Source organism: Samsonia erythrinae (genome assembly GCF_004342665.1).
Classification (GTDB): Bacteria; Pseudomonadota; Gammaproteobacteria; order Enterobacterales; family Enterobacteriaceae; genus Samsonia; species Samsonia erythrinae.
On the sequence record NZ_SMBY01000015.1, the window covers coordinates 1 to 57,671 of the forward strand.

The 57,671-nt window shown below is 52.8% G+C and carries 55 protein-coding genes, 1 tRNA gene and 1 pseudogene; 20 read left to right on the plus strand and 37 right to left on the minus strand.

Annotated elements, in window-relative coordinates:
* Window positions 1–207: 207 nt before the first annotated feature.
* The 16 genes from EDC54_RS16250 to gpt form a co-directional block, all read right to left on the minus strand.
* Entirely contained in the window at window positions 208–1,674 is a 1,467-nt protein-coding gene (locus tag EDC54_RS16250; RefSeq protein WP_132458740.1) for a relaxase/mobilization nuclease domain-containing protein, read from the minus strand.
* A complete protein-coding gene (locus EDC54_RS16255; RefSeq protein ID WP_132458743.1) occupies window positions 1,671–2,042 on the minus strand; it encodes a plasmid mobilization protein in 372 nt (123 codons plus the stop codon). Before EDC54_RS16255 ends, EDC54_RS16250 begins: the two co-directional genes overlap by 4 nt.
* Window positions 2,043–2,047: 5 nt before the next feature.
* Window positions 2,048–2,308 carry a hypothetical protein gene (locus tag EDC54_RS16260; RefSeq protein ID WP_132458746.1) on the minus strand — a complete coding sequence of 87 codons (261 nt, stop codon included), beginning with the start codon at window positions 2,306–2,308 and terminating at the stop codon, window positions 2,048–2,050.
* On the minus strand, window positions 2,305–2,478 hold the full coding sequence (locus tag EDC54_RS17920) for a hypothetical protein (protein WP_165904332.1): 174 nt from the start codon (window positions 2,476–2,478) through the stop codon (window positions 2,305–2,307). Before EDC54_RS17920 ends, EDC54_RS16260 begins: the two co-directional genes overlap by 4 nt.
* A 10-nt stretch (window positions 2,479–2,488) precedes the next feature.
* Window positions 2,489–2,746 (minus strand): hypothetical protein, encoded by a 258-nt coding sequence (locus tag EDC54_RS16265; RefSeq protein ID WP_132458749.1) that lies wholly within the window; start codon window positions 2,744–2,746, stop codon window positions 2,489–2,491.
* Window positions 2,747–3,269: 523 nt separating this feature from the next.
* The gene (locus EDC54_RS16270) at window positions 3,270–3,545 is read right to left on the minus strand and encodes a hypothetical protein (RefSeq protein ID WP_071883434.1); all 276 of its coding nucleotides are present in this window, start codon (window positions 3,543–3,545) and stop codon (window positions 3,270–3,272) included.
* An 11-nt stretch (window positions 3,546–3,556) separates the two neighbouring features.
* A complete protein-coding gene (locus tag EDC54_RS16275; protein WP_043085804.1) occupies window positions 3,557–3,844 on the minus strand; it encodes a hypothetical protein in 288 nt (95 codons plus the stop codon).
* 1,291 nt (window positions 3,845–5,135) lie between these two features.
* On the minus strand, window positions 5,136–5,411 hold the full coding sequence (locus EDC54_RS16285; protein WP_043085806.1) for a hypothetical protein: 276 nt from the start codon (window positions 5,409–5,411) through the stop codon (window positions 5,136–5,138).
* A 122-nt stretch (window positions 5,412–5,533) separates the two neighbouring features.
* Window positions 5,534–5,734: a helix-turn-helix transcriptional regulator gene (locus EDC54_RS16290; RefSeq protein WP_132458752.1), complete on the minus strand. Its 201-nt coding sequence runs from the start codon at window positions 5,732–5,734 to the stop codon at window positions 5,534–5,536.
* Between the two features lie 326 nt (window positions 5,735–6,060).
* Window positions 6,061–7,275, minus strand: coding sequence for a tyrosine-type recombinase/integrase (locus EDC54_RS16295; RefSeq protein WP_132458755.1), 1,215 nt, complete (start codon window positions 7,273–7,275; stop codon window positions 6,061–6,063).
* A gap of 175 nt (window positions 7,276–7,450) precedes the next feature.
* Window positions 7,451–7,526, minus strand: a tRNA-Thr gene (locus EDC54_RS16300).
* 267 nt (window positions 7,527–7,793) lie between these two features.
* Window positions 7,794–9,047, minus strand: a complete 1,254-nt coding sequence (proA, locus tag EDC54_RS16305; RefSeq protein ID WP_132458758.1) for a glutamate-5-semialdehyde dehydrogenase — start codon at window positions 9,045–9,047, stop codon at window positions 7,794–7,796.
* 10 nt (window positions 9,048–9,057) lie between these two features.
* Window positions 9,058–10,161, minus strand: coding sequence for a glutamate 5-kinase (gene proB / locus EDC54_RS16310; protein ID WP_132458761.1), 1,104 nt, complete (start codon window positions 10,159–10,161; stop codon window positions 9,058–9,060).
* A gap of 123 nt (window positions 10,162–10,284) precedes the next feature.
* The gene (gene crl / locus EDC54_RS16315; RefSeq protein WP_132458764.1) at window positions 10,285–10,659 is read right to left on the minus strand and encodes a sigma factor-binding protein Crl; all 375 of its coding nucleotides are present in this window, start codon (window positions 10,657–10,659) and stop codon (window positions 10,285–10,287) included.
* Window positions 10,660–10,717: 58 nt separating this feature from the next.
* Entirely contained in the window at window positions 10,718–11,968 is a 1,251-nt protein-coding gene (gene frsA, locus EDC54_RS16320) for an esterase FrsA (RefSeq protein WP_132458767.1), read from the minus strand.
* A 254-nt stretch (window positions 11,969–12,222) separates the two neighbouring features.
* Window positions 12,223–12,681: a xanthine phosphoribosyltransferase gene (gene gpt, locus EDC54_RS16325; protein ID WP_132458770.1), complete on the minus strand. Its 459-nt coding sequence runs from the start codon at window positions 12,679–12,681 to the stop codon at window positions 12,223–12,225.
* A 332-nt stretch (window positions 12,682–13,013) separates the two neighbouring features.
* Between gpt and pepD the strand changes: the two genes are divergently transcribed.
* A complete protein-coding gene (gene pepD / locus EDC54_RS16330) occupies window positions 13,014–14,474 on the plus strand; it encodes a beta-Ala-His dipeptidase (RefSeq protein WP_132458773.1) in 1,461 nt (486 codons plus the stop codon).
* Window positions 14,475–14,538: 64 nt separating this feature from the next.
* Here the strand turns inward: pepD and dinB are convergent, their stop codons facing one another.
* Window positions 14,539–15,597: a DNA polymerase IV gene (gene dinB / locus EDC54_RS16335; RefSeq protein WP_132458776.1), complete on the minus strand. Its 1,059-nt coding sequence runs from the start codon at window positions 15,595–15,597 to the stop codon at window positions 14,539–14,541.
* A gap of 409 nt (window positions 15,598–16,006) precedes the next feature.
* On the opposite strand from dinB, the gene dpaA reads away from it, so the two are divergent.
* Window positions 16,007–16,741 carry a peptidoglycan meso-diaminopimelic acid protein amidase gene (gene dpaA / locus EDC54_RS16340; RefSeq protein WP_132458778.1) on the plus strand — a complete coding sequence of 245 codons (735 nt, stop codon included), beginning with the start codon at window positions 16,007–16,009 and terminating at the stop codon, window positions 16,739–16,741.
* On the opposite strand, the gene EDC54_RS16345 is transcribed toward dpaA, so the two are convergent.
* On the minus strand, window positions 16,712–17,479 hold the full coding sequence (locus EDC54_RS16345) for a class II glutamine amidotransferase (RefSeq protein ID WP_132458781.1): 768 nt from the start codon (window positions 17,477–17,479) through the stop codon (window positions 16,712–16,714). The two genes, dpaA and EDC54_RS16345, sit on opposite strands and share 30 nt — an antisense overlap.
* Window positions 17,480–17,571: 92 nt before the next feature.
* Complete coding sequence (gene lpcA / locus EDC54_RS16350; RefSeq protein ID WP_132458784.1) at window positions 17,572–18,153, minus strand: D-sedoheptulose 7-phosphate isomerase; 582 nt, start codon at window positions 18,151–18,153, stop codon at window positions 17,572–17,574.
* A gap of 288 nt (window positions 18,154–18,441) precedes the next feature.
* On the opposite strand from lpcA, the gene fadE reads away from it, so the two are divergent.
* Both fadE and yajD read left to right on the plus strand, forming a co-directional pair.
* On the plus strand, window positions 18,442–20,889 hold the full coding sequence (fadE, locus tag EDC54_RS16355) for an acyl-CoA dehydrogenase FadE (protein ID WP_132458904.1): 2,448 nt from the start codon (window positions 18,442–18,444) through the stop codon (window positions 20,887–20,889).
* Window positions 20,890–21,045: 156 nt separating this feature from the next.
* Window positions 21,046–21,396: an HNH nuclease YajD gene (yajD, locus tag EDC54_RS16360; RefSeq protein WP_132458787.1), complete on the plus strand. Its 351-nt coding sequence runs from the start codon at window positions 21,046–21,048 to the stop codon at window positions 21,394–21,396.
* Window positions 21,397–21,456: 60 nt separating this feature from the next.
* Here the strand turns inward: yajD and mtnK are convergent, their stop codons facing one another.
* Window positions 21,457–22,659 (minus strand): S-methyl-5-thioribose kinase, encoded by a 1,203-nt coding sequence (gene mtnK, locus EDC54_RS16365; protein ID WP_132458790.1) that lies wholly within the window; start codon window positions 22,657–22,659, stop codon window positions 21,457–21,459.
* Between the two features lie 120 nt (window positions 22,660–22,779).
* On the opposite strand from mtnK, the gene mtnA reads away from it, so the two are divergent.
* Window positions 22,780–23,808 (plus strand): S-methyl-5-thioribose-1-phosphate isomerase, encoded by a 1,029-nt coding sequence (gene mtnA / locus EDC54_RS16370; protein ID WP_132458793.1) that lies wholly within the window; start codon window positions 22,780–22,782, stop codon window positions 23,806–23,808.
* A 402-nt stretch (window positions 23,809–24,210) separates the two neighbouring features.
* Here mtnA and EDC54_RS16375 read toward each other — a convergent pair whose 3' ends face one another.
* The 3 genes from EDC54_RS16375 to EDC54_RS16385 are packed head-to-tail and all read right to left on the minus strand — an operon-like array spanning window position 24,211 to window position 26,056.
* A complete protein-coding gene (locus EDC54_RS16375; protein ID WP_132458796.1) occupies window positions 24,211–24,756 on the minus strand; it encodes a 1,2-dihydroxy-3-keto-5-methylthiopentene dioxygenase in 546 nt (181 codons plus the stop codon).
* A complete protein-coding gene (mtnC, locus tag EDC54_RS16380; protein WP_132458799.1) occupies window positions 24,753–25,442 on the minus strand; it encodes an acireductone synthase in 690 nt (229 codons plus the stop codon). Before mtnC ends, EDC54_RS16375 begins: the two co-directional genes overlap by 4 nt.
* Window positions 25,439–26,056, minus strand: a complete 618-nt coding sequence (locus EDC54_RS16385) for a methylthioribulose 1-phosphate dehydratase (protein ID WP_132458802.1) — start codon at window positions 26,054–26,056, stop codon at window positions 25,439–25,441. Before EDC54_RS16385 ends, mtnC begins: the two co-directional genes overlap by 4 nt.
* 158 nt (window positions 26,057–26,214) lie before the next feature.
* Between EDC54_RS16385 and EDC54_RS16390 the strand changes: the two genes are divergently transcribed.
* Complete coding sequence (locus EDC54_RS16390) at window positions 26,215–27,372, plus strand: pyridoxal phosphate-dependent aminotransferase (RefSeq protein WP_132458805.1); 1,158 nt, start codon at window positions 26,215–26,217, stop codon at window positions 27,370–27,372.
* Window positions 27,360–28,127, plus strand: coding sequence for an amidohydrolase (locus EDC54_RS16395; RefSeq protein WP_132458808.1), 768 nt, complete (start codon window positions 27,360–27,362; stop codon window positions 28,125–28,127). The genes EDC54_RS16390 and EDC54_RS16395 overlap by 13 nt, the downstream gene beginning before the upstream one ends.
* A 49-nt stretch (window positions 28,128–28,176) precedes the next feature.
* Here the strand turns inward: EDC54_RS16395 and EDC54_RS16400 are convergent, their stop codons facing one another.
* From EDC54_RS16400 to EDC54_RS16410, 3 genes are all read right to left on the minus strand, one after another.
* Window positions 28,177–29,151 carry a glycyl-radical enzyme activating protein gene (locus EDC54_RS16400; RefSeq protein WP_230514545.1) on the minus strand — a complete coding sequence of 325 codons (975 nt, stop codon included), beginning with the start codon at window positions 29,149–29,151 and terminating at the stop codon, window positions 28,177–28,179.
* Between the two features lie 28 nt (window positions 29,152–29,179).
* Window positions 29,180–31,660 carry a (2S)-3-sulfopropanediol dehydratase gene (hpsG, locus tag EDC54_RS16405; RefSeq protein WP_132458814.1) on the minus strand — a complete coding sequence of 827 codons (2,481 nt, stop codon included), beginning with the start codon at window positions 31,658–31,660 and terminating at the stop codon, window positions 29,180–29,182.
* A 123-nt stretch (window positions 31,661–31,783) separates the two neighbouring features.
* Window positions 31,784–32,722: a sulfonate ABC transporter substrate-binding protein gene (locus EDC54_RS16410; protein ID WP_132458817.1), complete on the minus strand. Its 939-nt coding sequence runs from the start codon at window positions 32,720–32,722 to the stop codon at window positions 31,784–31,786.
* Window positions 32,723–33,268: 546 nt separating this feature from the next.
* On the opposite strand from EDC54_RS16410, the gene EDC54_RS16415 reads away from it, so the two are divergent.
* Window positions 33,269–34,597, plus strand: a complete 1,329-nt coding sequence (locus EDC54_RS16415; RefSeq protein WP_132458820.1) for an aminotransferase class III-fold pyridoxal phosphate-dependent enzyme — start codon at window positions 33,269–33,271, stop codon at window positions 34,595–34,597.
* A 62-nt stretch (window positions 34,598–34,659) separates the two neighbouring features.
* On the opposite strand, the gene tauC is transcribed toward EDC54_RS16415, so the two are convergent.
* From tauC to EDC54_RS16465, 10 genes are all read right to left on the minus strand, one after another.
* A complete protein-coding gene (gene tauC / locus EDC54_RS16420) occupies window positions 34,660–35,487 on the minus strand; it encodes a taurine ABC transporter permease TauC (RefSeq protein WP_132458823.1) in 828 nt (275 codons plus the stop codon).
* A complete protein-coding gene (gene tauB, locus EDC54_RS16425; protein WP_132458826.1) occupies window positions 35,484–36,287 on the minus strand; it encodes a taurine ABC transporter ATP-binding subunit in 804 nt (267 codons plus the stop codon). Before tauB ends, tauC begins: the two co-directional genes overlap by 4 nt.
* Before the next feature lie 54 nt (window positions 36,288–36,341).
* On the minus strand, window positions 36,342–37,319 hold the full coding sequence (gene tauA, locus EDC54_RS16430; RefSeq protein ID WP_132458829.1) for a taurine ABC transporter substrate-binding protein: 978 nt from the start codon (window positions 37,317–37,319) through the stop codon (window positions 36,342–36,344).
* A 656-nt stretch (window positions 37,320–37,975) separates the two neighbouring features.
* Window positions 37,976–39,235 carry an allantoate amidohydrolase gene (gene hpxK, locus EDC54_RS16435; RefSeq protein WP_132458832.1) on the minus strand — a complete coding sequence of 420 codons (1,260 nt, stop codon included), beginning with the start codon at window positions 39,233–39,235 and terminating at the stop codon, window positions 37,976–37,978.
* Window positions 39,232–40,476, minus strand: a complete 1,245-nt coding sequence (locus EDC54_RS16440; RefSeq protein ID WP_132458835.1) for a pyridoxal-phosphate-dependent aminotransferase family protein — start codon at window positions 40,474–40,476, stop codon at window positions 39,232–39,234. The genes hpxK and EDC54_RS16440 overlap by 4 nt, the downstream gene beginning before the upstream one ends.
* Before the next feature lie 92 nt (window positions 40,477–40,568).
* Window positions 40,569–41,312, minus strand: a complete 744-nt coding sequence (locus EDC54_RS16445; RefSeq protein ID WP_132458838.1) for an amino acid ABC transporter ATP-binding protein — start codon at window positions 41,310–41,312, stop codon at window positions 40,569–40,571.
* Window positions 41,293–41,946, minus strand: coding sequence for an amino acid ABC transporter permease (locus EDC54_RS16450; protein WP_132458907.1), 654 nt, complete (start codon window positions 41,944–41,946; stop codon window positions 41,293–41,295). Before EDC54_RS16450 ends, EDC54_RS16445 begins: the two co-directional genes overlap by 20 nt.
* Window positions 41,946–42,611, minus strand: a complete 666-nt coding sequence (locus tag EDC54_RS16455) for an amino acid ABC transporter permease (protein WP_132458841.1) — start codon at window positions 42,609–42,611, stop codon at window positions 41,946–41,948. Before EDC54_RS16455 ends, EDC54_RS16450 begins: the two co-directional genes overlap by 1 nt.
* Before the next feature lie 12 nt (window positions 42,612–42,623).
* The gene (locus EDC54_RS16460; RefSeq protein WP_132458910.1) at window positions 42,624–43,409 is read right to left on the minus strand and encodes a transporter substrate-binding domain-containing protein; all 786 of its coding nucleotides are present in this window, start codon (window positions 43,407–43,409) and stop codon (window positions 42,624–42,626) included.
* A gap of 590 nt (window positions 43,410–43,999) precedes the next feature.
* Window positions 44,000–44,839: a MurR/RpiR family transcriptional regulator gene (locus EDC54_RS16465; protein ID WP_132458844.1), complete on the minus strand. Its 840-nt coding sequence runs from the start codon at window positions 44,837–44,839 to the stop codon at window positions 44,000–44,002.
* Window positions 44,840–45,019: 180 nt separating this feature from the next.
* Between EDC54_RS16465 and EDC54_RS16470 the strand changes: the two genes are divergently transcribed.
* The 7 genes from EDC54_RS16470 to proX all read left to right on the plus strand — a co-directional run bounded on the left by EDC54_RS16470 (window position 45,020) and on the right by proX (window position 52,820).
* Window positions 45,020–46,606: a gamma-glutamyltransferase family protein gene (locus tag EDC54_RS16470; RefSeq protein WP_132458847.1), complete on the plus strand. Its 1,587-nt coding sequence runs from the start codon at window positions 45,020–45,022 to the stop codon at window positions 46,604–46,606.
* Window positions 46,607–46,632: 26 nt separating this feature from the next.
* Window positions 46,633–46,824 (plus strand): oxalurate catabolism protein HpxX, encoded by a 192-nt coding sequence (hpxX, locus tag EDC54_RS16475; RefSeq protein ID WP_132458850.1) that lies wholly within the window; start codon window positions 46,633–46,635, stop codon window positions 46,822–46,824.
* Window positions 46,821–48,218 (plus strand): AtzE family amidohydrolase, encoded by a 1,398-nt coding sequence (locus tag EDC54_RS16480; protein WP_132458853.1) that lies wholly within the window; start codon window positions 46,821–46,823, stop codon window positions 48,216–48,218. Before hpxX ends, EDC54_RS16480 begins: the two co-directional genes overlap by 4 nt.
* Before the next feature lie 11 nt (window positions 48,219–48,229).
* Window positions 48,230–48,616 (plus strand): oxalurate catabolism protein HpxZ, encoded by a 387-nt coding sequence (hpxZ, locus tag EDC54_RS16485; protein WP_132458856.1) that lies wholly within the window; start codon window positions 48,230–48,232, stop codon window positions 48,614–48,616.
* A gap of 647 nt (window positions 48,617–49,263) precedes the next feature.
* Window positions 49,264–50,466, plus strand: a complete 1,203-nt coding sequence (gene proV / locus EDC54_RS16490; protein ID WP_132458859.1) for a glycine betaine/L-proline ABC transporter ATP-binding protein ProV — start codon at window positions 49,264–49,266, stop codon at window positions 50,464–50,466.
* Window positions 50,459–51,703 (plus strand): glycine betaine/L-proline ABC transporter permease ProW, encoded by a 1,245-nt coding sequence (proW, locus tag EDC54_RS16495; protein WP_132458862.1) that lies wholly within the window; start codon window positions 50,459–50,461, stop codon window positions 51,701–51,703. The genes proV and proW overlap by 8 nt, the downstream gene beginning before the upstream one ends.
* Window positions 51,704–51,815: 112 nt before the next feature.
* On the plus strand, window positions 51,816–52,820 hold the full coding sequence (proX, locus tag EDC54_RS16500) for a glycine betaine/L-proline ABC transporter substrate-binding protein ProX (RefSeq protein WP_132458913.1): 1,005 nt from the start codon (window positions 51,816–51,818) through the stop codon (window positions 52,818–52,820).
* Between the two features lie 58 nt (window positions 52,821–52,878).
* On the opposite strand, the pseudogene EDC54_RS16505 reads toward proX, so the two are convergent.
* A pseudogene (locus tag EDC54_RS16505) lies at window positions 52,879–53,010 on the minus strand (lactonase family protein); the annotation flags it as partial.
* Between the two features lie 119 nt (window positions 53,011–53,129).
* Here EDC54_RS16505 and EDC54_RS16510 point away from each other — a divergent pair.
* From EDC54_RS16510 to emrA, 5 genes are all read left to right on the plus strand, one after another.
* Window positions 53,130–54,356, plus strand: a complete 1,227-nt coding sequence (locus EDC54_RS16510; RefSeq protein WP_132458865.1) for an MFS transporter — start codon at window positions 53,130–53,132, stop codon at window positions 54,354–54,356.
* A 76-nt stretch (window positions 54,357–54,432) separates the two neighbouring features.
* Complete coding sequence (locus EDC54_RS16515) at window positions 54,433–55,176, plus strand: AzlC family ABC transporter permease (RefSeq protein ID WP_132458868.1); 744 nt, start codon at window positions 54,433–54,435, stop codon at window positions 55,174–55,176.
* Window positions 55,173–55,502: an L-valine transporter subunit YgaH gene (gene ygaH, locus EDC54_RS16520; protein WP_132458871.1), complete on the plus strand. Its 330-nt coding sequence runs from the start codon at window positions 55,173–55,175 to the stop codon at window positions 55,500–55,502. Before EDC54_RS16515 ends, ygaH begins: the two co-directional genes overlap by 4 nt.
* 185 nt (window positions 55,503–55,687) lie before the next feature.
* Window positions 55,688–56,203, plus strand: a complete 516-nt coding sequence (mprA, locus tag EDC54_RS16525; protein WP_132458874.1) for a transcriptional repressor MprA — start codon at window positions 55,688–55,690, stop codon at window positions 56,201–56,203.
* 277 nt (window positions 56,204–56,480) lie between these two features.
* Complete coding sequence (gene emrA, locus EDC54_RS16530; RefSeq protein ID WP_132458877.1) at window positions 56,481–57,656, plus strand: multidrug efflux MFS transporter periplasmic adaptor subunit EmrA; 1,176 nt, start codon at window positions 56,481–56,483, stop codon at window positions 57,654–57,656.
* Window positions 57,657–57,671 lie beyond the last annotated feature (15 nt).

A 57,671-nucleotide genomic window follows, 5' to 3' on the forward strand; every position in this document is an offset into this window, starting at 1 on the left:
GGCTTTGAGTTTCTTCTCGTCCATATTCTGCCTGTCTCCGCTATTGGCGTGAACATATCAAAAACAGGCAATTACACAATTTAAATTACAGTCTCGATTTTAATTACCTACCATTGTTTATATTTCAGATTAAGTGGCTGCCGGGTATAGGCCACTTAACATGTATTTACATACTCTGATACTCATAATAATCTAATGACGTCTCTTTTATCTTGGTTTGAAAACTTGGCGTTCAATAATCTGTTCACCTTCTTGTTGTGATGATTCTAATCTTTCAATTTTCATCCTTTCTTTCAAATTCGATTTAAATCTACTTTCATTTCCAGCCAAATTAGCTGGTTTTTTCTTTATATCATCATGAATGATTTTCTCTTTATTTTTAGGGGCTGTAATGGGTTTGCTTATTCCTAATCGTTTCCTCATTTCTTCGATCTTAGTTGCTCTACTATTGATGTTGCCACGCTTTTTGAGTCTAAATTTATCTGTGGCTGTGGTAGCTGTTTCTGCATGATCAAGTATCCTACTGATAGAACTGCTATCAGATTTACTATGCCAACGATTGAAGCGACCTTGATTATTAATTTTGTTTGGTTGTTGATTGTATTGTTTTTTAAGTCTGTTGAGAGTTTGTGTATTTTTCTGTTTTGTATTTCTAAGTCGTCGATTTGCTTGTCTATTGTGTTTCTCGATAAATTTAGTATTGATGATGTTGCTGAGGCTGTTTTCTCTGTCCTCTCTAATACTTGCTGCGTCTGATTTAATGCTGTACTGACTGATTCTGATAATATCATCATCGATTCTGTCAGAGGCTCTATCACTGTTGAAATCTGGTTCAACAAGTGATCGTCCAAAACTATTTTCGCCATCTGTTTTTCTTGTTGCGAATCTTCTAACGATTTTATCATCTCTATCTTTGTCATATTTAACCTTACCTTTAATAGTGTTCCAACTAAATTTTTTACCTAATGAAGATCCCTTAAATGCTATGTCATTTACACTGAATGAAACCCCCGCCACGTTGCCAGTGCTGGCAACATTGAACCTTGGTTCAATGCCTACGGCCTGCAGACGTTCTACGAACGTCCCTAAGTCTGGTTTTCCTGTCATAGCCGCCTGTAATGCGTTCTGTAGCACGATACGGGCTGGTTTCTCACCTGTGCGAAGAGCTTGCTCGATTTCGTTCTTGGTTGGTGCTGATACCTCTGATTTTTGACCTTTAAGCCCTTGTGTAATGGTTAAGCCGTGCTTTATCTCAAGACGTTCACAAGCTGCTATTGTGTTAAATGCTGAGTGCTGACCATGCCACACGGAACCATCCAGCCCAACACGGTTAGCTACAATATGGATGTGTTCTTTATCTGTATCTTTATGGCGCACACAAATATATTGATGTTTTTCTATATCAATATTCATTTCTTTCAAATAGTCTTTTGCTATCTCTTGCCATTGTTCATCTGTTAAATGATCACCTTTTGGAAGAGATAAAAACGCATGAAAAACAGGTTTTTTTATATCCTGTCTAAAGCTGCTTACAGTTTTAAACTCATCAGTTAAATCACTAACATTATTGTAATCACTTGCCATATTGCTACAAATAAAGGTGTGATCATCTTTTAATATATACTCAACTCTATTTTTAAATGATCTCCCTGTTTTAGCTACATTCCCTTTCATACAGTATAAACCTCACAAGCCTTTAATATTCTTTTCATAAGTTGCTTTATAGCAAAGTTAGCTTCTGCAGCTACTGATTGTTTAAAGTCTTCATTGGTATTTAGTTTTTTAGCAATCTGATTTATATTATTACCTTGATGCTGTATTTCTCTATACAATGATTGCTCAAACTCAGGCATTTTTCTTTTAACAATAGGTTCAGAGTTTAAAATTTCTTTTCTAATGTAATGACCTCTTTCAAGCCCTGATGCTTCCACAAGTTCTTTTAAATACTCAAACTCTGCTTTGTTTACTCTGAACTGTATAGATATATCTCTACGTACTTCGTGATTTAATCCTATACGCCCTCTTTTTCTGTCTGTATCCATATTTATTACCCCTCTGTAGTAAACATATAATCTCTTATAGCTTTTATATAGTCTTCATCATTTTCATCAATCAAAGACTTTAGAAGATCATCAGCTTTATTTTCTTGTATATATCTATGAGATACGAAATAACACAGCCTTTTTTCATCACTATTTATTTCACAAAAAGGTATATCTTTATCTTGTTCTATGTAATAAAAAAATCTTGCTAATAACTCAAACTTCATTTTTAAACTCATTTGTTTTTCTATGTCATCATCAATCATATTCTATTATTCCTTTTGTATTTAATCAGTGCTTTTTTATCGATTATTTTTCTAACATCTGATATTGCTTGTTTTGCTTCACTTGAAGAGTTTGTTTTTCCTGTGCAGCTACGGATCATAAAACATCCCAACATAATACAAAGAAGCATCATTCCTATTGCTATAATCATATATGTCTCCTTATTTCTTATTTGAATAATAAAGTAAGTTTTCGATAACTTCGCTGTAGATGTCTTCATCAATAGCAAGCATTACGTCATTATCTACAATCTTATCAAAGATAATTTTGTAGCTTTCTTTGTCGTGTCTATTCATCTCAAATGACTCTTTTTTGCTAATATCCTTATAATCTAAATGAACAAAAAAACGATCACACGGAAGTAAGCGATCTAAATCGTTTATGTATAAACATTTTGATACTGATAAAACTATTTTCATATTTATTCCTTTTGTTTTGAAGTGAACTGTAAAACTATTTACCGCTTCCCCTTGATAGGGGAAATCAGCGGAAGGGTAGAGCTTTTAACAACCCTCCGAACGAAGTGAGAGGGGGCAACCTGAAAGGTTGGGTATAATACCGGCTACGGGATTACACCTTGCCTCAGTTTCCGAAAAACAAAAACCTCAGTTTCCGAAAAACAAAAAATCAAAGCTGAACTACACTTATATTTAAATAGATAACCGATCTAAAATACTTGTCAATAGCGGCTACATAAATAAATACACTGCACATCGAATAAAATGCAAATAAAAGATAGGATGAATAATATATTGCCTTTCTGGTAGCTTTGCGTAAATTTGCAACAGGGGTCAAATCGTCAAGTAATAGATCGCGGGGTCCCGCTGACAGCTTTTATGTCAGTGGGTTCCGATTTATTACTTGAGGACGCAATGAAGAAAATAAACTTTAGATATGTGATGGTTCGCACTGCGAGCCATCACCTTGAAAGACAGGGCAGTTTTACATTCTTCGTCTAAAAGAAATCCGTTCAGAGAAAGCCAACTTGCTAATAATAAATCCAAAAATCCCAATGACAAACAAACTTATATTAAATGCAACTATACCTGCATTCAACCCGATCAAAATCGACAATGTTAAAGTCCCTAATATAACTAAAAATACGCACCAACCCGGAGGAGCACCGTATAATATAGTTGCTTGACATCCCGTGCATACGCGAACCCCTTTCTGACTTTCTTTTAGACAGTAGGGGCATTGAATGGTATTGTTTTCCATTTCCTAATCCTCTAATCTTTCTTAAAAACCGCACCTTGGTAAACTACACCGCCTTTGACTTTTTCTATTTTAAAAGTCCATGAACCTAGATCTTTGTTTTGAGTTCTAGCGATATAAATAGGTTTTTGGCTTTCATCCCAGTTTTTAACAGTAAAAACGCCATTCCTGAACTTGATGACGTCTTTCTGAATATCAAGCCTGACGCCATACTGTTGATTGGTGTAGTTGCCATAGATGCCATCATCACCGCACCCTGCCAGCAGGACGACAAGACCTGCCACTAACATAAATTTACGCATACCTTTTCCTTCACCAATAGCACAGACCTACGATTGATCTGTAAACGCCTTAGAATTCAATTATTTTTATGTCTAGTCATATCGTTTGTACCGATCGAAAAAATGGACGTTGATAGCTATAGGCTATCATATGATAAATATCGATCGTTAAAAACAATTAATAACGATCGATTAAGCACCTTTTGATTGATAAAACCTATCGATATATACATATCGATCTTTTATAACGATCGATTTCTGTTTAGGATTTGGATCTTGAAGGGATAACAACGGGAAAAGTTCTATGGTGGGATATCTGGCGCGAGACTGTTTTTTTTTATTTTTTTAGATATGGTTTTCTTTTTACTTTATTAGGCTTCGCCCTATATATTTTTTAGATCTAGTTCTACTTTATATTTTATTGGTGCCATAAAACAAGGCACCTTTGCTATAAACATAAACAACCTTACTGAGAGTTATATACTGCCTTGTGTTCGCCCCCGAAAAGGGGACTTCATCCAAGGCTTCGCCTCCTGAAATTTTCAACTTATTTTGTTGAAAATGTATCAAGATTGGCGAAAACCAAGATGAAAAATATGACTTCACCCAAGTTGATCTGGCTTAAAGCTCTACATCGTTTCCAATGTAGGACACCCTACGACACCCCCAGATTCGTTCATGCAGATTAATGTATTGTTATCCCCTATTTATGCTGTCAACAAAGGTAGGGCTTTCTCATAGCTATTCCATATACAACTTCACTTATCTGTTTAGAACTTCGCTTCGGGTTGGTATTACGTCGCTTCCCCTTCTATACCTACAACCAACAAAACATACGGACATCTCTTATTAGCGACTCGCGCTCAATTGCTCCACATATGCAGACCTGATACAAAGGTTTATAATTTGATTGCTTTCGAGGACATTAAAGATTCTGGTAGTGGTATTTAAAAGACTTGTAAAAAGCTCAGATTTAGATTTGACAAATATGAAAAGATTATTTAATACTTTATTATATTTGTAATCGCGTTATTCCTCTAACTGATTACAAGACTTAAAAAAGTCAGCGAAAACTTTTTTAGTCCTTAAAAAGTCAGATTTATCATCTGGCTTTTTTTGTATCTTTACTTTTTATAAAACTTATATTTTAATAGTCAATAGAAATAAAGAAAATATATGACAAGATCATTATTGATTAATGATAGCAAACCTAATAAAGGTCAGATATATCTCTGACCTTTTGCTTATGATATCTATATTACTCATATAAAATCTCTAAACGCTAAACAATCCATTTTGAGCTATTTTATTTTCACATATAACAAATCATAATGGCTTCTGTATGCATGCACATTATATTTATTCTAACCTCTTCAAAATCTATGAATCTATGCTGACTTTGATCAATACTTTTCTTCGTTTTATCAATAATATCATCGTAAACAGTTTCCATATAATACTTGTCAGTAAATAGATCGAATACTTCATTAGCAGGCTTCGCAAGCACTTTCTTGGTAAAGCGAGAGTATTCTAACAATGCTGTAAGTTCTGCTGAGTTCTGACTATTACATTTATTTTCTTTTTTCATTTTTGGTTCCTTATTTAATCGTTAAGTAAATATCCCCCTACACTTTCATGTATTATTTAATAGGGATTGTTATATTTTATAAATATATGTTTATATTGCTTTTACATACTACCCATATATTATTAAGCTGCCGCATTGCGTGATGAAAAGATCATTTTTTCAATCCATTCATCGATCTCACTTTCTACAAAAGCGCTAGCTCTTATTCCAACCTTAATCGGCTTAGGAAAATCACCTTTACTAATAAGTTTATAGATCCATGCTTTACTAAATCCTGTTTTATCCATCACTTCCGGTAGGCGAATAAATCTTCTTGTTGTCATATATTTCTCCGTTGTTGTTTTGATGAATGTAGTATCTGCAGATCGCTTATGATGTTCAACCCTCGGAAAATCAGAATTGAACTCGGATTGAGTGTTTTTCATACAAAAACAGATGAAATGACGGGAGAGCTGTCACTGGGCGGGGTGTAGAGCGATTTAGCAATAAGTGCTATTTATTTTCCTGTTTTAAGGTATTTTATAATTTTTATATTAATCAATTAGTTAACAAACATCAGTTTAAATTCTGACTTAATTCTTATCTGCATTAGCCAAGAAAAAGGGCTATGCCCGTTAAGACATAACCCTTCTTTCATCAGCAGTTATCCTTACCCACGCCGATCAAACGCTCCCTGCACCACATTGCTTCCGTTCTCAAGGCTTACCATGTAGTCGGCATACCATTGCAGCATCTCACGTCTACCATCGAGGTATTGCGCATGGTTGTAGGTGCCACGGATAGCATTCTTATCAACATGCGCCAGTTGGGTTTCAATCCATGCGGTGTTATAGCCCTGTTCATGAAGAACGGTGCTCATGGTATGACGGAAGCCGTGACCCGTAACCCGGCCTGTATAGCCAATTCGCTTAAATACCTGATTGATACTGGCTTCGCTCATGGTCTTACTTGGGTCATTGCGGCCCGGAAACAGTAAAGGAAATTGCCCCGTCATTGCTCTGATCTGTTCGATAATGTCTAACGCTTGGGTAGATAGCGGGATGATATGAGGACGGCGCATTTTCATGCGTTCAGCAGAAATTTCCCATAGCGCTTTCTCGGAATCGATTTCCGACCATAAGGCACCACGCAATTCACCCGTTCTTAGGCCAGTAAGGATCAACAATCTCGCTGCCAGCACCATCAATTCACTACCAGAGGAGCCAGCAAGGGCTTTAAAGAAGGCGGGAAGCTCTTCGGTGGTCAGGAATGGGTAATGTGTAGATTCATGCCCCTGCATGGCACTGGTGAGGTCTGGCGCAGGATTATACTCGGCTCTGCCTGTCACGATGGTGTAGCGAAACACTTCGCCGCAGCGTTGACGTACTTTCTTGGCTTTCTCAGTCGCACCTCGGTCTTCCATCTTTTTAAGCACGTTCAGCAATTCCAGCGGCTTAATGTCTGCGACAGGCCGTTGACCAATGAACGGGAAGACGTCTTTGTTGAACGCTTCAAGAATGTCAGAGGCATACCCCGCAGACCATTTCTTCACTTTCATGCTGTGCCATTCGAGCGCAATTTGCTGAAAGGTGTTTTTCACTTCTTCGATTTGGGCTTGTTTGCTTTCTTGCTTAAACGCACTCGGATCAACGCCGTTAACCAGCAGCTTTTTAGCATCATCTCTTTTGCTTCTGGCATCGGCTAAGGTAATGGTCGGGTAGACGCCAAACACCACACGTTTTTCTTTACCAGCGATGCGGTATTTCATGCGCCAGCTTTTGGTGCCGTTCGGGAACACCTCCAGATACATGCCCCCACCATCTGCTAACTTGTAGGGTTTATCTTTGGGCTTGGCAGTCTCTACCTGTCTGGCATTGAGCTTCATTTGGGGGCATCTCCTCTAGACCGAACACGATATGCCCCCACCGATGCCCCCAACTCACCGTAGATTTCTATGAACGTGAGTAGACGAGCAGAGACAATAAGGGCCGTGAAACCGCGTATTATAAGGGTTTAAAGGGTGTTTGAGTAGACTTGGGGAGACGTTAAAATAGGTAGGATGGTGCCGATAATAGGAGTCGAACCTACGACCTTCGCATTACGAATGCGCTGCTCTACCAACTGAGCTATATCGGCGTTGAGGATCGTCCTGCGAGCGCATGACGATGAACTACGGGGTGACAAACTAGTGAAATCGACACGCCAAGTCAAGAGGTTGGCGTTCATATGCTGGTTTTATCGTCACACTCTGGACAGTAAAGATTCTCTGATAATTTTCTAATCTAATAGCAAGGAACGCTATAACTGTCTTCTATAAATGCCTACGTTCATAACGCAGTACATTTTTCAATTTTTCGGCGCCGTCATACAAAAAAGCGGGCAAAAGCTGCCCGCCATCATCAATTAAGCGCGAATCAGGTCGTCGCCGTAGCCGATCCATTTATAGGTGGTCAACGCTTCCAGCCCCATTGGGCCGCGTGCATGCAGTTTCTGGGTACTGACTGCCACTTCCGCCCCCAGTCCAAACTGGCCGCCGTCAGTAAAGCGCGTGCTGGCATTGACATACACGGCGGAGGAATCCACTTCCCGCACGAAACGTTCCGCATTGCTTAAAGAACGCGTCAGGATCGCATCAGAGTGCTGCGTACCATGTTGACGAATATGGTCGACTGCCGCATCCAGACTGTCCACCAGCGTGACGTTCAAGTCATTAGACAGCCATTCATCATCGTAATCAGCGTCTTTCACTGCGATAACCTTGGCCGGGCCTGCTGCAAGGTGAGGCATAGCGGATGCGCTGGCGTGCAAGGTTACGCCCGCCGTCGCCATTTTTTTGCTCAGTTCCGGCAAGAAGCGATCGGCAATGCTTTGGTTGACCAGCAGCGTTTCCAGGCTGTTGCAGGCGCTGGGACGCTGAACCTTGGCACTTTCAATGATCGTCAGCGCATTATCGAAATCGATGCTGTCATCGGCATAGATATGACAAACGCCAATCCCGCCGGTAATAACCGGAATCGTCGATTGCTCGCGACATAACCGATGCAGGCCAGCGCCACCACGTGGAATCAACATATCCACGTAGCGATCGAGTTTCAGGAGTTGATTGACCAGTTCACGGTCCGGACTTTCTATCGCCTGCACCGCAGCGGCTGGCAGGCCACACTGCGACAGCGCCTGCTGGATCACCTTAACGGTAGCCGCGTTAGTGCGGTATGTCTCTTTCCCACCGCGTAGGATTACGGCATTACCGGTTTTCAGGCACAGAGAAGCCACATCAATGGTGACGTTCGGACGCGCCTCATAAATCACACCGACCACGCCTAACGGCACGCGGCGACGCTCCAGCTTAAGTCCGTTATCCAGCATATTGCCGTCAATCACCTGCCCTACCGGATCGGTCAGACGGCAGACCTGACGCACATCGCTGGCAATCGCACTGAGCCTTTCCGGCGTTAACAGCAGACGATCCAGCAACGCCTCACTCATGCCATTTTGACGCGCATCGGCCAGATCCAGCGCGTTAGCCGCCAGAATCGCTGCGCTCTCCGCCTCCAGTAAGTCCGCAATCGTCAGTAATGCACGATCTTTCTGCGCCGTGCGCAAAACCGCCAGCTGATAAGAGGCCGCTTTTGCCGCTTTACCCATTTGTTCAAGCATCGCGAACTCCTTAATTGATAATCATATCGTCACGATGGACAGCCACCGGACCATATTCGTAGCCAAGAATATCGGCAATTTGTTGAGAGTGGTGTCCGGCGATCATGCGCAGCGCATCACTGTTATAGCGCGTCACGGCATGCGCCACATCGCGCCCCGCCAGGCTACGCACGCGGATCACTTCACCGCGAGAGAAATTCCCGTCTACAGTACGGATGCCCTTAGGCAGCAATGAACTGCCGCGTTCAAGGATCGCGGAAAGCGCGCCATCGTCAACGGTAATTTCACCTGCTGGCGGCGCGCCGAAAATCCAGCGCTTACGGTTTTCCAACGGCGCGTCCATGGCATGAAAACGCGTCCCAACGGAAATATCGTCAATCACATCGCCAATCACCCCCGGTTTGCTGCCTGCGGCAATCACCACGGTGATCCCCGCGCGGCAGGCCACATCGGCAGCCTGCAATTTAGTGGACATGCCGCCTGTCCCCAAACCGGACACGCTGTCCCCGGCAATGCTGCGCAACGCATCGCTGATGCCGTTCACTTCACGGATCAGCTCCGCATCAGGATGATTACGTGGATCGGCGGTAAACAAGCCGGCCTGATCGGTCAGCAGCAGCAGCTTATCCGCATCGGCCAGAATCGCCGCCAGCGCGGAAAGATTATCGTTGTCGCCGACCTTGATCTCGGCAGTCGCCACCGCATCATTCTCATTAATCACCGGAACGATGTTGTTATCCAGCAGCGCCCGCATGGTATCGCGCGCATTGAGGAAACGCTCGCGATCCTCCATATCCGCACGCGTCAGCAGCATCTGCCCGATGTGGATGCCATAGATGGAAAATAGCTGTTCCCACAGTTGAATCAGACGGCTTTGCCCCACGGCTGCCAGCAGCTGTTTGGTCGCTATCGTAGCCGGAAGCTCAGGATAGCCCAAATGTTCGCGCCCGGCGGCGATCGCCCCCGAGGTGACAATAACAATCCGATGTCCTGCCGCATGTTGCTGCGCGCACTGGCGCACCAGTTCAACAATGTGAGCACGGTTAAGGCGGCGCGAACCGCCGGTCAGCACGCTGGTGCCCAGTTTCACAACCAAAGTCTGGCTGCCGCTCATAATTTCTCTGCCGTTGGATGTCAAAAAATAAGAATAAGGAAAACGTTGTAGCAGGACAGACGCGTTATGCCAACAGGCACAACGCGAAAACCGGCGAATAAATCAGGGATTGTCAGAAACGACTCACGGTCGTGAGACGAGGCTACCGGCGGGGTCCAGCGAGTGTAACAGTTTCTCCAGTCGGACATGGAAAGCCTGTTGGGCGTTTTCCACCTGTTCCATCACGGCTTTGTCCTTAATTTTTTCCTCACGCCAGTGGCCCTGTTTATCGAACAGCCCGTAGTGGTACTTATAGATGAAAGCCTTGCCGGTATCTTCCAACGTCAGCCACCAGCCCCAAAACTCCCGCTTTTCCGGCGCAGGCTTGGTGTTGACGCACACGGCCAGACAATCAAAGAAGAACGCGTCATGCTTGCACTGCGCTTCACGTATATAAGGCCCCAATGCCGTAAAGTTTCTCATAAGCTGACTTTTAGAGTATCCACTCGGTAACATCATCTGCGATCTCCTCTGGTTGAATCTTCTTTTTAGCAGAGAACGGTAATTTATCAACCAATTAGCCGAGTTTATCCTGCAACCATCCGCTGATTTGCTGTAGTGCGCGGTGGAAATTCTGGTATACCGGCGAGAAATTAACCGGCATCAGCTTCCCCTGCACCGATGAATTCGCAATCAGGCAGGCCTCTTCTTTCGGACTGACCAGATCGTTATCCCAATAGCCCGCCAGCATCGGCGTCGGGCAGCGACGTCCCAGCAACCCCTGCGTTTTCAGCGAATAGCGTCCCATCTCGGTTTTCAGCGCGGCATCCGTCGAGAACGGCATGCCCAACCGGCTGGCGAGCACATCCATAAACATATCCGGCACCTGTTGCTGGCAGTCCACATTGCTTAACAGATGATGAACAACGGGCCCTAAGCAGGCCACGCCGGATAAACGCTGCGGCTCCAGATAAGCCAACCTGACGGCAATGTTGGCGCCGAATCGGAAACCAAACGCCCCGACGCGGCAATGGTCGATCCACGGGATATCCGGCAGTGCATGCAGCACCTGCTGATGTAAAAAACTGGAGTCCTGGCTCAGTTTCCAACGAGAGGAAAACCCGACGGAAGGAACATCAATGGTCAGCATCGCCATGCCCGCAGGCGCAAAATAGTCGCGAAACAGGCGATGATAATCGCTCTGTAACATTTCAAGACTGCCGCACATAAGAATGGTTGGGAAAGGCGCCTTCGCGCGTGATGGCATATGGAGAAAGCCAGTCAGCGTCCCGCCGCCCGCGATTGGAAAAGCCAGTTCTTTGAGTTCATAAGGCAGGTATTTTGCCGCTTCCGCATAGGCGCGGTTTGCCAGCGTCTGTGCCTGCTCCGCGAGTTCATCGCCTTTAATATGCGGATACGCGGCGATACTGTAGAGGTTGGCGGCATTCAGCCAGCGTTGTCCTGTCTGAGCGTCATCGTCGCCGTCTGTTGCCCGCTGTTGCCAGCCCGCGCCCTGCTTCGCCCACTCATAAATCCAGTTACCGCTGCGGTAGCCGATCACGGTATCGAGTAAATGTTCGCTGCTGCGCTCCGCCCGGCTCGCCGCGATGCGCGACAGCACATCTTCAATCTCCCACGGGTCGACGCCACGCCAAATCCACATCAGCCGGTTGATCATTCGATACCAACTGCGGGTCTTCTCGCCTTCCAGCGTGAAATGCAGCCCCTGCATTGCCTGACCATGCCGGGTACGCCTGACCAACGTCGAGGTTTCCGGATGTTTGAAAGAGGGTTTGAATAACGTTTCAGACAGGTTAGCTTGCGCCACAGCAGCCTCCGTTTATGTAAACCGCTGTTAGCGGACATCAGACGACGTTTTCATCAGGCTGAGTGTAACGAACTCAGGACGGAGAAGACAAACGACAGCACACATTCTGATCAAACAGAACACAAATAAAGCCCGCTTTCCACACGACAAACGCCCGCGATAATCCTACGCCGAAAATAGCCATCGGCCAGAAACAACAATGCCCGGTTTCACCAGGCATTGCAGAGAATCGCGGACGTTCACCGCTCAGGTAATTAATGGCCTGACAGCGGCGGAACGAATACCACGCCCATATCCCACGGCTGCTCAATCCAGGTGTCCTGCGGGATATCAATCACGTAGTCATCAACCAGCGGCTTGCCGGCCGGCTTGGCGAAAATGGTCACAAAGTGCGCTTTCGGATACATGTCACGAATGGCTTTCGCCGTACCGCCAGTATCAACCAAATCGTCAACCACGATAAACCCTTCGCCATCTCCCTCGGCACGCTTGAGTACTTTCATTTCGCGCTGGTTGTCATGGTCGTAACTGGAGATGCAAACGGTGTCAACGTGACGAATGCCCAGCTCGCGCGCCAGCAGCGCGCCGGGAACCAGACCACCGCGGCTTACGGCAATGATGCCTTTCCATTGATCGGCAGGCAGCAAACGCTGTGCCAGTTTACGGGCATGAATTTGCAACATATCCCAGGTTACGACGTACTTTTCGCTCATAAAATATATCCCAGCCGAATAAAAACCGGCTTAATTGAGTCTGAGGGGGGAAAAAGGTTGCGCGAGATTATAGATAGCCGACAACATAAAAACCAGTTTTTCTCAGCACGAAAGCCGAGTTTTCCCTGTTCTCTGCGCGGCTTCAGACTAATAGCCGGGGTTTGCAGCAGGAAAAAAGCTACGGGCAGACGTCAATTTCCCCCTGCGTTGATGGAAAATGATATTCTGTCGTGACAGGCCATTCTACGTGGCTGACAGCGATCAATGTTTAATCTGTAGCCCCTGCACGCCAGAACGCGAAGACAGGCCGCTCAACAAGGAGACTGAAAATAGTGTCTGAATTGTCTCAACTTTCTCCCCAGCCTTTATGGGATATTTTCGCCAAGATTTGTTCAATCCCGCATCCTTCTTATCATGAAGAGGCGCTGGCCGCGCACATTCTGGAATGGGCTAAAGAAAAAGGTATTCATGCCGAGCGTGATCAAGTCGGCAATATTCTGTTGCGCAAAGCGGCAACCGCAGGGATGGAAAATCGCAAACCTGTCGTGTTGCAGGCGCATCTGGATATGGTGCCGCAAAAAAACAACGACACGGTACACGATTTCACCACCGATCCTATCCAGCCTTATGTCGACGGTGAGTGGCTGAAAGCGCGCGGCACCACGCTGGGCGCGGATAACGGCATCGGTATGGCTTCTGCGCTGGCGGTACTGGCGGATCCGACGGTTGAACACGGCCCGCTGGAAGTCCTGTTGACGATGACGGAAGAAGCCGGCATGGATGGCGCGTTCGGTCTGCAACCCAATTGGCTTCAGGGCGAAATTCTGATTAATACCGACTCGGAAGAAGAAGGCGAAATCTACATGGGCTGTGCGGGCGGCATTGATTTTATCACCCGCCTGCCGCTAGCGCGTGAAGCGATGCCTGCCGGTTACCAAACGCTGAAACTGACGATTAAGGGGCTGAAAGGCGGCCATTCCGGCGGCGACATTCACCTTGGGCTGGGGAACGCCAACAAACTGCTGGCGCGTTTCCTGTTCGAACAGGCGAAAGCGCTGGATATTCGCCTTCTCGATCTGAACGGCGGAACGTTGCGCAATGCGATTCCGCGTGAAGCCTTTGCGACGCTGGCCCTGCCTGCCGCTAACGTCGAGCAACTGAAGGCGCTGAGTCAGGACTATCTGACCGTGCTGAAGAATGAACTCTCCGCCGTTGAAAAAAACCTGACCGTGCAGGTGGAAGCCAGCGACAGCATCGGCCTTCCCCTGACGCAGGACAGCCGCGATCGCCTGCTGGCGTTGCTCAACGCGACGCCGAACGGCGTGATCCGCATGAGCGACGCGGTCAAAGGCGTGGTGGAGACATCACTGAATCTGGGCGTTGTGACGATGGAAGACGACCACGCGGAAATCATCTGCCTGATTCGTTCGCTGATCGACAGCGGTAAAGACGCCGTCGTGGGTACGCTGACGGCGCTGGGCCAGTTGGCTGGCGCGAAAACCTCACCGAAAGGCGGTTACCCAGGCTGGCAGCCCGATGCCAATTCGCCCATCATGGCGCTGGTGCGTGAAACGTATCAGAAGCTCTTCAACAAGACGCCGAACATCATGGTGATTCACGCCGGTCTGGAATGCGGTCTGTTCAAGAAACCGTATCCAGACATGGATATGGTGTCCATCGGGCCAACCATCACGGGGCCGCATTCACCGGATGAGCAAGTGCATATCGGTAGCGTTGGCCTGTATTGGCAATTGCTGACGGAACTGCTGAAAGCAATCCCGCCACGCGCCTGATCGCATCAGGATAAAATCGAGGCGGCGGCGCGTCCGTCGCCTTTTTCATCCGCAATCAAAAAGATTATCCCCAATCCAGCACCAACTGCCGTTCAATTTGCGGGTCAAGCAGCGTCACATGTAGTCCAACCAGCCGGACGCCGCGAGCTTTACGCCGCTCCTGCCAGGTTTGACGCGCCAGCTTGAGCAGATCCTGTTTATTCAACATCGGCCACACGTGCTCCTGCGTCGTCTGCTGAAAATCATCAAACTTGATTTTGACGCCCTGACGCGCAATATGCAGATCGGGTTTTACCCGTTTCAGGCGGACTTCCAGCTCCTGATAAAGCTGTTCAATCAGGCTTTCGCACTGTTCCCAATGGTGGATATCCTGCGCCAGCGTCTTCTCCACCCCGACCGATTTCCTCAGCCGATCCGGTGAAATCCGTCGTTCATCGATCCCCTGACATCGCTCCCACAGCACGCGGCCAAATTTGCCGAATTCTTTAAGCAGATCCGCCAGCGCATACGCCCGCACATCCGCACAGGAATGCAGACCGCGCTCTTCCAGCCGTTTCGCCGTGACTTTCCCGACGCCGGGGATCTTCGCCAGCGGCAGCGCCAGCAGGAAATCATCCACCTGCTCCGGCGCAATCACATATTGTCCGTTCGGCTTATTGAGATCAGACGCGATCTTCGCCAGAAATTTAATCGGCGCAATACCCGCCGAGGCCGTAAGATGCAATTCATGCGCGATGGTGCGCCGGATCTCTTCGGCGATGCGCGTCGCCGAACCGTTACAGTGCTGACTATCGGTGACATCCAGATAGGCTTCATCCAGAGAAAGTGGTTCGATCAGCGTAGTGTAACGCGCGAAGATCTCGCGGATTTGGCGCGAGGTGGATTTATAGACGTCCATGCGCCCGGGAAGCAAAGTCAGGTGTGGGCACAAACGCAAGGCGGTTGCCGTGACCATCGCGCTACGGACGCCATAGCGCCGAGCCGGGTAATTCGCGGTGCTGATAACGCCGCGTCGATCCGCGCTCCCGCCAATCGCCAGAGGAATATCTCGCAGGCGCGGGTTATCACGCATCTCAATTGCGGCGTAGAAACAGTCCATATCAACATGAATGATTTTGCGCATACTGCCCCCTGATAATGCTGTATAAATATACAGATCAACATCAGTATAGACAAGTTGCGTGACACCTCACCGTGCCGATGACAAGCAAGACGAATCACTGAGCCTGTTTACGGCAGGATCGGTTTATCGCACACACCCACCCGCGCCTGACGTAATTTCCTACTATTAACGACCTGAAATTGAACGGCCCGCATTCTTACAGGCCGTTTTTTTGTAAATGTTATTTTTTAGCGCTTTTCAACGCTTGATTAATATGAAACCAATGATAATGTGATTTTGTTTTCGTCGTGATCGATTCGGCGACGAAATATAGACCGAAAACGGCGATTCACGCGTCTTCCCACCGAACTCTCCGGGAGCGCGACGGATATGCCGCGTATAGCAGGCAATTTGATTATCAGGAACCATAATGCAAAAAATCGCGCTGTCATTTGCGATGTTGTTTCTTTTGCCTTCTCTTGTTGTTACCAGCGTAGCCAGCGAAACCGCACCGCCGCTTGCGCCGATAGCAAAAGAATTAAAACAGCAGTTATTAGGCTCGCCGATCTATATTCAGATATTTAAAGAAGAGCGGATATTCGAACTTTATGCGAAAGTCGGCAACGAATATCGTTTATTGGAGCAGTATCCCATTTGTAAATATTCGGGTGGACTGGGTCCAAAACGTATTGAAGGCGATTTAAAAAGTCCGGAAGGTTTTTATCAGGTCGATCTGCGCCAGCTCAAGCCAGACAGCAGATATTACCGTGCGATCAATATCGGTTTCCCCAACGATTACGATAAATCACAGGGCTATTCCGGTCGTTATTTAATGATCCACGGCGAATGTGTGTCAGTAGGCTGCTATGCGATGACCAACGGCTACATGGATGAGATTTATCGCTATGCGGAGCACGCGCTGCGTAACGGGCAGGCAAAAATTGATATCGCCATCTACCCGTTTCGCATGACGGAGCAGAACATGCAGCGCCACCGTCATTCCCGCTATGCCAGCTTCTGGCGCCAGCTTCAACCGGGGTATGCCTACTTTAATCAGCACCATCAACCGCCAGCCATCACGGTTTTTAACGGGCAATACGTTGTTAGCCCCCCGCTGATGACCAGCCAGCCGACCTTAAAGTACGCGCTCGCCGAAACAAAATAGTACAAACTCACCTGGCATAATCTGATGCCAGGTTTCATTGCCGGTTAACGGCTGCGTCGCCAGCACGGTCACGACATCATTGGGCGTCGTCTGCTGCTGAAAATCAATCTCTACGTCCTGATCCAACAGCGTCGCCTTACCAAATGGCGCGCGGCGCGTGATCCAGTAGAGTTTGCTTGAGCAGTATCCCATCACGAAGCGTCCGTCCGACAGCAACATGTTAAACACCCCCTTCTTGCGCAACTCGTCCGCCTGTTGAGCGATGTAACGAAATACCGCGGGCCAGTTGCCCGGCGTGCGCGGATAGCGTTCGCACAGTCGGGAGAGCAGCCAACAGAAAGCGTATTCGCTGTCTGTCTGCCCCACGGGGCGAAACATGCCGGTTTTCAGGGAATGGTAGCCTTTCAGTTGCCCGTTGTGAGCAAACGTCCAGTTCCGCCCCCAGAGCTCGCGGGTGAAAGGATGGGTATTTTCCAACGATACCGTGCCGCGATTGGCCTGCCGGATGTGTGAAACCACCGCACATGACTTGATGGGATAATCCTGCACCAGCCGGGCAATCGGCGAGTTATAACTCGGCAACGGATCTTTAAACGTCCGACAGCCGTTTCCTTCATAAAAGGTAATCCCCCAGCCATCCCGATGCGGCCCGGTTTTCCCCCCACGCTGTATCAGCCCGGTAAAGCTAAAGCAGATATCCGTCGGCACATTCGCGCTCATCCCCAGCAGTTCACACATTCTGGCTTTCCACCTTTCCTTCTCGTCATATTTCAAGTTGCGTGTGCGTTGGCTACCTGAAACCGGCCGACTTCGGGTGTAATCAGTACGGTTTACTGACCCGCCATCTCTTTTTCAATCAGTTGAATCAGGATGTGAATCGCTTTGATATGAATTTCCTGAATACGGTCGGCATAGCCAAAATGCGGCACACGAATTTCCACATCAGCGGAGCCTGCCATTTTACCACCGTCTTTCCCCGTCAGCGTAATGACTTTCATCCCTTTCGCTTTTGCCGCGGCAATGGCTTTAATAATGTTGCCGGAATTGCCGGAAGTGGAAATCCCCAGCAGCACATCGCCTTCACTCCCCAGCGATTCCACGTAGCGGGAGAAGACAAAATCATAGCCAAAATCGTTACTGACGCAGGACAGGTGGCTCGGATCGGAAATGGCAATCGCCGGATAACCCGGACGATTCTCACGGTAGCGTCCCGTCAGCTCTTCGGCAAAGTGCATCGCATCACAGTGCGAGCCACCGTTACCGCAGGAAATCACTTTTCCCCCTGCTTTGAAAGCGTCAGCCAGCAGCACCGCCGCGTTTTGAATCGACTGAATGTTCGCCTCATCACTCAGGAAATTACGCAATGTTTCTGCCGCTTCATTCAGTTCACTTCGGATCAAGTCCTGATACATGACATCCTCTCGTTTTGTCCGGTGACAACACTCTGTTCTGTCATGCAGTGTAGCGGATCGGACAAACAGCGAGAAGCGCGTAATCACAGGATTGTCGGGATCGCTAACGTCAGCCGGAAAATAGCCGGCCAGCATAGGCTTTGTGAAGTGAGTTGTAATTATGATGTAAACAAATTGATAAATATAATCAGATAAACTACAACCAATAGAAGCAACAGGTCTGACCTCTTACAAGATTGAGCGACGACAGCTTACCTTCTTCGATCACTATGCTGGAGACACATTATGATGGTTGCAGTCAGTATCCTCCTCCTGCTGATTATCATCGGAGCGATGTTTTACCATCGGCTCAGCCTGCTGCCCGGCTGCGCCATTCTGCTGGCCTACTTTGCCGCGATGTCGGCGATGCTGCTGTGGCCCGTGTGGCTGATCGTTCCCCTCGTGATTCTGCTGGTTCCGGTTACCGTTCCGGCCCTGCGCCAGAAATACTTTTCCGCCTCCGCGCTGCGCATGTTTCAGAAGGTCATGCCGCCAATGTCGAATACGGAAAAAGAGGCGATCGATGCCGGGACGACCTGGTGGGAAGGCGATCTTTTTCGCGGCGCGCCGGACTGGAAAAAACTGCATAACTACCCGCGGCCGCAGTTGACTGCCGAAGAACAGGCCTTTTTCGACGGGCCGGTTGAAGAACTGTGCCGGATGGCCAATGACTTTGAAATCACTCATGAGCATGCCGATCTGCCGCCAGCAATGTGGACATTTTTAAAAGAACACCGCTTCTTCGCCATGATCATCAAAAAACGGTACGGCGGGCTGGAATTTTCTGCTTATGCTCAGGCGCAAGTGCTGCAAAAACTGGCGGGCGTTTCCAGTATTGTGGCGATCACCGTCGGCGTTCCCAACTCACTCGGCCCCGGTGAACTACTGCAACATTACGGTACGCCAGAACAAAAAGATCACTACCTGCCGCGTCTGGCGAGCGGTCAGGAAATCCCCTGCTTTGCGCTGACCAGCCCGGAAGCCGGCTCCGATGCGGGCTCGATTCCCGATACCGGCATCGTCTGCTACGGCAACTGGAACGGAGAACAGATCCTGGGTATGCGCCTGACCTGGAATAAGCGCTATATCACGCTCGCACCGGTCGCCACCGTGCTGGGGCTGGCCTTCAAACTTTACGATCCCGACCATCTGTTAGGCGATAAGGACGACGTGGGAATTACCTGTGCCTTAATCCCCACGGATACCGAAGGCGTTAAAATTGGTCGCCGCCACTTCCCACTCAACATTCCCTTCCAGAACGGGCCAACGCAGGGGGAGAACATTTTCGTCCCACTGGATTACATCATCGGCGGCGTAAAAATGGCCGGTCAGGGCTGGCGTATGCTGATGGAGTGCCTATCGGTTGGACGCGGCATTACGCTGCCCTCTAACTCCACCGGCGGGTTGAAGTCGATAGCCCTCGGCATCGGCGCTTACGCACACATCCGCCGCCAGTTCAAGATCGCTATCGGCAAGATGGAAGGGATTGAAGAACCGCTGGCGCGTATCGCCGGTAACGCTTATGTCATGGACGCCGCCGCCACGTTGATTACCAGCGGCATCATGCAGGGTGAAAAACCGGCAGTGCTTTCCGCGATCGTCAAATATCACTGTACCCACCGCGGCCAGCGCAGCGTCATGGATGCGATGGATATCGCCGGGGGGAAAGGGATCTGCCTCGGCCCGTCCAACTTTCTGGCGCGCAGCTATCAGGGCGCGCCGATTGCGATTACCGTGGAAGGGGCGAATATTCTCACGCGCAGCATGATCATCTTCGGTCAGGGGGCGATCCGCTGCCACCCTTATGTGCTGGAAGAAATGGCGGCGGCGCAGAACAACGATGTGCCGCACTTTGACCGTGCGCTGCTGGGTCATATTGGTCACGTCGGCAGCAATACGATACGCAGTCTCTGGCTTGGCCTGACCAACGGCCTTCTCAGCCGTGCGCCGGTGAACGACAGCACGCGCCGCGACTATCAGCGGCTCAACCGACTCAGCGCGAATCTGGCGCTGCTAGCGGATATTTCTATGGCGGTGCTTGGCGGCAGCCTGAAGCGTCGCGAGCGTATTTCGGCGCGGCTTGGCGATATTCTCAGCCAGCTCTATCTGGCCTCCGCCACGCTGAAACGCTATGAAGACGAAGGGCGACAGAAGGCGGACCTCCCGCTGGTGAACTGGGGCGTGCAGGACTGCCTGCATCAGGCTGAACAGGCGATGGGCGATCTGCTGCGCAACTTCCCGAATCGCGTCGTGGCAGGGCTACTGACGTTTATTATCTTCCCGCTGGGGCGAAACTCCCATGCGCCGTCTGACCGTCTCGACCATGAAGTCGCGCAGATCCTGCAAACGCCATCGGAAACACGCAGCCGTCTGGGACGCGGCCAATATCTGGTTGCCAGCGAGCATAATCCCGTCGGCTTACTGGAAGAGGCTCTGCGGGACATCATCGCAGCCGAACCGATTTATCAACGACTGTCGAAAGCCGGTACGCGTCCCCTGCCGTTCATGCGGCTGGATCGCCTGGCGGAACAGGCTCTGGCGGAAGGTCAGATCACGGCAGACGAAGCCGCCATTCTGACGAAGGCCGAAGCCAGCCGCTTACGCTCAATCAACGTCGATGATTTTGCGCCCGACGCGCTGGCCGCTAATACGCCCGCCCCCTCACCGCAGCCGGAAAGAAAAACCGAAGCGGCATAAACAGCATTCAGGCCGCCAATCTGGCGGCCTGAGGTATTCCGTGATTCCCGTTCTCGCTCGGTAAATAGGATTGTTAACGGCCAGCCTGCTCCTTCCTTTACACACGCATCAGTTGTAAAATTGACGCCATCTTTTCTTCTGAATGAAACCCGACACATGGCTTACATCCCCAAGAACTACGCCAGACTTGAAAGCGGCTACCGCGAAAAAGCGCTCAAGCTTTTCCCGTGGGTATGTGGTCGCTGTTCACGCGAATTCGTCTATTCCAACCTGCGCGAATTAACCGTTCACCACATCGATCACGATCACAGCAATAATCCGGAAGACGGCAGCAACTGGGAAATGCTGTGTCTCTACTGTCATGACCACGAGCATTCGAAATATACCGATGCGGATACCTACGGTTCGACCGTCGTTGCCGGCGAAGATGCGCAGAAAGATGTCGGGGTTGCCACCCATAATCCGTTCGCGGATCTGAAAGCGATGATGAATAAAGGGAAGAAATAGTCTGTTTACCGCGCCCATCCGGTTCGTTGACGGGAGCGGCTAAGGGAATAACGCGGCTAATCAGGCACCGCTCTGCCGCACTCGCGCCAGCAACGCATCCACATCCGCAATGTGCGGTGCCGCCAGCACCAGCGTTCTGCCCAGTGAAATAGCATGACGCTGACATGCCAGACGCGCTTCCGCCTCCTGAATGCCATCCAGATCGGCGACGTGCGCCAGCCCAATCGTGCGGCGGATCAGTTCGGTTCCGCAGTAGCCGACGGCATCCCGCCAGACCTGCTGCAAAAACAGCGCGGCATAACCCGATTCCGCCAGCGCCGGATCGCGGCTTTCGCGTTCGCTCAGCGCCAGAAAGCGAGTGGAAAAGGTCTGCCACAGCGTTCGGATATCGTCCAGACGCCGTTCGCGCCCCGCCGCCGCTTCACGTGGCGCCAGCAGCCCCGCCAGCCCGCAATAGTTCAACAGCAGGTTGCCGATGGCCGTCCCCACATCAAAGCCCATCGGCCCGTAGAAACCGAATTCCGCATCAATCGCCTTCAGGCGCCCTTCCGCCACAAAGATCGATCCGCTGTGGATGTCGCCGTGCAGCAGCGCCTCGGCTTTGCTCAGGAAGCGGTGCTTCAGCTCGGCGACCGCCAGTTTCAGTGCCTTATCGTCACGCAATGCCTGTACATCCGGCGTCAGCGCCGCGTCAAACTGGTTTCGTTCATGCTCGATATAGGGGTCGGTAAAAAACAGATCTTCGGTAATCTGACACAGTTCGGGGTTAGTGAACTGACTGACCGCCGCTTTCTTCTCATGCGGGTGCTGATGAAAATCAGAGGTGTGGAATAACGTCTGCGCCAGATACTCCCCCAGTTGTGCCGCCGCCTGCGGATAATCCGCACCGTTAACCAGTTCGCTGCGCCAGATGCGATGATCGGAGAGATCTTCCTGCACCATGACCGCCAGTTCGGGATCGTAATGCAGCACGGCTACCGTATGTTGCGGACAAAAACGCGCGTGCGTCAGCAACGTTTCAGCCTCAATGCGGGCGCGGTCAAGCGTCAGCGGCCAGGATTCCCCGACGCAGCGCACGTAGGGCAGCGCCTGTTTGACAATCACCCGGCTGACGCCCGTCTCATCTTTAATTTTAAACACCAGATTCAGATTGCCATCGCCGATCTCTTCTGCGGCGACCAGCGTTTGCGGCTGACTGACGCCGCCGTACCGGCGGGCATATTCTACAGCGTCATCCGCCGTAAAAGTGCGGTAAAGTGACATTCCAACCTCTCGCTCTATTTTAAAATCAAAGATACAGACATAAAAACGTTTGGACGTCTATACATCCAACCAGCATCTTGGCAGAATACAAATATCGATGCAACATGGATTTAACGACCAATGCAGACACTTAACACAACCAGCCTGAAAATCGTCGATAACCAACTGTGGATCCTCGACCAACAGGCGCTTCCGCAAGAAAAACGCTGGTGCCCCTGCCCGGATGTCACGTCACTGGTTGAGCATATCCAGACGTTGCGGGTACGCGGCGCGCCGCTGATTGGCCTGTCCGCCAGCCTGCTGCTCGCGCTGTTGGCGGAGAAAGGGTTATCGCAGGCCGAACTGGCGCAGGCGCTGGAGACGCTGCGGGCATCGCGCCCTACCGCCGTGAACCTGATGAACAATCTGGATCGCATGAAACTCGCGCTGGCGCAGCCACAGTTTGTCGCGGCGCTGGCACAGGAAGCCCAGCGGTTAGTCGAAGAAGATCGCGCACTGTGTGAGCGTATTGCCGACCATGGCACGACGCTGGTGAAACCAAACAGCCGCCTGCTGACGCACTGCAACACCGGCGGGCTGGCAACGGCGGGCATCGGCACCGCCATCGGCGTGCTGCTGCGTGCGCACCAACAGGGGAAGGTCGAGCAGGTGTGGGTCGATGAAACCCGCCCGCTCTTGCAGGGAGGGCGCCTTACGGCCTGGGAACTGGGCGAACTGGGCATTCCTTATCAATTGATTTGTGATTCGATGGCCGCCAGCCTGATGGCGCAGGGTCAGGTCGATGCAATCTGGGTCGGCGCCGACCGCATCGCCGCCAACGGCGACGTCGCCAACAAGATCGGCACCTACAGCCTCGCGGTGCTGGCGCACTATCATCAGATCCCGTTTTACGTCGCGGCACCGCACACCACGCTCGATCCGGCCTGCCCGCACGGGCGCTCAATCCCTATCGAACAGCGCGCCGCCGCCGAAGTCACCGGCGTTTCCGGCAGCTTCGGGAACTGTCAGTGGGCACCGCAGAACGCGGCAGTCTACAACCCGGCGTTTGATGTCACCCCCGCCGAATTAATCAGCGGCTGGGTACTCGACACCGGCGTCGTCACGCCACAGGACGTTCAGGAAGGGATATTCCAGACAGCGTTGAAGTGACGATAAACAATGCTGATATTTTTGGGGTAAAGAACCACCTTGGCACTTCCCTATGAAGAAATCCTCTTAATACACCAATACAGAGGTATCTCGTATTTTGCCGTTACCCGGCGTAAAAAATTATGCTGAGGAGATAGCAGGCTTAGGATGAGCCGCATGGACGCGGCGAAAGCTTGCGCCACGTCGGGAACGTGTCGCAAGCGGTCCGTTAAAGCCTGATATCGACGAAGGTACCGCGTCAGCGGCATAATTTCCCGCCGAAAGCCAGGGTTCCCAGGGCGACGGCGATTGAGCCGCCCTGGGTCGGGCGTTTCGGAACATGCAACATAGAGCGGCAAAGGTAGAAACGCACGAAACATACTCGTTCATTCATAGAGCGTTCGTTTACAACAAGCTCTAGAGCTATCGCTCCAGCTTCGGATACGCATCCGCGATCTTATCGCCGGTAAAATGCGCAATCCACCCTTCCGGGTTGTCGAACAGGCGAATGGCAGTGAAGTACGGCTCCGGCCCCATATCAAACCAGTGCGCGGTGCCCGCCGGGACGGACAACAGGTCGTTCTTTTCGCACAGAATCTGGTAAATCTTGCCGTTCAGGTGCAGGCAAAACAGCCCTGCGCCTTCCACGAAAAAGCGCACTTCATCCTCGTGGTGCACATGCTCGGATAAAAACTTGGTGCGCAGTTCCGCACGCTGCGGATTATCCGGGCGCATGCTGATCACATCCCAGCTCTGATAGCCTTTTTCCGCCACCAGTTTATCGATTTCATGCTGGTAGGCCGCCAGCACCTCTTCAGATGAGGGGGTATCGCTCAGTTTCTGGCCCGCTTCCCAGCGTTCAAAACGGACACCAATATCGCTCAGTTGCTTCTGGATCGCGTCAGCATCCTGACTTTGCCAAACCGGCTGGCTTGCATCGCTGTCGCTAAAAATGGTTAATCCACTCATTGGGCGTACTCCGGTAAGTCGATCTGGTCAAAACGCGTCACCTGACGGTGACGGCTCACGCTATCCGCGTCATCGCGGATAAGCTGGCAGGTGTGCCAGCCGGCTTCCTGCGCGGCATCCAGTTCCTGACGGATGTCAGACAGAAATAACAGCTGCCCGGCAGGCAGCCCGATAGCTTGCGCAATCGCGCGATAAGCGTCGCTCTCGCGCTTCGCGCCAACGCGGGTATCGAAATAGTCGCTCAACAGCGGGCGCAGATCCCCCGCATTGCTGTAGCCGAACAGCAACTGCTGCGCTTCCACCGAACCTGACGAGTAAACATACAGACGCAGACCTTGCTGCCGCCATACGGCGAGCTGCACAGCGACGTCAGGGTACAGATGGCCCTGAAAATCGCCGTTATGGTAGCCCGAACGCCAAATGATGCCTTGCAGCAACTTCAGCGCGGTGGATTTACGGTCTTCATCCATAAACTGATTCAGCGCGGCAATCAGCGTGTCGCTATCCGCATCCGGCTGACCCAGTTCCTGACGCAACGCATCCAGCGCCTGCGCGATCTCAGGATCGCGATCGTGCTGTCGCACCGTAGCAGCGAGACGCCCGCGGGCATACGGGAACAGTACATGGTGAACAAAACGGATATCGCTGGTGGTGCCTTCGATATCGGTCACAATGGCCTTAATCATGCTTTTGCCTCCAGCAGTCGTCGTTGCAATTCGCACTGGAACAGGAATTCGAGCCCTTCAAGATGGCGGCGTGCTTCCTTCACCGTGGCCCCCCAGCAGTAAAGGCCGTGACCGCGCACCAGAAAACCGTAGCGAAGCGGTGTATGGCTGGCATAGTCGGCGACCCGCTGCGCCAGCGCCGGAATATCCTGATCGTTATCGAAAATCGGGATCGCCACGCGCGCCAAATGGGTAGACTGCCCCGCCAGCGATTTTTGCATTTCATAACCGTGCAGCACCAGTTCAGCGTCCTTCTCGACCCGGGACAGCACCGTGGCGTTCACCGAATGCGTGTGCAACACCGCGCCGATGGTCGGATCGCGGCGATACAGCAGCGTATGCAACCCCGTTTCCGCCGAGGGCGTGCGACCGCTCGGCACATGATTCGTGGCGATCTCCACCAGCAGAAAATCCTCGGCCTGAAGACTGCCTTTGTCTTTACCCGACTCGGTAATCAGGCACTGCGCGTCATCAAGGCGTACCGACATATTGCCGCCGGTCGCCGGACACCAGCCCTTTTCGCCAATCCAGTGGCAGGCCGCAAGCAGCGCCGTCAATTGTTGATGTTCAGTCATAGGGCTTCCTGTTTCTGGTGTGTGCACGTTAGACGCTTTTGCTATGGCTTAGTCCATAAATGAATTTAGCCGTTTAAACGTCCAAGCGTCTTGATTGCCAAATACTAACAGCATGTTATATTACCAGGCAATACAGGCTTGCAGGAGTCCTACCCGCTATGAGCGCCGCTCTGATCCCCGACAGTAAACTGCCTTCGCTGGGCACCACCATCTTCACCCAGATGAGCGCACTGGCCCAACAGCATCAGGCCATCAATCTATCACAAGGTTTCCCTGATTTTGACGGCCCGGACTATTTACAGCAGCGGCTGGCGTATCACGTCAGTCAGGGCGCTAACCAGTACGCGCCGATGACCGGCGTCGCGCCGCTGCGTCAGGCGATTGCCGAAAAAACGCACGCGCTGTACGGCTGGCGACCGGATGCGGAGAGTGAAGTCACCGTCACCGCGGGGGCGACCGAAGCGCTGTTTGCCGCCATTGCGGCGCTGGTCCGCCCCGGCGACGAAGTGATTTGTTTTGATCCCAGCTATGACAGCTATGCGCCTGCCGTCACGCTGGCAGGCGGCAGACTCAAGCGCATCGCCTTACAGCCGCCGACGTTTCGTGTGGATTGGTCGCAGTTTGCCGCGTCGCTGAGCGATCGCACCCGGCTGGTGATTCTGAACACGCCGCATAACCCGTCCGCCACCGTCTGGCAGAAAGCCGATTTTGAACAGCTGTGGCAGGCGATTGCCGCGCGTCATATCTTCGTGCTGAGCGATGAAATCTACGAACATATCTGTTTCGCGAGCGACGGGCATGCCAGTGTGCTGGCGCACCCATCGCTGCGTCAACGCGCGATTGCCGTCTCATCGTTTGGCAAAACCTTCCACATGACCGGCTGGAAGGTCGGCTACTGCGTCGCTCCCGCGGCATTGAGCGCGGAAGTGCGTAAGGTTCACCAATACCTGACGTTCTCCGTGAATACGCCCGCGCAGTTCGCCATCGCCGATATGCTGCGCGAACAGCCGCAACACTGGCGCGAACTGCCCGATTTTTATCGCGCCAAACGCGATCGCTTCATCAACGCGCTGGCGGACAGCCGTTTCGAGATATTGCCCTGCGAAGGCACCTACTTCCTGCTGGCGGATTACCGGGCGATTTCCGATCTGGACGATGTCAGTTTCTGCCGCTGGCTGACCGAACACGTTGGCGTCGCCGCCATCCCGCTGTCCGTCTTTTGCGCCGAACCGTTCCCAAACACGTTGATTCGGCTATGCTTTGCTAAACAGGAAGATACGTTGGATGCCGCCGCGGAGCGTTTATGTCGACTTTAACGATTTCATTGCTGCAACAGCCGCTGGTCTGGCGCGATGGGGAGGCCAACCTGCGCCACTTCGATACCCTACTGGCCGAGATGAGCGGGCGTGATGTGATTGTTTTGCCAGAGATGTTCACCACCGGTTTTGCGATGGAAGCCGCCAAAGGCAGCCTGGAACAAGAGGTGGTGGAAACGTGGTTGCACCAGTGGGCGCGCAAGACAAACGCGCTAATCGGCGGCAGCGTCGCGGTGAACACGCCAAAAGGCGCGGTGAACCGTTTCCTGCTGGTCGACCCCTACGGTAAGGTGTACCACTACGATAAACGTCACCTATTCCGTATGGCGGATGAACACCACCACTATCAGGCGGGAACGGAGCGTATCACCCTTGAATGGCGAGGCTGGCGCATCTGCCCGATGATCTGTTACGACCTGCGTTTCCCGGTATGGTCACGCAATCGGCAGGACTACGATCTGGCGCTGTACGTCGCCAACTGGCCTGCGCCGCGCTCAACACACTGGCAGACGCTGCTGGCGGCGCGCGCCATTGAAAATCAGGCCTACGTTGCAGGCTGCAACCGCGTCGGCACTGACGGCAACGGTCACAGCTACCGTGGCGACAGCCTGATTATTAATGCGCAAGGGGACATTCTGGCCTCCGCCGCCCCCAACCAGCCCGCCTGTCTGGATGCCGAGCTGTCTTTGGAGGCACTGCAAAGCTACCGGGAATCCTTCCCCGCGTGGCGCGACGCCGATCGCTTTACGCTGTAAACGTATTGACGGGCAGGCATCGCCAGAAGCATGGGGCCTGCCGACGCCATTATGTCGCCGGCGCGCCATAGCGCTCGCCGAACAGGGCTTTCGCCCGCTGAATAATATCGGCGCTGACATCATCGCTAAGCGGTTGTTCTTTTGGAAAATACTCCCGCCCAAGCAATCGGTATTTATCACGACCTAAACGATGATAAGGCAGAATTTCATAGCTTACCTGCGGCAAAGGCGAAATAAAATCAATAATCGCACGGATGTCCTCCCAGTTCGCATTAAATCCGGGGATTAGCGGCGTGCGGACATGTATTGGCAAGCGCGGGAAGGTTTTTCCTAACTGCAATAAGTTGCTCAGAATGCGGCGATTGCCACGGTGAGTAAATTGGCGATGCCGCTCATCATTAAGGCTCTTAACGTCAAAATAGATAGCGTCTGTATAGTCAGCAATCTGGCGTAAATCAGACCAATTTCCATCGCCGCAGGTTTCCAGTAACGTATTGACTCGCCTTCTTCTCGCCTCCTTCAATACCGCCAGCGTAAACGCCCCTTGCATCAAAGGTTCGCCACCGCTCAGCGTTAATCCCCCACCTGAACGCCGATAGAAAATACTGTCGGACTCGACAATATCCAGAACCTGACGCACCGTCATCTGCTCGCCAAAACCATGCAGAGCCTGCGTTGGACAGTGAGTCGTGCACGCCAGACAGTTGGAACAGAGGTTGCGATCGAGACATATCTCGCCGGTTGGCGCATAGCTCAGCGCCGCAGTCTGGCACTGGGAATCACACAAACCACAGTCCGTACTGCCCAGACATTTGCGAACATCAACAGCGATTTCCGGCTTGCCGCTTTGGGATTCTGGATTACTGCACCACTCACAGCGTAGCGGACAGCCTTTGAGAAACACCACTGTCCGGATCCCCACACCATCATGCAGAGAATAGCGCTGGGTATTGAATACCCAGCCCGTTAGGATTTCGGGATGAAGCAACTTCGCTTCACACGTCTCGCTTAACCCAAAAACCATATCGTTATTTTCCCTCAACATTCACCGCCTAAAACATTTCATGCCCGGTTCGGGCGATCAGATCATCCTGTAAATCCGGTGACAGATCGGTGAAATAAGCGCTGTAACCCGCGATGCGCACAATCAACCCACGATAACGTTCAGGGTCGGCTTTTGCTGCCAGCAGCGTTTCCCGGTTAATAACGTTAAACTGCACATGCCACAATTTCAGGTCGCACCAGGAACGGATTAAATCACACAGTTTGCGTGTCCCTTCCTCACCAGCAACAATCGATGGCGTGAACTTGATATTCAGCAAACGGGCCGCGCGTTCGCTAAATTGGTAATTTTTGGTCTGATAGTTAGACAGCAGCACCGCCGTCGGGCCTTTAGCATCACATCCCTGCGAAGCAGAGGAGCCATCGGACAGCGGCATCCAGGCTTTACGTCCATTCGGTGTGGCATGCACCACTTTGCCAAACGGCACATGGGAAGTGAAAGGCACCAACCTGAGATCAAGGTGTACACCAAGCGCTTTTGAATATTTGCGGGTAAAATCCAGGCAGACTTTATCCAGAGTCTTACCAATAGCATCGGCATAAGGGTCATTGTTGCCATATTTTGGCGCACTAGCCAGCAGCGCTCGCAATACCTGATGATGCGTAAAGTCATCCTCCAGCGCCTCTAACAGCTGAGACATAGTGATGCGCTGCTCTTCGTAGACCAATTTTTTAATGGCCGCCAGCGAATCAATGACCGTTCCATAGCCCATAAACTCGAAATAGCCTAAATCAATCCCGCCTTCAATCACCGGCTGGTGAATATCTTTACAGGCAGCCATCGATAAATCGTGTAATGCCGACCCCAACGGCCAGGCGAAATGTTTAGCACGCAAATCGATAATGATCTTCTGCTGAATAAAAGCATGACGGAGAAAGTTATTATGCTGTTTGATGTAGGCTTGCCAGAAATCCTCCCACGAGGAGAAATCACGCGGATCGCCGGTCTCCAGACCAAGTAACTCCGTACCGTGACGCTGCATCCGACCGTTATAGAGCGTCATTTCTAACGCCGCGGGGAAATTGATGTAAGCGCAAGGGCTGGTATAAGTATCGCGGTTTGGCATCCGGCATTCGGCGCAGCCTGAAACCGCATAATCATAAGCTTCAGAAAACGTCGCCCCCTTAGACAGTAAAAGTGGGACGACCTCTTCATCATTAATCAATTTCGGAAAGCCGGTGCCTTCTTTAATTGTCTCTGCAATATCGTGAAGAAAATGTGTGGGAGTCCGGTTATGAATACGCGCGGCCAAGTCTGGATAGTGTAAAGGGAACTCGCGTTTGGAGCGTAAAAATAGATGGGATAAAGCATTGGTGGCATCCATCCCTTCCGGCGTCTGCCCACCGATCGTCACCGCTTCCCAGTGTGCATAGCCCTCATTAAAAGCCCCGCCTGTCGGTGAGATATACAAGTCAACAAACTGCGCCATCGCGACCCACATACATGACAGATATTCCAACACCTGTTCGTCATCCAGCACGCCCTGCTCAATATCCCTTTGATAGTAAGGAAAAAGATATTGGTCCATACGGCCATTGGAAATAATCGTACCGGTCTTCTGCTCCAGACGAGAAAACAGTTGGGTAAACCATTGCGCTTGCAGCGCGTCGCGGAAATCCCGCGCGGGGTTTTCCGGCACCCATTCGCAACGTTCCGCAATTTCCAGCAACTCCGACTTCCGCCGGGGATCACGTTCTTTCTCCGCTAATTCTCTGGCAAGCTGCGCATGGCGTTTAGCCCACAACACAATCGCGTCGGCAGCGAGAATAATCGCCTGTAAAAATGGCGCTTTCTCCATGCTTTCAACAGGATTAAACGGGTCAAGCTCTGCCAGACGCTGCTCGGCATCCTGCCGAATGCCCTTAAAGCCTCGTTTCAAAACTTTTTCATAATCATGCACCCACTGAATGGATGAACGAAAGGAAGAAGTTTCATTGACGATAAACCGCGAAGTCTGGCGATCTTCAGGATCGTAAGTCAGACGCAGCGTTTCTTCCGGCAATGCCTGCGATAAATGCTCATGGTAGGTTTTCCCCCGCCAGTACGGAGAAATTTCTTCATAGATGACGGCGCAATCCCGCTCATCAATACTAAAGGGAGACTCCTGTCGTGAGGGAAGCTGCCTAATTGCCTCATCAAGAAAATCGCCGTCCAGCTCAGGATATAAAATACCATAGCGCCCCGGCTTGCCAGCACGCCCGACGATCAACTGCCGCTCATCAACATAGACCGTTATATTCTGAGCAATATGGTACATCGCTTTTGCCCAGCGTAAGATCAGCATTTGCCCTTCGGTTTCACGCATCGACTCCGTGAAATAGCGAGCGCGCTCCACATCGATACTCGGTCTTCCCTGCTGAATCTCTTTCAATAATGTATCGGTTCTGTTCAGACTTTTTGCTTTTGGCGCTGCTTCACGTTGCAAAAGGAGTGACTCTTGAGGACTCAAAACTGTCGCATTCTGATTCATTACGTTACCTCTAAATCGTTAGGCGTAAACGCCAGACCCTGCACGGAATACGCCTTGAAGGGATTACCCTTTATTCCGGCACGACCAGACAAGATTGCGGGCCAGTGACCGACCCGTGATGGATTACTGCGGTTGGGTCCAGACCGCCTGCTTGATATCCAGCTTTTTCGGGATCAATTTCAGGTCGGTGAAGGTATCGGCAATACGCTGCTGACCAGCAATCACCTCAGGCGAAATAAACTGCGCGTCATAGCCCTGCCGCTCAATGGCAAGCTGCGTGATATCCTGAGGAAGCCCTAAGAGCGGCGCAATCTGACGGGCAACCGCCTGTGGGTCGTCAACGGCCTTCTTACCAATCAGACGGATCTCTTCGATCAGTGCGGTAATCACCTGCGGGTGTTGGGTTGCGAAATCACGCGTCGCCAGATAAAACTGATAGTTGTCGACAATTCCGCGCCCATCGCGCAGCACACGGGCGTTGATCTGTTTTTCCGCGGCGGCGCTGAAAGGATCCCAGATAACCCAGGCATCGACGCTGCCGTTTTCGAATGCCGCGCGGGCATCGGCGGGGGGCAAATAAACCGGCGTGATATCGCTGTATTGCAATCCGGCCTCGTACAGTGCGCGCACGAATAAATAGTGAACGTTAGAGCCTTTATTTAACGCAATTTTTTTCCCTTTGAGTTCCGCGACCGATTTCAGCGGCGAATCTTTCGGCACCAAAATCGCTTCCGCCGTCGGGGAAGCCGGTTCATTGGCGATATAAACCAGACTGGCGCCTGCCGCCTGAGCGAATACCGGCGGTGTTTCTCCCGTAAAGCCAAAATCAATCGCACCAATATTTAACCCTTCCAGCAGTTGAGGCCCGCCGGGAAACTCCTTCCATTCGACCTTAACATCTTGAGAACGCAATCTTTTTTCAAGAGAGCCTTCCCCTTTCAATAATACCAGCGTTGTCGCCGATTTCTGGTAGCCGATCCGCACGACATCAGCGGAATAAGCCACCGCCGACAGCGCCATGGACACAATAAGAATAAAACTATTACGCAAAATATTGCTCATAAGCACACCATAGAATGAGAAAATATAATGCATCCTAACCTTCATCAGGAAAGGGTATTAAATATCACTTATGGATAAATATATTTATTTTTTATCTAAAATTTAGAGTATTAACAAAGCATTGACAAGACGTTAAAAAAACAAAACACAACGTTAATTAAATTAAGGTAATTTTAGAATATCAACAAATTAGCGTCTGGTTTTTCGCACAACGTTATCGTCTATTTACGATAGATAAAAAACGGGAATAAAAAGAAAAATATCATCTTTGACATGATGGGATAGTTTATAAAATATGGTCCTTCTTTATATCCAACATAGCCTAAACCATTCGAATCACAGGACAAAACCTTATCGTTTTGAACAATATGCGCGTTGACTATCACGAAACTCAGAGATAAGCCGAATAGAGCCAGCGCCCATGTCGCCTGAAGTATGACGGCGGTATCTCATGCACAATGCAGCTTTTATTATCTAATTGATAATTAAATTAATCATACATGTTGCATAGATGTCAAATATTCTTACAAAGTCAGGTAACTCATCATGAGCAATAATCAGAAGTATTCCAGCCATATTCTTAATGACAACTTTTGGCTTCCCTTTACCCCCAATGGCGATTTCCGTCTGGACCCAAAACTATTTACTCAAGCGGATAAATTCTATTATCAGGACGACGCGGGGAATCGCATATTGGATGGCGTGTCTGGGTTATTTACCTCGGCGTTAGGCCACCGTCGTCAGGCGATTTCCGATGCAATTTATCAGCAACTGATGACATTGGACTACACCCCCAGTTTTTACCGCAGCCACCCTCTCGCGTTTGAAACCGCAAAAGAGCTGGCTAAAATTCTCCCGCCGCAGCTTGACCGCCTGTTTTTCGTCAATTCCGGTTCCGAGGCCATCGACAGCGCGCTGAAAGTGGCGCTAGCCTACCAGCGCGCACGGAAACAGAGTTCGCGAACCCTGTTTATTTCCCGCGAGCGGGCCTATCACGGCGTGAATTTTGGCGGCGTCGCTTTAAGCGGGCTGACCAATAATCGTCGACAGTTTGCCGGCAGTTGGCCGCAGGTTGTCCACCTGCGTCATACCTGGCTGGAGGAAAATCGTTTTCAGCGTGGTCAACCCCAATCCGGCGACTATCTGGCTGACGACTTACAACGGCTGGTTGAGTTACACGGGGCGGAAAATATTGCGGCCTGCGTGATCGAACCTATCGCCGGTTCGACTGGCGTGCTGGTTCCCCCGAAAGGCTATCTGGAGCGAATTCGACTACTGTGCGACCGTTACGACATCCTGTTGATCATGGATGAAGTGATTTGTGGATTTGGACGAACCGGTAAAGCGTTTGCCAGCCAAACTTTTGCGATCCGACCCGATATCATTACGCTTGCGAAAGCATTAACCAATGGTACGCAACCTATGGCTGCCGTCGCGGTCGACCGCCGAATTTATGACTGCATAGTGAATGCCGCGGGCGAGCAAGAGATTGAGTTTTTTCACGGCTACACCTGGAGCGCCCATCCGGCGGCGTGCGCGGCGGCACTCGCCACCCTACGCTTGTACCAGGAAGAAAACACCTTTGCTAATGGCGAAAAACTCAGCCCTTATTTTTTAGATAACTTATTTGAACTACAGGGGATTCCGATAATCAGCGATATCCGTGGGTTTGGACTCTTAGGCGGAATTGAACTGCAACCGACAGAAAAACCGGGACAGCGCGGCTATCAATTACAGAAAAAGCTTTTTGAACGCGGATTGCATCTCAAATCCACCGGCGACACCTTAATTCTGGCCCCGATCCTGTCCGCGGATCCCGCCTATATTGATGAGCTGTTCAGCATCCTGCGGCAGGTGCTCAGCGAAGAAAAATAGCCCCATCTCTTCCGTTGCCATCGTTATGCTCTGCGGTGGCAACGGAAAAATCGCCTAACCTATTATTTGCCTTGCCAGGGAACCAGTTTACGTTGCAAATAGCGCAAGGCCATCTCCATGATAAAGGCAATCGCGGCGATAACCAGAATTCCCAGAATGACCACGTCCGTCAACAGGAACTGTGAAGCGGCCTGAATCATGAACCCCAGCCCTTGCGTCGCGGCGACCAGTTCTGCGGCAACCAATGTCGACCACCCCACGCCTAAACCAATACGCACGCCGACCAGAATATCCGGCAGAGCGCTGGGTAAGATGACATGGCGAATAAGCTGCGCCGGCGTGGCCCCCAGCGTCTGAGCCGCGAGAATCCGGGTCGGATCGGTGCTACGGACGCCGTCAGCGGTGGCAATCACAATTGGTGCCAGAATGGCCAGATAAATGAGTAATACTTTTGAAAACTCCCCAATCCCAAACCAGATCACAATCAAGGGGAGATAGGCCAACGGCGGGATGGGGCGATAAAATTCAATCAACGGGTCAAAAATTCCGCGCAGCGTCCGGCTGCGACCGATGGCAATCCCCAGTGGGATCGCCGTGCACAATGCCGCCAGTAAGGCCAGCCCGATACGTTGCAGACTGGCGAATAAATGGTGCCAAAGCGTGGCATCCATATACCCGACGGTGATCAGCCCCCACAGTCGTTGTAACACCACATCAGGCGCAGGAAGAAACAGCGGCTCGACAAGACCAAACCACGAGACCAGCCACCATGCGATCAGCAGCCCGCTAATACTAAGACTGCTGATCACAATCAACGGAATCGGTTTCTTTTCCGCGGGCGATTGTCGTCGATGACAGTGTGGCTCAACAGAACGTTCTACAGCGCTCATGATTGTGCCTCCTCATTATGCGGTAAAAATTGTTCACGTTCGGAAAAGACGCGGGAGAGGACCTTTTCCCGCGTTTCAATAAAAGCGGGATCGGCTTTTATCGATCGTGCGCTTTCCCCATTCGCGTAACGCGTACCAAATCCCAGTTGTAAATGTTCGATAATTCGTCCGGGGTATGGCGACATCAGAATCAAATCGGTCGCAAGAAATATCGCTTCTTCAATATCATGCGTAATCAAAAACATCGGCTTCGCGGTTTTTTTCCACACCGAGAGCAACAGCTCCTGCATCTGTTCGCGTGCAAACGCGTCCAGCGCGCCAAAGGGTTCATCCAGCAGTAAAATCCGTGGGTCGGCGGCCAACGCTCTGGCAATACCGACACGCTGGCGCTGTCCGCCGGAAAGTTGCCAGACGGCGCGACGATCGTATCCGTCCAACCCGACCTGCGCCAATAAGCGCCGCGCTTTTTGTTCACGCTCTGCCTGCGGCATATCGGCCAGTTTCATCCCGAAGGCCACATTTCCTAATACATCCTGCCACGGCAGCAAGGCATCATGCTGGAACACCACGCCCCGATCGGGACCCGGGCCGGTAATGGCTTTGCCATCGAGCAAAATGGCCCCCTTCGTCGGGTGGTGAAATCCGGCAATCAAGCTGAGCAGCGTCGTTTTTCCGCTGCCAGAAGGCCCGAGCGCCACCATAAATTGTCCGGTTGACAGCGTAAAAGAAATATTTTTCAGCACGGGCTGCTCGTTCGCCGCATAACGCATGCCAACACGTTCGAGTTGCAATAGTGTCATTCTTTATCCATCAGCAAAGCTGCGCCTATTTCCACCCAGGGGCAGACATAAAAATCAGTCGGGAATAAACCGTGACGTCACATAAGGAGAATAATCCGGCAATACGGTATCAATACCTCGCTGTGCCTTCAGGAATTCCGCCGTATCACTAATCGCTTTAACGGTTTGCTCGCCAAGTAATTCTCGTTGTTCACTGGCCAATAGATAGGTATTTCCCTGAAGTAAACCCGGGATATCTTCGGCTTTCGCGCCCGTAATTTTCGCCAGTTTCTCGATATGACTGCGGTCTGCCAGCCAGCCCTGAGGATCCTGACGGAAATGGGTATAGGCATCCTGAGTGACTCTGGCAAAGGCTTTTGCCGCCTGAGGCTGTTTATCAGCAAAATCTTTGCGTACTAACCAGACATCAAATGTCGGCGCATTGAGTTTTGCTAAATCGCCCGAGGAAATGAGCACGTTGCCGTTCGCTTTCGCCACACCCAGCGCCGGTTCCCAGGTATACGCCGCATCGATATCCCCCCGACGCCAGGCGGCGCTAATCGCAGGTGGATTCAGATTCACGATGTGAACCTGTTTGGCGTCAATATTCCAATGCTTCAAAGCAGCCAGCAGACTGTAATGACTGGTGGAAACAAAAGGCGTAGCGACTTTTTTACCGATTAAATCTTCGGGTTTCTCAATGCCCGCACCATTGCGCACCACCAGCGCTTCACTGGCGCCAAGTTGAGAGGCAATCAGCAGCGTTTCAACCGGCACTTTCCGGCTAACCGCGGCGGCAAAAGGACTGGAGCCGAGATAGGCTATCTGCACATCGCCGGAAGCGACTGCTGCAATCACCTCTGTTCCCGAATCAAATTTTCGCCAGTCTATTTTCAAGCCCGTCGCTTTTTCATAATCGCCATCGGCCTGCGCGACCTGCGAGGGATCGGGGATCGTCTGATATGCAACGGTGAGATCGGCGGCTTTAGCAATAAAGCTAATTCCGGCTAACAAGCTTACTAGCAATACAGAACGAAAAAAAAGATAGCGCATCTTTCCTCCTGAAATGGAAATATCACTATTCCCACACATTAATTATGAGATATCAATATACGATGGAAATAAAGCGCAAGACACATTATCTATAGAACATATAAAACTACCGTTTTCTGAAAAATAACTATAACCAGATAAATTCAGTAATATCAGTAATATCAGTAATAAACCTTATTCATATGACGTCGCATTCTCTCAATGATATCGAAAATCACCTGTATGCCGCCTATTGATTCACCGCATAATTTACTGAGTGTGCCCATCGGAATGCCTATATCGCTTTCATATCTCTAAAATTATTTAGGACATACACAGACTTCGAAAAAATATAAATATCCGCACACCACTTGTTAACATTAATATTACATTATTATCGAAAATAAGTTTCACTGCTTTTAAGATACTTATTGTCATGATGAATTATCAGCATCTGCGCTCTGATTGATATCATCCTACAAGAATGCGTTTCATTACCAATATTTCTGGCTGAGGCAAGAATAAGATGAATATAAGAAGTTTCCCGAAAATAATTTCAGATCACAATGCTTAGGCCGTTCTTAGCAGATAAATAATCTTGATGTACTGAGCGCCATAAACGGCGCTCTGATAGGTGAATGGTGTTATTACGTTGGAAAAGATGAAACCGACATCGCTTATTTAGCCCGATACGCGAATACGGTATTCCCCAGAGCCCTGACAGCCAGCGCCACGTCCGCCGTGGTAACGGATTCATCGGGATGGTGGCTGATACCGCCGCGGCAGCGGACAAACAGCATCGCCACCGGCCAGCGTTCAGCGATGGCGATGGCGTCGTGCCCCGCGCCGCTCGGCAGCATCAGCGTCTTTCCCTGTACCTGCGCCACCGCCTCGTTTAATACCGACTGTAATGCCGGATCGCAGCGGGTGGCCGCAATACGATAATATTCCTCCGCGCTGAACTGGCAGCCGCGCTGGTGCGCGATTTTCTGCCCCAGCATCAGGAGTTTTTGCAGCAGCGCCTCCAGCGACGCATCTTCCGGCCCGCGAATATCCAGCGTCAGCTTCACCTCGCCGGGGATCACGTTTGCCGCGCCCGGTAAACATTGCAATGAGCCAAATGTGGCGACCAGATGAGGATCGCTTTCCCGCGTAATCCGTTCTGACTGCGCCATCCAGTCGGCCGCCGCCGCCAGCGCATCCTGGCGCTGCGTCATCGGCACCGTGCCCGCATGCCCCGCCAGACCGAGGAACGTGCAGTTAAGCCGCCGTGCGCCGTTGATTGCCGTGACCACGCCCAGCGCCAGATCCTGCTGTTCCAGACATGGCCCCTGTTCGATGTGCAATTCCAGATAGCCGACGATGTCGCTGACCGGACGCGCGGCCTGCGCGACCTGAAGCGGATCCAGTCCCGCAATGGTCAACGCCTGCGCGACGCTGGTCCCTTCCGCATCCTGACACGCCAGCCAGCTCTCCGGCCAAGTGCCGGTTATCCCCCGGCTGCCCAGCAGCGTGATGCCAAAACGCGTGCCTTCCTCATCGCCGAAGCCGATAATTTCCAGCGCCACGGGCAGGCGGATCCCCTGTTGATGGAACGCGCGCACCACTTCAATGGCCGCTAATACGCCCAGCATCCCGTCGTAGCGTCCGGCATTGCGTACCGTATCCAGATGCGAACCGAGCAGCAGCGCGGGGGCATCCGGCGTCTGTCCCTCATAACGACCGCAAATGTTGCCCACGCTATCCTGCCAGACGTTCATCCCCGCTTCGTGCATCCATTCCCCCACCTGCGCATTGGCGCGCAAATGCTCCAACGACAGGTAGACGCGGGTCAACTGGCCGGGCGTTTCGCTGATTTCCGCCAGCGCATCACAGAGCGACATAACCCGTTCAGCGGCGGCCTGTGCCACAGCGGGCGACATCAACATGTCACTCATGCGCGCCCCTCATCCGCCGCGTAACAATTCCAGGCGGCCTGCAAGCCTTCGCCCTGCACGGTGCGGAAGCCAAGACGATTCAGCACTGCCTCCAGCGCCGTCAGCGTTTGCATCACGCAGTCTTTACGCGCGTTATAGCCCATTGTGCCGATGCGCCAGATTTTGCCCTGAAGCGGACCAAACGAGGTGCCGATCTCAATGGCGAAATCTTCCAGCAGCAGCTTGCGCACCTGCTCGCCGTGCACGCCGTCAGGGATCACCACGCCCAGCACGTTATTCATTTTGTGATTAAGATCGCCGAAGATTTCCAGCCCCATACCCTGAATCCCCGCGACCAGCGCATGGCCATGCAGCGCATGGCGGGCAATGCTGCGATCCAGCCCTTCTTCGAGGATCACCCGCGCACACTCGCGTGCGGCGAACAGCATGCTTGTCGCTTCCGTATGGTGGTTCAGACGCTCCGGCCCCCAGTAATCCATCACCATGCCGAGATCGAAATAGTTGGAATAGATCATCTCATCGTCGCCGTCCTGATGCGTGTCCGTGCGGATCCCCTGCTCCACACATTTGCGGCGGCGGATCACCGCTTCCATCTGCGGGCTAAGCGTGATCGGTGAGCTGCCGGACGGCCCGCCCAGACATTTCTGCAATCCGGCAGAGACCGCATCCAATCCCCATTTATCCGTTTCCAGCGGGTTGCCGCCGAAAGACGCGGTGGCATCGGTATAGAACAATACGCAGTGACGACGGCAAATCTCTCCCAGCTCGGCCAGCGGTTGCAGCATGGTCGTGGAGGTGTCGCCCTGCACCGTCAGCAACAGACGCGGGCGTACCGTTTTAATGGCCTCTTCAATCTGGTCAGGCGAGAACACTTCACCCCACGGTACTTCAATGGTATGAACATCAGCCCGACAGCGGCGGGCAATTTCACACAGCAGATGACCAAACCGACCGAACACCGGCACCAAAACTTTGTCGCCGGGACGGATCGCCGACAGCAGGATCGCTTCGATTCCCGCGCGCGAGGTGCCGTCCACCAGCATCGTCCAGCGGTTTTCCGTGCGGAAAAGCTGACGATAGAGCGCCATCACCTGATTCATGTAGTTCGTCATTGCAGGGTCATACTGCCCCACCAACTGACTGGCCATGGCCCGTAATACGCGCGGATCGGCGTTGATCGGCCCCGGCCCCATCAGTAAGCGATGGGGGGGATTAATTTGCGCGTACAGTTCGCTGTTCATAATGATAGACTCCAAATACTTTACGTTACTGGTCAGCGAATGGCGTTCTTTGCATCTTTCCGCGCGTGATTAACGCAAAACAAAGAGCGGCATTACGCTTCCGATAGGCCTCGAACGGAGGCGATAAACTGTTTTAACTCCGGCGTCTGCGGGTTAGCGAACAGCGTTTTGCTGTCGCCCTGCTCCCAGACCGTGCCCTGGTGCATAAACACCACGCGGTCGCCCACTTCACGGGCAAAATTCATTTCATGGGTCACCAGAATCAGCGTCATGCCTTCTGCGGCAAGCTGTTCCAGCACTTTCAGCACTTCGCCGACCAACTCAGGATCGAGCGCCGAGGTGATTTCGTCACACAATAAAACTTTCGGGTTCATTGCCAGCGCGCGGGCAATCGCGACGCGTTGCTGTTGGCCGCCCGACAGATTGGCGGGAGAGTAATGAAGGCGTTCCCTCAGCCCGACTTTGCTGAGCATCTGTTCACCCAGTTCGCGACATTCCGCCGCGCTTTTCCCCAGCACGCGGCGCGGCGCCAGCATCACGTTTTCCAGCGCCGTCATGTGCGGAAACAGATTGAAGTTCTGGAACACCATCCCGACCGAACGGCTGATTTCCCGCGCCTGCGAATCCCTGTCGGTGACGGTCATCCCGCCCAGCTTGATGCTGCCGTCCTGATAGCCTTCCAGACCATTCATGCAGCGCAGCAGCGTGCTCTTACCGGAGCCGCTGCGCCCGATGATCGAAATGACCTCGCCCATTTCAATATCCAGATCCACCCCTTTCAGGACGTGGTTCTGACCGTAATACTTGTGAACCTGATTAATGGTGATGAGCGGCATTAAATTTCTTCTCCAGATAGCGGCTGTAGTAAGAGAGCGGATAGCACATCAGGAAGTAGCCCAGCGCCACCAGTCCGAACACTTTAAACGGCTGATAGGTCACGTTGTTCAACATGGTTCCGGCTTTAGTCAGCTCGACAAATCCGATAATCGACGCCAGCGCGGTGCCTTTAATTACCTGCACGGAAAACCCCACCGTGGGCGCGATGGCGATGCGCATCGCCTGCGGCGCAATCACCCGATAGAGCGTCTGGCCGAAATTCAGCCCGAGACAGCGCGAAGCTTCCCACTGTCCCTTCGGCAAGGCATCTACGCTGCCGCACCAGATATCCACCAGAAAGGCGCTGGTAAAAAGCGTCAGCGCCAGCGCCGCCGCCGTCCACGGGCTGACATCGATACCGAACAGCGCCAGCCCGAAAAACGCGAGAAACAGCTGCATCAGCAATGGCGTGCCCTGAAACAGCTCGGAATACAGACGGACAACGCGCGTCGCCCATTTCCGTTTGCTCAGCCGCAGCAGCATCAGCGGAAAGGTCACCAGCGCGCCGCCGATAAAGGCGGTCAGAGACAGCAGCAGCGTCCAGCGTGCCGCCAGCAGCAGGTTGCGCACAATATCCCAGTCGGTAAATGTCATCATGACGGATCCCCCAAAAAACGCCGCCCCGCCAGCAGTAAGAGTTGTCGCATCAGGACAGACAGCGCCAGATAACACAGCGTGGTCGCCAGATACACTTCAAAACTCAGAAACGTGCGGGACTGAATCAGATTGGCGGCAAAGGTGAGTTCCTCATAGGACACCTGCGACACCACCGACGATCCCAACATGACGATAATGCACTGGCTGACCAACGCCGGATAAATCCGCTGGAGCGCAGGCGGCAGAATCACGCGCAGAAAAGTCTGTACGCGCGTCAGCCCCAGCATGCGGGCGGCCTCCCACTGGCCTTTCGGCGTCACCTGAATCCCCGCGCGGATAATCTCGGTGCTATAGGCGCCAAGGTTAATCAGCATCGCCAGCAGCGCCGCTTGCCCCGCCGTCAGTTTCCACCCCAGACTCGGCAGGCCGAAGACGATAAAAAACAGCTGAACCACAAACGGCGTATTGCGGATCAGCTCGACGTAGACGCCCCACACCCGACTCAGCAACGTGGGCTTGCCGCTGCGCAAGGCCGCGCCGCAGATGCCGATGGCAATGCCGCCGAGGGTTGCCATTACCGTCAGCTCAATGGTGACCCACAATCCCGCCAGCAGTTCAGGCCAGAACGGCAACAGCGCGGAGAAATTAAGCTGATAGGTCATGGTGCGCTCCCGCTAGGCTTTGATGCTGTCTGGCAGGGGCGCTTTCAGCCATTTTTCCGACAGGCTATTGAGCGTATTGTCTTTCAGCGCCTGTTCGATCAATGCATCCACTTTCGCTTTCAGCGCCGGCTCATCTTTCTTCAGCCCGATGTAGCACGGCGAATCTTTCAGCATAAATTTCGCTACGGGTGCCTTAGTCGGGTTCTGCGCGGCGATGGCGGCAACAACCAGATTACCGGTGGCGACATACTCCACCTGCCCGGACAGGTAAGCCGACAGCGTGGTGTTGTTATCTTCGTAGCGCTTAATCTGTGCGGCCTTCGGCGCGATATCCGTCAGCACCATGTCTTCCACTGCGCCGCGCGTCACGCCGATGCTCTTACCTGCCAGCGCGTCTGACGCGGTCAGTTCGCTGTCTTTCGGCCCAAAGACGCCGAGAAAGAACGGCGCGTAAGCACGGCTGAAATCGATCACTTTTTCGCGTTCGGCATTTTTCCCCAGACTGGAGATCACCAGATCGACCTTATTGGTTTGCAGATACGGCACGCGGTTGGCGCTGGTGACCGCCACCAGTTGCAACTTTAGTTTCATCTCTTGCGCCAGATAGCGCGCGATATCGATGTCATACCCCTGCGGTTGCAGATCCGTGCCGACCGATCCAAACGGCGGGAAATCCTGCGGCACCGCGACGCGCAGTACGCCGCGCTTCTCGATATCCTGCAACTGATCCGCCATCGCGCTACCGGCCTGAGCCAGCAACATGGCCGCGCCCATCACCGCCAATAACCCTTTTTTGATGCCCAGTTTATTGATCAACATCGTCTCTGCCCCCGGTTAGTGTAATTGAAACGAAAGATTCTTCAAAAAAATATTGAAACTATCGTTACAGACGCCAAGCAAGGAGTGTGCCAGATTACATGAGTACTCTTAGCGATGAGGAGCAGCGTAGAAGGTCAGAGAATTTTTCTAAATCACGGGATAGCTATGGATATAGATAGGGGTATGTAATATCGGTGAAAAATGTCGTGCGTGATACTCAGGAGTTAACCTTGTGGTTTTATGCTTTATTCGCGTCAAGAATTACGCTGAGGTGAGCATGAACGCCGGATGAGCGGCATGGACGCCGCGAAAGTCAGCGCCGCGTCGGGAGCGCGTCGCTGGCGGTCCGTATTGCGGGCATGAACACCGAAGGTACCGCGAAGCGGCGTCATTCCTCGCAAAAAGCCTGGGTTCATAGGGCAAGCGGCGTTTGAGCTGCCCTATGTCGGGCGTGGCGCTGCGTCACAAAAATAATCCGGCGCTATCACGCCCGAAACACCCCATATGACAGATAAGAACACCAATTGATTCGCACCATTAAAGTGCAATAGCACCATCCCGACGCCCCATTAACGTTGTTCCAGCTCATCCAGTTCTCCATAAAGAGCCGCGATCTGGTGAATACGCTGGCGTCCGTCGCGCAACATTTCATGCAGCAGCGCGTTGCTGATCACGTTCACCAGACTCATGGCGGAGGAGTAGCTGTCAAATGCCGATACGCTGTCCAGCGGCACACACAGCGACCAGGTTGCCTGTGACATCAGCGCGCTGGCCTGCGCTTCACACAGCAGCAGCACGGGCACGCCGCGTTTTTGCAGTTGCATTAACAGCGGCTGAATCAGACGCGGACGGCGGCGAAAGGCTACCACGATCACCACATCCTGCGCGGTCATATCCACCAACTCTTCAGATAAGGTCTGCCCCGGTTGTGCCAGCAGTGTGACCTGTTGGCGGATCTGAAGCAGCTGTTGGCGCAGGTGCAGCGCGACCGGATAGCTATTGCGCAACCCAAGAAGGCACAGGCGTCGCGCCTGCATTAGCGCCTGAATCACCGCGCCAAACCGAGCGGGATCGATGTGGTTTATCCACTGCGTCAGATTCGCCATTTCCTGTTTGTAATGCCGCGCCAGCAGTGTATTCCCCTGCACGGCATCGCGATTATCCGTCAGCGGCATCCCGCTCTGGCGCAACGTTCTGAGTTCATCGCGCATGTCACGGTAGCTAGGATAACCCAGCCGTTTGAATAACCGGCTGACCGTCGCTTTAGAGACGCCGCTCAACCGCGCCAGTTCAGCGCTGTTGTAGCTAATCAAATCGTCAAAGTGATCGAAGATGAAATCCGCGACGCGTTGTTCCTGCGGGGAAAGTTCGCCGTAGCGATCCCGTAATCGTTCATCTATTTGCATCAACGTCTCTCACCTGTTGCGCTTGTTGTAACGTTTGTTTCATGTCGCAGAACATAGCACAGGATGGTCAGGATGATACAGCTCTCCTTCCGGCACCGCATACCGGCTTTCTCCCATCCTAAAAAACTGGAACGCCGTTTGCTTATAGCCAGAGTGATGAATAGCCGAACAAGGAACCCCGGTATGATGCAAAGCAATACCGCCCCGCAGGGCATGGCGGTGACCCCTCATCATTTAGCCAGCGCCAGCGCATTGTCGATTCTGCGTGAAGGCGGGAACGCGATAGAGGCGATGGTGGCGGCGGCGGCAACCATCGCCGTGGCGTATCCGCACATGAACGGGATCGGCGGCGACGGTTTCTGGCTGATAGTGCCGCCCCACGGCGAACCTGTCGCCATTGACGCCAGCGGTGCCGCCGGGTCGCTGGCCTGCCGTGAGTATTATCGTGGCGAAAGCCGTATTCCGCACCGCGGCCCCAAAGCGGCGCTGACGGTCGCGGGTACGGTAGGCGGCTGGCAGGAAGCGCTGACATTTTCACAACAACTGGGCAGCGCCCCGCTGCCGCTTGCCCGACTGTTATCTGACGCGATTCGCTATGCGACTGACGGCATTCCCGTCACCCCATCGCAGGAAGATGCGCTCACCCAGCGCTATCACGAACTGAGTGATTTTCCGGCTTTTAGCCAGCTTTTTATGCCACAGGGGAATGTCCCGCGCGCGGGTAGCCGTTTCACGCAGCCGGATTTAGCCAAGACGCTGACGACACTCAGCCTTGAAGGGCTGGACAGCTTTTATCGCGGTTCCATCGCGGCTGAGCTAGCGGCACAGATGGCGCTGCTCGGCATGCCGCTGACGGCCGACGATCTGGCGAATTACCGTGCCAAACGGACAGCGCCGCTGGTGCTGAAGCACAGTAAAGGCGACATCTATAACCTCGCGCCGCCGACGCAGGGGCTGGTGTCGCTCGCCATTCTCGGCCTGACCGATCGTCTGGGAATGGCGGATTTGAACGATAGCCAGACCATCCACCGCATTGTCGAATCGACCAAGCTGGCGTTTGGCCTGCGCGATCGTTTCATTACCGATCCCAGACTGATGACGCAGGATGTGCAGGCGCTGCTGGAAAGCGATGCGCTCGGCGCGCTGGCTCGTAAAATCGATACCGGCAACGCCGCGCCGTGGGGAGAAGGCAAAGGTCCCGGCGATACCGTCTGGATGGGCGTAGGCGACAGCAGCGGTCTGTGCGTCTCTTTCATTCAAAGTATTTACCACGAGTTTGGCAGCGGCGTCGTGCTGCCGGGGACCGGCGTGCTCTGGCAAAACCGCGGCGCCTCGTTCAGCCTCAATCCGGCGCATCTGCTAGCATTAGAGCCGGGTAAACAACCTTTTCATACCTTAAACCCGGCCGCCGCACGCTTGTCCGATGGCCGGACAATCGTCTACGGTTCAATGGGCGGAGATGGACAACCGCAGACGCAGGCGGCCATTTTTATCCGTCACGTACAGCAGGGGTTGCCGCTGCAACAGGCGATAACCGCCCCGCGCTGGCTGCTGGGCCGCACGTGGGGACAGTCCTCCGACACGCTGAAGCTCGAAAATCGCTTCCCCCCCGCGACCGTCGATGCCCTGCGTCAGCTGGGCCACGACGTCGAACTCTTGAGCCGCTTTAGCGAAACGGTTGGACACGCGGGCGCCATCGTGCGCCACACCAACGGCATGCTGGAAGGCGCCTTCGATCCACGCAGCAACGGCAGCGCGGCAGGTTTCTAGTTTTTACTTAACCGGGAGAAAACAGAATGACGATAATCGAACAAGACGCGCTGGCGGCGTATCTGCAACAGATGGAAACGCTGTTATCTATGCCACTCAGTCAGGCGCGGCGTGAGGCGCTGCTGGTGCAGTTTAGCCGCATTCACGCCATGGCGCAGCCGCTGATGGCTTTTCCTCTCGATGAGCATCAGGACATTGCCGGGGTGTATACGTTATGAGTGTATCCGCCAGAAGCACGTCCTCATCGTTATCGATCCGCCAGATTCAGCAAGGTTTACAGGCGGGCGCATTCTCTGCCAACGAGCTGGCGCAGCAGGCGCTGGCAGCGGTTGAGCAGACTCATTCCACCCTTAATGCCTACACCTGCGTTACCCGGTCCCGCATGCTGGCGGAAGCGAAGCGCATCGATGCATGCCGTCAACGAGGGGAACCCTTGCCCACGCTGGCCGGCGTGCCTTACGCCGTAAAGAACCTGTTTGATGTTCGCGGCGAAACCACGCTGGCAGGCGCCGAGCTGTTCAGTCAGCGTCCACCCGCCGCGCAGGATGCCTTTGCGGTCCGTCAGCTTGCCAGCCAAGGCGCATTGCTGTCCGGTATGTTGAATATGGATGCCTATGCCTACGGCTTTACCACCGAAAACAGCCATTACGGCCCGACGCGTAACCCACTCGACACACAGCGCATCGCCGGCGGTTCGTCTGGCGGGTCGGCGGCCGCCGTCGCAGCGGGGCTGGTAAATTTCACGCTGGGCAGCGACACCAACGGTTCAATCCGCGTGCCCTCGTCGCTATGCGGCATTTTCGGGCTGAAGCCGACGTTTGGTCGTTTATCACGCCACGGAAGCCACCCGTTTGTCGCCAGCCTTGACCATATCGGCCCGCTGGCGCGCAGCGCGGACGATCTGGCTTTAGTGTTCGACGCCTTACAAGGTCGCGATGAGCACGATCGTTTTCAGGCTAACCGGGAAACTCAGCATACCGCCGAACAGTTGGACGCCGGCAGCACGGGACTGCGCTACGCGGTACTGGATGGCTATTTTTCCACGTGGGCCAGCGAAGAGGCCAGGAGCGCCGTTCGCCGGATCGCTCTGGCGCTGGGCGCACAGGATAGCCTGACGCTCACCGACGCCGCACTGGCACGCAGCGCCGCCTTTATTTTGTCGGCCAGCGAAGGGGGAAATCAGTATTTACCTGACCTACGCGCGCAACCCGATCGTTTCGAGCCGCTGTCGCGCGAGCGGCTGCTGGCCGGGGCGATGATCCCTGCCGCCTGGTATGTGCAGGCTCAGCGCTTCCGTCACTATTTTCGTCAACAGACACTGGCGTTGTTTGCGCACACCGATCTACTTATCGCTCCCGCCACCCCGTGTTCCGCCACGCTCATTGGGCAGGAAACCATGCGCATTAATGACACCGATCTGCCCGTGCGCGCCAGCATGGGCATGCTGACGCAACCGATCTCGTTCGTCGGGCTACCGGTTGTGACGGTGCCGGTGGCGACGGCGAACGGCCTGCCGATAGGCGTACAGATTATCGCCGCGCCGTGGCGCGAGGATCTTTGCCTGCGGACGGCGTGGGCGCTGGAGCAACAGGGCATCACCTATACCTTATGAGGAAAGAGAATATGTTGCCTGACGATATCAACCAGCCGGATGTGCTGGCCGACGTGACCGCCGCGTTCTATCGTTACGAAAAAGCGTTAACCGGTAATGATATTGCGATGCTGGATGCGTTGTTCCTGCACGATAAAAAAACGGTGCGCTACGGCGCAGGCGAAAATCTGTATAGCATCGAGGAAATCCGCGCCTTTCGCCTCGCTCGCCCCTCTGCCGGTCTGGACAGAACCCTGCACAATACGGTCATCACTACTTACGGTCATGACATGGCCGTCGCCAGTACGGAATTTACCCGCACTGGCAGCACGAAGATTGGCCGCCAGATGCAAACCTGGATAAGAATGCCCGAAGGCTGGCGTATTGTCGCCGCCCACGTTAGCCTGATGAGCGAATGACAAGGGGGGAATTCCCCCTATTCCCCATCCGACGCGGCAAGGCTCACGGTGACGCACCGCAGGTAAAATAAAAATGCGCGATAACGCGTGGAGTACGTTTATCAACGCTGCACTGACGCCACACTTTATTTTCCCTGAAGATGACAGATATATTATTCAGAACACTCTCATTCAATGGTGAAGATTATCGCCGCAATTTTATCCGTAATATCTTTGCTATATTGTATAAAATACCGACAGATATCATAAGCAAATATGTACCTGAATCGGTCTATTTGAGTGTCTGTCATCCCAAAACCTGGATTTATTTATCATAGTATTTCATTAGAGAAATTCACTATAAATTGCGATGTATTCACAATCAAAAAAGGTTATATCCCGCACAAATCCCATCAAGGAAAATCAACAGATAACATACTGTTATAAAAAGAATTATCCCTCAAGACAAAAATCATAAAGTTCTCATAAATCATGAAGATAACGCAACAATAATTGTGTTGCCGTCATCGCCAATATAAGCCTGATGAGAAACGCCACAATGGCACAAAGGGTTGTCTCAGAATCTGAGTATGATAGGGTAGATTATGTTTAACCATAATCAGGGCGATGTTATAGAATTATAAACGACACAGGAAAACAATAATTTCATGGCAATTAAACTTGAAGTAAAGAATCTTTATAAGATATTTGGCGAGCATCCTGACAGAGCATTTAAACTGATTGATAAAGGCCTGAGCAAAGATCAGGTATTTGAAAAAACAGGGCTAACTGTTGGGGTCAAAGATGCCAGTCTGGCCATTGAAGAAGGCGAGATATTTGTCATCATGGGATTATCCGGTTCCGGCAAATCAACCATGGTACGCCTTCTCAATCGTCTGATAGAACCCACTCGGGGTCAGGTCCTGATTGACGGCGAGGATATTTCCAAAATATCCGATACCGCGCTGCGCGACGTGCGCCGCAAGAAAATCAGTATGGTGTTTCAGTCCTTTGCGCTGATGCCGCACCTGAACATCCTGAACAATACCGCATTCGGCATGGAGCTGGCTGGCGTGCCGAAAGCGGAGCGCGAGCAAAAAGCGCTGGACGCCTTGCAGCAGGTTGGTCTGGAAGCTTACGCGGCCTCTTACCCGGATGAACTGTCCGGCGGGATGCGTCAGCGTGTAGGTCTGGCCCGCGCGCTGGCGAATAACCCGGATATCCTGCTGATGGACGAAGCCTTCTCCGCGCTCGATCCGCTGATCCGCACCGAAATGCAGGATGAGTTGATCAAACTTCAGTCGCGTCATCAACGCACGATTGTCTTTATCTCGCACGATCTGGATGAAGCGATGCGCATCGGTGACCGGATTGCCATCATGCACGGCGGTGAGGTGATTCAGATCGGCACACCCGATGAGATCCTGAATAATCCGGCCAACGATTATGTACGCACCTTTTTCCGCGGTGTCGACATCAGCCACGTATTCAGCGCCAAGGATATCGCCCGCCGTCGTCCTGTCACCTTAATTCGTAAAACCCCCGGCGTCGGCCCACGCTCCGCGCTGAAAATCCTTCAGGATGAAGACCGTGATTACGGCTACGTGCTGGAAGGCGGAAAACGCTTTATTGGCGTGGTGTCTATTGATTCACTGAAGCAGGCGCTGAAAGAACAACAGCCGCTGGAACAGGCGTTACTGTCCGATCCTGCTCCCGTGCCCGCAGATATGTCACTCAACGAGCTGATTTCACAGGTCGCACAGGCTCCCTGCGCCGTTCCTGTCGTCGGCGAAAACAACGAGTACATTGGCATCATTTCCAAAGGAATGTTGCTACAGGCACTGGATAAGGAAGGAGTGACCAATGAGTAAATCAACATCTAACCCGTGGGACACCACCGCAGCGCAAAACCAGCCTGCCGACCAGAACGCAGCACCGGAACCGGCTCATAGCGCACAGCAAACCGACCCGTGGGCGACCAGCTCGCAGAATGCCCCTGCTGACCACGCGCCGGCTGCTTCTGCACCTGACAGCGCTGCGCAGAGCGATCCCTGGTCGACCAGCGCGCCCGCTAACGGTGGCGACGCCTGGAGCAGCACGCCGGCTGACGGTTCCGCCGATGCCGCCCATCAGGCTGCGCAATCCGGCAGTGACTGGCTGAATAACGCCGCCCCCGCGACGCCCGAGCACTTCAACCTGCTCGATCCATTTAAAGACACGCTGATCCCGCTCGATAGCTGGGTCACGCACGGTATCGACTGGCTAGTGTTGCATTTCAGACCGGTTTTTCAGGGCGTTCGTGTCCCGGTCGATTTTATTCTGAGCGGCTTCCAGCAGTTTCTGTTAGGTATGCCCGCCCCCGTTGCCATTCTGGTGTTTTCACTGCTTGCGTGGCAGATGTCCAGCTTCGGCATGGGGATCGCGACTCTGCTGTCGCTGATCGCCATCGGCGCGATTGGCGCCTGGTCGCAGGCCATGATCACGTTAGCGCTGGTACTGACCGCGCTGTTCTTCTGCGTACTCATCGGGCTCCCTATGGGGATCTGGCTGGCGCGTAGCGAACGGGCCGCGAAGTTTATCAGGCCGCTGTTAGATGCTATGCAGACGACGCCTGCGTTCGTTTATCTGGTGCCCATCGTCATGCTGTTCGGTATCGGCAACGTGCCGGGGGTCGTAGTGACCATTATCTTTGCCCTGCCGCCGATTATTCGCTTAACGATCCTGGGTATTCGTCAGGTACCGGCCGATCTGATTGAAGCCGCAGAGTCATTCGGCGCCAGCCCACGCCAGATGCTGTTTAAAGTTCAGCTCCCGTTGGCCATGCCGACCATCATGGCCGGTGTTAACCAGACGCTGATGCTGGCGCTGTCGATGGTGGTTATCGCCTCAATGATCGCCGTTGGCGGTTTGGGCCAGATGGTGCTGCGCGGCATTGGCCGTCTGGATATGGGGCTGGCTGCCGTCGGCGGCGTCGGGATTGTCATTCTGGCCATCATTCTTGACCGACTCACCCAGTCTCTGGGACGCGATCGCCGCAGCAAAGGCAACAAAAGCTGGTATACCTGCGGTCCAATTGGTCTGTTGACCCGTCCTTTCATTAAGCAGTAACGCTCGTCCCGCTTGTCTGACGCACATCAGACAAGCGGCGACATGCCATCCACGATTCGTTTTATCCGTAACACGCGCGAATCAACGCACGATAAAAACAGAGGGAATCATGATGCGTAACACCAAACTTTGGGCCGCCGCCCTGACTACCGCACTGTTGAGCACGCAGGTTTATGCCGCTGACACCGCCCAGCCCGGCAAAGGCATTTCCGTTATTCCGGTGCAAAGCACCATCTCTGAGGAAACGTTCCAGACATTATTAGTCAGCCGCGCATTGGAAAAATTGGGCTATGACGTGCAGCCCATCCGCGAGGTGGACTACAACGTCGCTTACACGTCGATTGCTTCCGGCGATGCAACATTTATTGCTGTAAACTGGGATCCGCTACACGCCGACCAATATAAAGCCGCAGGCGGGGATGCGAAATTCTACCGTCAGGGTGAATATGTCTCCGGCGCGGCGCAGGGCTACCTGATCGATAAAAAAACGGCTGAAAAATACAACATCACGAATATCGCTCAGCTCAAAGATCCGAAAATCGCCAAGCTGTTTGATACCAACGGCGACGGTAAAGCCGACCTGACAGGCTGTACGCCGGGTTGGGGATGTGAAGCGGCCATCAACCACCACCTTCCCGCCTATGGCTTAACCAACACGGTAGAGCATAATCAAGGCAATTATGCGGCGATGATCGCCGACACGATCACCCGCTATAAAGAAGGTAAACCGATTCTGTACTACACCTGGACACCTTACTGGGTGAGTGATGTGCTGGTGCCCGGACGCGACGTGGTCTGGTTGCAGGTGCCGTTCTCTTCTCAACCGGGAGAAATGAAAGGCGTCAGCACCAAGCTCCCTAACGGTGCCGACTATGGCTTCCCGGTGAATACGATGAAGATTGCCGCCAATAAAGCGTGGGCCGAGAAAAACCCTGCGGCGGCGAAACTGTTCTCCATCATGAAGCTGCCGATTGCCGACGTGAACGCGCAAAACCTGCGTATGCATGAAGGTCAGGGGTCACAGCAGGATATCGAACGTCACGTTGATGGCTGGATCCAAGCCCACCAGCAGCTGTTTGACGGCTGGGTGAAAACCGCCGCTGACGCAGCGAAATAATTATGTAGACGAGCGCCCCTTTCCCATGAAAGGGGCGTTTTTTATTGGCGAGACGTGATTACAGCAGCTTAACGATTTCGCCCCAGTTCGCGCCTTTTCCGGTCGGATAGTTCCGTGCTCGCATGAGATTTCCATTATCCTGATTGATGTTGTACACCGACAGCAACGTCGATTGTTCACGACTGGCAATCCCCCCAATCTCATAAAAACGACGTTTTATCATTAAGACGTTAAAGATATTCTGGCATCTCATCCGGCGCTGCCGGATACTATCGTTTCTTTTTAACATCACATTAACGTTAAAACACTATGTCTCTTCAGCATCAATCCGTACCGCCTCAGTCGCAACAGGGACTCAGCCTGTCGTTGACCCTGATTATGTCTGTCGCGACTGGTCTTGCCGTCGCCAGTAACTATTATGCTCAGCCGCTGCTGGATACCATCGCCAGAGTCTTTGCGCTTTCCGTCAATCAGGCGGGGTTTATCGTTACCGCCGCACAGTTGGGTTATGCCGTCGGCCTGCTGTTTTTAGTGCCGCTGGGGGACATGTTTGAACGACGGACGCTCATTGTCAGCATGACATTACTCGCCGCGGGAGGAATGCTGCTGACCGCTTCCGCCCCCACGCTCTGGATGATGCTTGCCGGCACCGCGCTCACCGGACTGTTCTCCGTTGTCGCACAGCTGCTGGTGCCTCTCGCCGCCACGCTGGCAACGCCGGAAACGCGCGGGAAGGTCGTCGGCACCATTATGAGCGGCCTGCTGCTGGGGATTTTGCTGGCGCGAACGGCCGCGGGCGCGCTGGCCTCGCTCGGCGACTGGCGCACCGTGTACTGGGTTGCCAGCACATTGATGGTCATCATGGCGCTGATTCTGTGGCGCGCACTGCCGCGTATTCCACAGCAGAACACGCTGAACTATCCGCAGTTGCTCACCTCCATCTTCCGGCTGTTTTCCACGACCCCGCTGCTGCGCACGCGCGCCATCCTTGGCTGCCTGTCCTTTGCCAACTTCAGCATTCTGTGGACATCGATGGCATTCCTGCTGGCCTCACCGCCCTACGGTTATTCCGAAGGCGTTATCGGCCTGTTCGGGCTGGTTGGTGCGGCGGGCGCATTAGCGGCATCGCGCGCTGGGCGTCTGGTCGATCAGGGCAAGGCCAAGCCGACCACCGGCATTGGCATTATTCTGCTTTTGCTGTCGTGGGGGGTCATTGCGCTCGGCGCGCATTCCGTAGTGGCGCTGCTCGTGGGTATCATCGTGTTGGATCTGGCGGTACAGGGCGTGCACGTCACCAACCAGAGCGTGATCTACCGTATGATGCCCGAAGCGCGTAATCGCCTGACGGCGGGCTATATGACCAGCTATTTCATTGGCGGCGCGCTGGGTTCGCTCCTTTCAGCCGCCGCATACCAGCACGGGGGCTGGCTGGGCGTCTGTGCCGCAGGCACGGTTGTCAGCCTGTTAAACCTGTTGGTCTGGTGGCGAAACCACCACCACGAAACGTCGGACGGGATGGCGGCGCCATCGCTTTAGATACGGCATAACGTGAAATTCCGCTAAGGCTTTGCTAGTGTTAGCGGTTAATTCTATCTAAGTGCCGACAGCCGCCGTGAAAACACTAACCTCACCCGAACCGTCGATAACCGTCCCCTCTGCATCCTTTAGCGGGGGCGTGTTTGACAGCCTGCCGATTGTCATCGGCTACATGCCCGTGGCCTTCGCGTTTGGCATGAACGCCGTCAAACTCGGCTTTACCCCGCTGGAAGGGGTTTTTCTCTCTTGCATCATTTATGCCGGCGCCAGCCAGTTCGTCATCACCGCGCTGCTCAGCGCAGGCATGTCCATCTGGGTGGCGGCGTTGACCGTTATGGCGATGGATGTCCGCCACGTGCTGTATGGACCGGCGTTACGGCATCGCATTGCACAACGGCTGCCGACGCGGAAAACCGCGCTGTGGGCATTCGGCCTGACGGATGAAGTCTTTGCCGCGGCCGCCACCCGGCTGGCGAAAGATAACCGCCGCTGGTCGGAAGCGTGGATGATGGGCGTATCCCTGTGCGCCTGGCTATCATGGGTGCTCGGCACGGTGATCGGCGCCGTGTTCGGTAACGGCCCATTGGACGACTATCCTGCCGTTGAAGCGGCGCTGTCTTTCATGCTGCCCGCGCTATTCCTGAGCTTTTTACTCGCCTCCTTCAAGCGGAGACAGAGCCTGGTTGTCAGTTGCGCACTCGCCGGCGCGCTGCTTGGTTTGATGCTTTCCTCTATCCCGGCAGCCATCCTGCTGGGCATCGTCAGCGGCTGTCTGGCTTCGCTGGTCCCTTCCTCAACCACACCCCCGGTGAATACATGAGCACACAGGTTATTCTTATCGGGCTGGTTGTCGGGCTGGTGAACTACCTTTTCCGCTACCTGCCGTTGCGACTGAGCGCCTCACGAACGTCTGATTCTCTGCAACGCGGCAAAAAAGCCCTGCTGCTTGACAGTATCGGTATCGCATCCATCTGCACATTGCTGGTGGTCTCCAGCGTACCGGATATTCTCGCGCATCATGAAAAGCTACTGCCCACTCTGGTTGGGTTTATGACGTTAACCGCCTGTTTTTATAAAACCCGTAGTATCGTTTTATCGACGCTGCTGGGCGCATTTTGTTACGGCATTGCGTTCAAACTGCTCTGAATCCGTCTCGCGACATGACACATAACCAGATGATTTAAATAGTATAAACGGCGATCATGCGGTGTTTAGACTCATTTTCGCTGACGTTCTTTCACAGAAATAAGTCTATTTCCCGCCGAATGCCGTTTACCCATTTAGTAACATTAGTTATTATACTTGCCGTGATTAATGAGGGCTAAACAAAAATGGACAGTTCATTCACACCTATAGAAAAAATGCTCGATTTGCGTGCGTCACGCAAACCCGGCTTTCCGCGTCAGGAAGTGTTATTGCTGCGCCTGTTTATGCACGTACAGGGTAAAATTCTGGAGCACAGAAACAGAATCCTCAGAGAACAAGGCATCAATGAAACGCTGTTCATGGCATTGCTGACGCTGGAATCTCAAGAGTCTTACAGCATTCAGCCTTCTGAACTTAGCGCGGCACTGGGCTCTTCGCGCACGAACGCGACGCGCATTGCCGACGATCTGGAGAAAAGAGGCTGGATTGAGCGGCGCGAAAGCGTCAGCGACAGGCGCTGTCTGCACCTGCATCTGACCGATGCGGGCAAGGCGTTTATTGGTCAATTGCTTCCGCCGCAACACCATAGCCTTCATATTCTTTGCTCCGTCCTTGAAGCCGGTGAGCAAAAACAACTCGAAAATTTGATGAGAAAACTCCTGGTCCGGCTGGACGAAATGGACGATCCCTGCGGCGCATAACAAAAAAACTGGCGACAAAGCATAAACCGCACTTTTCACCTGAAATGCCTACGATATTTGGGTTCCGGGCAGGAAAGGGTTTTCTGCGAAAAACAGGCATCGCTTTTTCACGATCATAACCGTCGCGTGTAGATAGCGCCCCGCGGGTTTCCTATGTCGGGTGGGACGCTCTGGAGCCTCCCAGACTACACAGCAAGAGAAATTCATTGCGACTATCGTCAGGCGGTACAGTCTGTATCCGGTAGCCGGTACAAAGAGAATAAAAAGAGAGAACAGCATGAGTGAAAATGTGGAAAATCAGACATCGCAAACGCCGCCCAAAAACAAGAGGCGGCAACGTAAACGTGTGTTATCGCTACTCACGTTGATTTTCGTCGTACTGGGTTGTGTCTGGCTGGTTTACTGGTTCCTCGTGCTCCGGCACCACCAAAGTACCGATGATGCCTACGTCGCAGGCAACCAAATTCAGATCATGGCTCAGGTCTCCGGCAGCGTCACACATGTGAATGTCGACAATACCGACTTTGTTAAACAGGGACAGGTGCTGGTGGAACTGGATCCTACCGATGCTCAGCAGGCGTTTGAACGCGCGAAAACCGCGCTGGCTAACAGCGTGCGCCAAACCCATCAGCTAATCATCAACAGCAAACAGTATCAGGCCAATATCGAATTGCGTCAGGCCGAACTGAACAAGGCGCAAAGCGATTTGAATCGCCGCGAAGCGCTGGGAACGGTAAATGCAATCGGGCGTGAAGAAGTGCAGCATGCCCGCGATGCCGTCGCCACCGCCAAGGCCGCGCTGGACGTCGCCAGACAGCAGTATCAGGCGAATCAGGCGATGATTCTGGATACGCCGCTCGAACAGCAGCCGGCGATCCAGCAAGCGTCTGCTGAAATGCGCGACGCCTGGCTGGCGCTGCAACGTACCAAAATCGTCAGCCCGATTGACGGCTACGTGTCACGCCGTAGCGTGCAGATTGGCGCCCGCATTTCCCCCACGTCGGCGCTGATGGCCGTTGTTCCCGCCAATCACCTGTGGGTCGACGCCAACTTCAAAGAGACGCAACTCGCGAACATGCGCATCGGCCAACCGGCGACCGTAGTCGCAGATATTTACGGTGATGATGTGGTGTATCAGGGAAAAGTGGTCGGGCTTGATATGGGAACCGGCAGCGCATTCTCTCTGCTGCCCGCCCAGAACGCCACCGGCAACTGGATCAAAGTCGTGCAGCGCCTGCCCGTGCGAATTGAGCTCGACCCGGCACAAGTTGCCGAATATCCATTGCGCATCGGCCTGTCGGCACTGGTGAATGTCGATACCGCCGACACGGAAGGCAAGGCGCTGGCGCAAACGCCGCGCACCTCGCCCGCCTATCAGAGCGATGCGCTAATGCTGGATCTCACGCCCGTTAACCAAGACATTCACGCCATCATTCAGGCAAACGCCGGTTAAGCGAGCAGGAGAGAA

Excerpts from the sequence above, each read along its gene's own strand:
- hpxZ (WP_132458856.1), top strand. The coding sequence starts at position 48,230 with ATGTTGCCTGACGATATCAACCAGCCGGATGTGCTGGCCGACGTGACC.
- EDC54_RS17920 (WP_165904332.1), bottom strand. The coding sequence starts at position 2,478 with ATGATTATAGCAATAGGAATGATGCTTCTTTGTATTATGTTGGGATGT.
- EDC54_RS16285 (WP_043085806.1), bottom strand. The coding sequence starts at position 5,411 with ATGAAAAAAGAAAATAAATGTAATAGTCAGAACTCAGCAGAACTTACA.
- EDC54_RS16390 (WP_132458805.1), top strand. The coding sequence starts at position 26,215 with ATGAGCGCCGCTCTGATCCCCGACAGTAAACTGCCTTCGCTGGGCACC.
- tauB (WP_132458826.1), bottom strand. The coding sequence starts at position 36,287 with ATGACACTATTGCAACTCGAACGTGTTGGCATGCGTTATGCGGCGAAC.
- EDC54_RS16275 (WP_043085804.1), bottom strand. The coding sequence starts at position 3,844 with ATGCGTAAATTTATGTTAGTGGCAGGTCTTGTCGTCCTGCTGGCAGGG.
- EDC54_RS16470 (WP_132458847.1), top strand. The coding sequence starts at position 45,020 with ATGATGCAAAGCAATACCGCCCCGCAGGGCATGGCGGTGACCCCTCAT.
- proW (WP_132458862.1), top strand. The coding sequence starts at position 50,459 with ATGAGTAAATCAACATCTAACCCGTGGGACACCACCGCAGCGCAAAAC.
- EDC54_RS16385 (WP_132458802.1), bottom strand. The coding sequence starts at position 26,056 with ATGACTGAACATCAACAATTGACGGCGCTGCTTGCGGCCTGCCACTGG.
- mtnC (WP_132458799.1), bottom strand. The coding sequence starts at position 25,442 with ATGATTAAGGCCATTGTGACCGATATCGAAGGCACCACCAGCGATATC.
- ygaH (WP_132458871.1), top strand. The coding sequence starts at position 55,173 with ATGAGCACACAGGTTATTCTTATCGGGCTGGTTGTCGGGCTGGTGAAC.
- EDC54_RS16345 (WP_132458781.1), bottom strand. The coding sequence starts at position 17,479 with ATGTGTGAACTGCTGGGGATGAGCGCGAATGTGCCGACGGATATCTGC.
- EDC54_RS16270 (WP_071883434.1), bottom strand. The coding sequence starts at position 3,545 with ATGGAAAACAATACCATTCAATGCCCCTACTGTCTAAAAGAAAGTCAG.
- dinB (WP_132458776.1), bottom strand. The coding sequence starts at position 15,597 with ATGCGCAAAATCATTCATGTTGATATGGACTGTTTCTACGCCGCAATT.
- EDC54_RS16445 (WP_132458838.1), bottom strand. The coding sequence starts at position 41,312 with ATGCCGCTCATCACCATTAATCAGGTTCACAAGTATTACGGTCAGAAC.
- EDC54_RS16415 (WP_132458820.1), top strand. The coding sequence starts at position 33,269 with ATGAGCAATAATCAGAAGTATTCCAGCCATATTCTTAATGACAACTTT.
- hpxX (WP_132458850.1), top strand. The coding sequence starts at position 46,633 with ATGACGATAATCGAACAAGACGCGCTGGCGGCGTATCTGCAACAGATG.
- EDC54_RS16510 (WP_132458865.1), top strand. The coding sequence starts at position 53,130 with ATGTCTCTTCAGCATCAATCCGTACCGCCTCAGTCGCAACAGGGACTC.
- EDC54_RS16450 (WP_132458907.1), bottom strand. The coding sequence starts at position 41,946 with ATGACATTTACCGACTGGGATATTGTGCGCAACCTGCTGCTGGCGGCA.
- mtnA (WP_132458793.1), top strand. The coding sequence starts at position 22,780 with ATGCAGACACTTAACACAACCAGCCTGAAAATCGTCGATAACCAACTG.
- EDC54_RS16255 (WP_132458743.1), bottom strand. The coding sequence starts at position 2,042 with ATGGATACAGACAGAAAAAGAGGGCGTATAGGATTAAATCACGAAGTA.
- proV (WP_132458859.1), top strand. The coding sequence starts at position 49,264 with ATGGCAATTAAACTTGAAGTAAAGAATCTTTATAAGATATTTGGCGAG.
- dpaA (WP_132458778.1), top strand. The coding sequence starts at position 16,007 with ATGCAAAAAATCGCGCTGTCATTTGCGATGTTGTTTCTTTTGCCTTCT.
- EDC54_RS16265 (WP_132458749.1), bottom strand. The coding sequence starts at position 2,746 with ATGAAAATAGTTTTATCAGTATCAAAATGTTTATACATAAACGATTTA.
- EDC54_RS16375 (WP_132458796.1), bottom strand. The coding sequence starts at position 24,756 with ATGAGTGGATTAACCATTTTTAGCGACAGCGATGCAAGCCAGCCGGTT.
- proX (WP_132458913.1), top strand. The coding sequence starts at position 51,816 with ATGCGTAACACCAAACTTTGGGCCGCCGCCCTGACTACCGCACTGTTG.
- mprA (WP_132458874.1), top strand. The coding sequence starts at position 55,688 with ATGGACAGTTCATTCACACCTATAGAAAAAATGCTCGATTTGCGTGCG.
- tauC (WP_132458823.1), bottom strand. The coding sequence starts at position 35,487 with ATGAGCGCTGTAGAACGTTCTGTTGAGCCACACTGTCATCGACGACAA.
- EDC54_RS16395 (WP_132458808.1), top strand. The coding sequence starts at position 27,360 with ATGTCGACTTTAACGATTTCATTGCTGCAACAGCCGCTGGTCTGGCGC.
- tauA (WP_132458829.1), bottom strand. The coding sequence starts at position 37,319 with ATGCGCTATCTTTTTTTTCGTTCTGTATTGCTAGTAAGCTTGTTAGCC.
- lpcA (WP_132458784.1), bottom strand. The coding sequence starts at position 18,153 with ATGTATCAGGACTTGATCCGAAGTGAACTGAATGAAGCGGCAGAAACA.
- mtnK (WP_132458790.1), bottom strand. The coding sequence starts at position 22,659 with ATGTCACTTTACCGCACTTTTACGGCGGATGACGCTGTAGAATATGCC.
- gpt (WP_132458770.1), bottom strand. The coding sequence starts at position 12,681 with ATGAGCGAAAAGTACGTCGTAACCTGGGATATGTTGCAAATTCATGCC.
- EDC54_RS16295 (WP_132458755.1), bottom strand. The coding sequence starts at position 7,275 with ATGAAGCTCAATGCCAGACAGGTAGAGACTGCCAAGCCCAAAGATAAA.
- crl (WP_132458764.1), bottom strand. The coding sequence starts at position 10,659 with ATGATGTTACCGAGTGGATACTCTAAAAGTCAGCTTATGAGAAACTTT.
- EDC54_RS16290 (WP_132458752.1), bottom strand. The coding sequence starts at position 5,734 with ATGACAACAAGAAGATTTATTCGCCTACCGGAAGTGATGGATAAAACA.
- EDC54_RS16260 (WP_132458746.1), bottom strand. The coding sequence starts at position 2,308 with ATGATTGATGATGACATAGAAAAACAAATGAGTTTAAAAATGAAGTTT.
- hpxK (WP_132458832.1), bottom strand. The coding sequence starts at position 39,235 with ATGAGTGACATGTTGATGTCGCCCGCTGTGGCACAGGCCGCCGCTGAA.
- yajD (WP_132458787.1), top strand. The coding sequence starts at position 21,046 with ATGGCTTACATCCCCAAGAACTACGCCAGACTTGAAAGCGGCTACCGC.
- EDC54_RS16250 (WP_132458740.1), bottom strand. The coding sequence starts at position 1,674 with ATGAAAGGGAATGTAGCTAAAACAGGGAGATCATTTAAAAATAGAGTT.
- emrA (WP_132458877.1), top strand. The coding sequence starts at position 56,481 with ATGAGTGAAAATGTGGAAAATCAGACATCGCAAACGCCGCCCAAAAAC.
- hpsG (WP_132458814.1), bottom strand. The coding sequence starts at position 31,660 with ATGAATCAGAATGCGACAGTTTTGAGTCCTCAAGAGTCACTCCTTTTG.
- fadE (WP_132458904.1), top strand. The coding sequence starts at position 18,442 with ATGGTTGCAGTCAGTATCCTCCTCCTGCTGATTATCATCGGAGCGATG.
- EDC54_RS16440 (WP_132458835.1), bottom strand. The coding sequence starts at position 40,476 with ATGAACAGCGAACTGTACGCGCAAATTAATCCCCCCCATCGCTTACTG.
- proA (WP_132458758.1), bottom strand. The coding sequence starts at position 9,047 with ATGCTTGAACAAATGGGTAAAGCGGCAAAAGCGGCCTCTTATCAGCTG.
- EDC54_RS16455 (WP_132458841.1), bottom strand. The coding sequence starts at position 42,611 with ATGACCTATCAGCTTAATTTCTCCGCGCTGTTGCCGTTCTGGCCTGAA.
- EDC54_RS16410 (WP_132458817.1), bottom strand. The coding sequence starts at position 32,722 with ATGAGCAATATTTTGCGTAATAGTTTTATTCTTATTGTGTCCATGGCG.
- EDC54_RS16480 (WP_132458853.1), top strand. The coding sequence starts at position 46,821 with ATGAGTGTATCCGCCAGAAGCACGTCCTCATCGTTATCGATCCGCCAG.
- proB (WP_132458761.1), bottom strand. The coding sequence starts at position 10,161 with ATGAGCGGCAGCCAGACTTTGGTTGTGAAACTGGGCACCAGCGTGCTG.
- EDC54_RS16400 (WP_230514545.1), bottom strand. The coding sequence starts at position 29,151 with ATGGTTTTTGGGTTAAGCGAGACGTGTGAAGCGAAGTTGCTTCATCCC.